The following is a 43,725-nucleotide window of genomic DNA, read 5'->3' on the forward strand; positions in this document are numbered from 1 at the left end:
AATTACGCAGAATAATTCGGTACTATTGAACATCAGGACTAGAGTTGTGAGTTTGGTGTGGTAACTCAACTGATGGCTCTAGTCCTCTTATTTTTCAAGTCAATTTCTTATCCGCGATTCGGGTTAACTAGAAAAGGGTTTTAAGCATCCATATTTCACAAGCGTCACTATGTCCGGTATTGCCTTTAGGCTGATGAAGATGCTGAAAACCTAGTTTTTCATACAGTTTAACTGCTTGCCATAGCGCTTTGGTGGTTTCTAGGTAGACAAATTTAACCTGATGCTCCTGTGCAAATTCAAAGGATAATTCTAAAATTTTCTTGGCAAACCCTTGCTGACGAATTTCAGGTAAAAAGTACATTTTCTGTATTTCAAAAATGCTCTGATCACCTTTTAATGGAGCAATTCCACCACCTCCATAAGCTTGATCCTGTTCATCTACAATGACCCAATAAGCAGAATTCGTTTGTCGATATACTTCATACAGGTTATCAAGAATTGAATCACCTACCGCGAAACCAGATTCTGCCGCCAGTCCACATTCTTGGGAAACATGACGAATAATGGTTGCAATTTGAGCATTATCTTTAGGCTGAATGCGGCGAATAGAGTACATGGTGGACTGATTGTATTTAAAAAATCGATGAATTTTTATAACCTTAAATGATTGAAAAATCCATCGTTTAATCAATTGAAGTAAGTTTAATTCGTTATTTAATGAGCAATAACTATTTTAATTCGCTCGATGACTTTCCTAATTCCCGACGTGCAATAATAAGTTGCTGAATCTGCTGGGTGCCTTCAAAAATATCCATGATTTTGGAATCACGTGCCCATTTTTCTAAAAGTTCGGTTTCGTTATAACCGACAGCTGCTGCCAGTTCCACACATTTCAAGGTGATTTCATTGCCGATCCGACCGGCCTTGGCTTTAGCGATAGAAGCCTCACGTGAATTCGGTTTGCGATTATCGGCCATCCAGGCGGCTTTGAGCATGAGCAAACGCGCAGCTTCCCATTCAGCTTCCATGCGATAGATTTGTGCAGCGATATTAGAGCTTTGTAAATAGGGTGTGGCATAAGAGGAATCCAATTGTTCCTTAAAAATTTCCCTGATACGTTCCAGCGAGGCTTTAGCACAACCAATTGCCATTGCAGCGACCAGCGGACGAGTATTATCAAAGGTTTCCATCACTCCGGCAAAGCCTTTGGCAACATCAATTTCTGTATGACCGAGCAAGTTCGCTGCGGGTACTCGACAATTGATCAAGCTAATCGTGGCAGTGTCTGAGGACTTAATCCCTAATTTATGCTCTAGTCGTTCGACTTTCATTCCTGGTGTGCCTTTGGCAACCACAAAAGATTTAATTGCTGATCGTCCCAGTTTTTTATCCAGAGTTGCCCAGACTACTATCGCATCGGCACGTTCTCCCGAGGTCACAAAAATCTTCTCACCATTTAGAATATAGTCATCACCATCTTTAGTCGCGGTAGTACGAATCGCGGCAGAATCCGAGCCGCAACCCGGTTCGGTAATCGCCATGGCCGCCCAAATCCCATGAAAACGTTGGAGCTGTTCTTCATTTGCCACCGCGGCAATGGCTGAGTTTCCTAAACCCTGACGTGGCATGGAGAGTAATAGTCCAGTATCGCCATAACACATTTCAATGATGCTCAGGGCGGTAGACATATTGATGCCATTTTTATTGCTGCTGTCAGTATTGCCTCGTTTATTTACCGCTGCGCCGGCATTCATGCCTTCACTGCCTTGATTCATACCATCCACGACAGAGGCCAGCATATCCAGTTCGATAGGGTAAGCATGTTCAGCCTTGTCATATTTACGTGAAATCGGACGGAGAACGTTTAAGGCAACTTCATGTGCCTGATTAATCAGGAGTTTGAATTTTTTTGGAGTTTGTAAATTCATGATTCTTCTTCTTTATTATTTGCTCAGGCATGTAAGCCAGAATGAACGATCGCAGTGGCTCTCAGATCCCGATACCAGCGTTCTAGCGGATGTTCCTTGGTAAAGCCGTGACCGCCCAAAATTTGTACGCCATCGGTGCCTATTTTCATGGATTTTTCTGCACAGAGCAGGCGTGCCAGATAGGCTTCACGATGAAAAGATTGACCCGATTCAGCCAGACTGGCGGCATTCAGGATCAGTATTTGCATTGCATCGATTTCAATTGCCATATCGGCAATCATAAATGCAACGCTCTGACGATGTGAAATAGGTTCACCGAAAGCAGTACGTTCATTGGCATACTGAACGCAGTATTTTTTTACTGCTTCACAGGTGCCGACGGCCAAGGCACACCACATTAAATTACCCAAATCGACAAAAGCACAATAATCAAAATCGTCATCACCCAAACGCTGGGCCGGCGTATTTTTAAATTGAAGCGTGACTGTTTCCGTGGCTTTTAGACCCATAGCAGGAGATTTTTTTGCAGTGATCGTATGATCGCGTTGCACCACAAAGATCTCAGCTCTGCCGTCCAGATCGGCACTCACCAGATACAGATCGGCACTTTCTCCCAATAGCACCAAGGTCTTTTCACCCTGAATCAGATAGTGTCCCTGATGAGCAATAGCTTGGGTTTTAAGTTGCTCGGGATTAAACGCTGCAGTTTCTTCCTGAACGGCAAAGGTGGCTTTTAATTCAGGATTTTCTGCGAAAGCAGCGAGATATGTTGTCTGAATCTGTTCTGAACCCCAGCGGGTAATGGCATTAATGACACTAAAATTCGAAAGTAAGCCAGCTGTCAGGCTAAAATCACCTTGAGCTAAATGTTGGGCTATCAAGATATTGCTGACGATATTCTGTTCCGATGCGACCCCCCCTAAGGCTTCGGGCAGGGCATAGAAATTCAAGCCTAAATCAGTGCTGTATTGCCAGAGTTCATGCGGAAATAATTCATGCTGATCTGCATCATGCGCTAATGGATAGAGCACTTCTTGGGCAAATTGCTGCATGGCATCACAGGTCATGTGCTGTTCTTCAGTCAGGTTCAGATCAAACAATGATTTGGACTGATGTGGCAGACGCTGTTTTTGAATCTTTTGGCCAGATTTCAGGATGTTCTGGGTTTGACTCAGGGTTTTGAATCCTGCTTTTGAACTTTGATAAAGTGATTTTTCTATAAATTTACGTAGCTTTAATTGGTCTAATACTTCGCTACCCGCAATTTTGGTCAGTATGGATAAGCCAAATCCTTGGGCTTTATTCACCATATTATTCATTCTGATTATCCTAAGGTGTTGTCACGTTATTTTTTTAATACTGACATGTGCTTAGATATAAAACTATGTCATCGCTGACATGAATGATGGGCAATTTTTAGGTTTCTTGATGTTGATAAACTAAAGTGTAAATCAATGAAAAAATGAGGAAAGATCTAAATTTAAAAAATCTTTAATGAATAAAAATTGACCCAGATGACAAAATCATCCGGGTCTTTATGATGAATTTATTTTACGAGAGATGTTTTTTAATCATGGCACGCACATTGGTTTTGGCCTCAATTACGGTCATAAAGGTATATGCACCAATAAATTTACGGCTAATAAACATAAATTCCTTTGGCGGCACACTGAAATAACGCGAAGCCATAGATCTTGAAGCCTGTTGCATGACACGGCTATGCAGTTGACTCTTTTTCCAGTCATAACGATTATGTTCGTCCATTACGCCGGCTGGCAACTCCTGATTATTCAGTGGTGAGCTAAATGCTTCAGTAGCTAATAAGAAGACCTTGGCCATATCCGGTTTGATGCTGTGCGGGATCGAATCAAAAAACTCATAACCGGTCATGGCCTTGACCATCATATCCGAGTCATGATGATAGCCTGCCTGAATCAGGTTGCGCGCAACACTGAGCAAATGCTGGTCAAACTGGCGGATTGCGCCAAAGTCGAGCAGAACGATCTTGTCATGCACATCTGCACCATTACCCAGACGAACCAGATAGTTACCAAAGTTCGGGTCGGTTTGCATCTCGCCCCATTCGAAGATTTCACGCACTGTAATTTCCAGAGATGCTTCACCCAACTGGTTGCGGCGTTCTTGAGGCAGGGACAACATCACTGGGCTATTGATCGGCACACCACGTTCGAAAGTCATGCACAGCACGCGATCAGAGCAATATTCATCAATAATCATTGGGACGATATAGCGTGGATCATCTTTTAAACGTGCCGCAAAACGCCGCGTGGTATCTGCTTCAATGTGATAGTCCACTTCACGATGCATCATTTCACGAACTTCATCAAACCATTGGTCGAATTCGCGGGTCTGTGGCACGAGGCGGGTCAATTTCAGCATGTTTTTAAACAGGCTCATATCCGAATCAATGGCTTCTGCCACACCCGGATACTGAATTTTTAATACCAGTTCCATACCGTCAGCTTTACGGGTAGCGCGATGGACCTGTGCCAATGAAGCTGTGCCCAAAGGTTCATGGTCAATGGTAAGATCGTCGAGTTTTGAACCGAGCTGTTGCTGTAACTGGGTCTTAATGGCTGGCCATGCCAGTGCCACCGTCTGGTTATTCAGGGTATTTAAGGCTTGAGTGACTTCTTCTGGCAGAAAATGCTCACCATACAGCGCCATCATCTGGCCAATTTTAACGATAGAACCTTTCAGCTTGCCAATTTCTGCCACCAGATAATCGGCCTGTTCTTTCATGGCTTTTTTACGTTTCTTTTCTTTTTCTTCATCGCTCGAGAACATGGAGCCTGCGCTAGAAGCCGCCCAACGCGTGCCTGCCAGCAAGGATGCCTTTGCGATCGATAAGCGTCGATCCATAGAGGAGGTTTTCAGTTGTTTAAGCTTATCGTTCTGATCTGACATGTAAACTCAATCCTTTCATCATCAGCATGAAGCAGAATAAATCATTGTAGGGGATATTAGCGCTTATGCACGTATTAAAAAAGTTTAAGCCGCTGAATTCATAGTAAAAGCTTGCAAGCTTTTATTAATTCACCAACCTGTATCAGTTTAGATAGGGCATTATGCCATTTGAAATTGGATTTTTAATTCAGATCGTTGTTGTAACTGTTGTTTATTTGTTTGAATATGTTGATGAATCAGGTATTGCACATTGTCATGCATAAAGCCCAAAGCATAGCCTTTTACAATCACAATACTTGGCAAGCCAAAAAACAGATATTTAGCATCTTCTAGTGTCGCATTGGTAAATACACCATGCTGTATTAAAGTCGACTGCAAAAATACCTTTTCTTGCTGCACCTGACTGGATACTTGATCATTCCAGTAATTTTGGCGCATCGCCATAAGATTATTGTGCTTATAGCTCATAGATCTGGGCTCATTTAAATATTGAATGTAGATTATATGTGGGTCATGTGCCAATTTTCAATTGCGCAACTGTTTAATCTTTCTGTCCGAAAAATGCTTAGGATTTTTGTCTGGACTGCGTTAATATCAGTGGATAATTTAAACAATATTGATTGTTAAACATTTATTGGGATTATGCCGGTTTAGGTAAAGGGGATTTTATGCGTCTTGCATACTTTTTAGTTGCAATTTTTGCGGGTATCGCGTTTCAGACACAAGCTGCTGTAGGTTATTCCAAGGAATATTCACAGTGCATGAATTTTAGTTATGGCAATACAGTCAAAGCAGAAAAATGTCTGGAAAAAGAACTGAAACTACACAATAAACGGCTGAAAAAAAACTATAAAAACTATCTAAAGCTTAATCCGAATCAGACCGCTGCTATCCGCAATCAGCATATACTTTGGGAACGTAAACTGTCTCAGCAGTGTAATTTAAGAATGTCCGGGAAATATGCTAAGCAGCAACAAGGTCAATGTATGCTGGCTTTGATCATGGAGCAGGCCAATCTTTATCAGTCCCGCTCTTATGCGCCTGGCTCCAGATAAATAGCCACACGACTAATCGTATTGGTCGTTTGAGTTTAGCCTGAGAAAAGTAGACATACAGGTTTAAGATCGCGCATAAAAACAAGAATTTTATAATTTTTATGGGCATAGAGAATTCGTGTTTTTCATACTTTTAGCATTATAAAAGCAGCCAAAACAAGGTATCATAAGGCGTTTAAAAAAATGACCTTGGAGACGCCTTAAGTGGATCGACCGACTATTAGCCCTGAACATATGCAGGAAGCCGCTGAAAATTTAACCACCATTCGTGATTTTATTCGTTTTGGTGTGACAGCATTACGTCAATACGATGCACATTTGGGCCAAGGTACAGAAGATTACTTTGCTGAAAGTTCAGCCTTGGTCTTACAAACCCTGTCACTAGAATGGAAAGCGGATGCTGAAATTCTAGATGCCAAATTATTACCAAGTGAAAAAGCCGAATTTTTAAGTCTGCTTGAACGCCGTATCAATGAAAAAGTACCAACTTCATATTTATTGAACCTGGCTTACTTCGACGGCAAACCTTACTATGTTGATGAGCGTGTGCTGATTCCACGTTCACCGATTGCTGAACTGATCCAGAACCGTTTTGCCCCATATTTCCTGGGTGAACATGGTCAAATGGGTCAGGCGGTTAATAACTTGCCGGAAAACCCGAGTCCGAAGACACCACAACGCATTCTAGATATGTGTACCGGTTCAGGCTGTATCGCAATTGCATTGGCTTATGCTTTCCCTGAAGCTGAAGTGGATGCCACCGATATTTCGAAAGAAGCATTGGAAGTTGCGCAAATCAATACTGAGCATCATGACAAGCAATATCAGATCGCATTGCTTGAATCAGATTTGTTCGAAAAAATTCCAGCCGAAAATCAATACGATTTAATTGTATCTAATCCGCCGTATGTCGATGCGGAAGATATGGCTGATTTGCCTGAAGAATTCCATCATGAGCCTGAGCTGGCGCTTGCTGCTGGTCAGGACGGTCTGGATCTGGTACGTAAAATGCTGGCTCAGGCTGCAGATTACCTGACTGAGAACGGCTTGATCGTGATCGAAGTGGGCAACTCAGAATGGGCGATGCGCCAAAATTTCAATTCAGTTGATTTCTACTGGTTACAATTCCAGAAAGGTGGCACTGGTATCTTTGCATTGACTGCAGAGCAGTGCCGTACCTACCGTGATTTATTCATTCAGTCTATTCAAGCATAAGGAGTCGTTTGACATGGCAGGTAATAGTATAGGGCAACTGTTCCGTGTAACGACTTGTGGTGAATCTCACGGTGTTGGCTTGATGGCCATCATCGATGGGGTTCCACCGGGCATTGAGCTGACTGAAGCGGATTTGCAAAAAGATCTGGATCGTCGTAAGCCGGGAACTTCAAAATTTGCAACCCAGCGTAAAGAACCAGATGAAGTAGAAATTATTTCCGGTGTTTTTGAGGGTAAAACCACTGGAACGTCAATCGGCCTCTTGATCCGTAATACGGATCAAAAATCGAAAGACTACGGCAATATCGCGCAGACTTTCCGCCCGGGTCATGCGGACTATACCTATACCCAAAAGTATGGTTTTCGTGACTACCGTGGTGGTGGCCGTTCAAGTGCACGTGAAACTGCAATGCGTGTCGCAGCGGGCGCAATTGCCAAGAAATACCTTTTCGAGAAATTTGGTATTGAGATTCGCGGTCACGTCACCCAGATCGGCACTGAAAAAGCAGAGAAGCTGGACTGGAATGAAGTTCCAAACAATCCATTTTTTTGTGGCGATGTCGATGCAGTTCCACGTTTTGAAGCACTAGTGACATCTTTACGTGAGCAAGGCACCAGTTGTGGCGCTAAACTTGAAATCATTGCATCTAAAGTGCCAGTCGGTTGGGGCGAGCCAGTCTTTGACCGTCTAGATGCTGACATCGCGCATGCCATGATGTCGATCAATGCTGTTAAAGGTGTAGAAATCGGTGACGGTTTTGGCGTTGCTGAACAGTTTGGTCATGAAAGCCGTGATGAACTTACTACAGAGGGCTTCCTTGCCAACCATGCCGGCGGTATTTTAGGTGGGATTTCCAGTGGTCAGGACATTCGTGTTGCGATTGCCTTGAAACCTACGGCTTCAATCACTACTCCGGGTAAAACCATTAATATTGATCGTGAAGATACCGATGTGCTGACCAAAGGCCGTCATGATCCTTGCGTGGGTGTACGTGCTACACCGATTGCTGAAGCCATGCTGGCGATTGTATTGATGGATCACTTTATGCGTCATCGTGCGCAAAATGCCGATGTAGTTGCGCCTTTTGAGCCGATTGAACCAAAATAATTTGCTTTATAGAAGTGAATAAAATTAAAGTCAGACTTCGGTCTGGCTTTTTTTTGTATAAAAACTATCATGTTAAAAAGAAATCAAATTAAGCTAAGATTTTTCTAAAAATAATGATCTAAAAGTGTTGTGTCACAAAGTTTATATTTAGTAGGAGAAGCTAAGTTCTAGATCTCTTGTAAACAAGAATAATGATCAGGATGTATGTATGAAAATATGGTTAAGCGCTGAGCTGAGTAGTGAAGTTTTAAGTGAAGAGCAAACTCTACAGGAATGTAAAGCACGTAATGCAGTTGAAGATGCCTTAAATGCTCAACTTCAAAATAACTCTTATGATATTCCGATAAATAAATGGAAATGTATTTCAATTATAATGGGAACGGATAATTTTGATGAACGTATTTATTATTCTCCTAAACGAAAAAACATGGATTTTCGCTTAAGAATAGATCCGAACACCTTCAAGGCAACAGATGACCTGGGCCGAAAGAAACTTATTTTTAGGATGCTTTTAAGAAGTTTAGACTTATTAAAAGTTAAATTAGAAAAAGTTCGTCCAAAACTGGATTCAACAGTTTTTGATGAGTTAGAAAAACTTAAAATTGATGTATTAAATATTGCAAAACAAGAAAGCTGGATTTAGACAGTGTATTAATAATGAAAGCAAATTAGAGTATCCTTGTTTATTAGCCACTGATTTTCCCGCTATTTTCATCCTGAAACTCTTCGGTTGTTGTATCCTTGCTCATTGACAGGCAATTGGATTCGATTGCCGCACAACCGCATATTATGAGTTGCTCAATGTTTCAGACGATCTTCACAGTACTATTCCCGCTGATTGGATTGATCAGCTTTGGCTATCTGCTTAAGCGTAGGCAATGGTTGAGTGATGATTTCTGGCGTGGGGCAGAAAATCTAAATTATTATGTGCTGTTTCCGGTGATGCTGTTTTTAAATCTGGCGGTAGCCAAGATTGAAATGGAGGTGATCCGGGAAGTTGTTCTGGTGGTTTTTAGCCTCATGCCTGTGGTCAGTATAGCCTTATATGTCCTGAGAAAAGTTTATCAGATTGGCTATGCGCGCTTCGGGGTCTACGTACAGGCGCTGCTACGCTTTAATACTTATATTGGACTGGCAGCAGTCAATGCCTTGTTTCATCAGCAGGGCATGACCATTTTCGCCGTAGTCATGGTTTTATGTATTCCACTGGTCAATATCTTATCCGTATTATCATTTACCCGTAGCCATGATATGCAGATCATCAAACTTCTCACTGATCTGTTAAAAAACCCCCTAATTTTAGGCTGTATTGTGGGTGGATTATTTAATCTTTCAGGCTTATCACTTTGGACTGGATTTGAGCTATATCTAAAGCAGATTGCCTTATGCAGTTTGCCGCTCGGTCTGATGTGTGTCGGAGCTGCCTTACAGTTTCAGGGTTTTCAGCGAGATATTTGGCCATTGAGTCTGGCGACCTTTGGGCGTTTGTTAGGTATGCCGTTGGCTGCATACTTTGTTTGCCAATTGTTTAATACTGACACATTAACCACGCAGGTACTGATACTGTTTTTTGCCCTGCCAACAGCTTCGGCCTCCTATGTGCTTACTCGTGTATATGGAGGGGACAGTCAGTTCATGGCCAATATTATTAGTATGCAAACGGTCGTTGCTGCAGGGTCTTTGATGCTCATTCTTTCCTGGTTGATTTAATTTCAGTACTTTTAAAAATCAGGGATATAGATGAGCCGACACTTTGATTTAATATAATTTTTATAAGTATTCTAAGCAAATAAGTGTTTTCAGCACTATTGCTAATGCGCGCTATCTGGCGACAATATTTAAAGAAATAAAGCATATCAAGTAGAAAGATAAAAAATCTTAAAATTTATTTGAAAGGAGCAAGACTTTTCTCTCGTTTTCTTGAAATCAGTATTTTCTTAAATCATGTGAATTAACATAAATAAAAAACTGTAGCTATGAATAAGATGGTATAAAAATTGCTCATGATAATAAAACATTATTGCAGGAGAGAAATGCTTCTGCATTCGCCGAAGGAGCAAGTTCCCAGGAAACTCTCAGGCAAAAGGACTGTGATAATGGATAAAGACTCTGGAGAGAAGTGTTCAATCACTCACCGAAGGGGAAGGTGGCCGCATTGATGTGCAATGTATCTACCGAAGCTCTCAGGTACACATGACAGATGGGAAAAGACATCAATACAATCAAGGAGGTGTCTATGCGTCATGTCGTGGTGATTGGGGCCGGTATTACCGGAGTAACCACAGCTTATGAGCTGGCTTTATCAGGGTATCAGGTGACAGTGGTTGATCGGCATCTATATCCGGCAATGGAGACATCTTTCGCCAACGGCGGCCAGCTTTCTGCCTGTAATGCCGAAGTATGGAACCAGAAAGCGACAGTACTTAAAGGCATCAAATGGATGTCACAAAAAACCGCACCACTTTTGCTCAATCCTTCTTTTAGTGTGCATAAATACAGTTGGCTGATGGAATTTCTGGGAAATATCAAACATTATGAAGCCAATACCCGAGAGACGGTGCGTTTGGCTTTACTGGCCAAAGCCCGTTTGTATGAAATAGCCCAAACAGAACATATTGATTTCAATCTGGAAAAACGTGGCATTTTACATTTTTATCATACCAAGACTGATTATGATGTTGCGATTAAAGTCAATGATCTGTTGTGCAGCGGTGGCCTGGAGCGAAATGCGATTTCCAATGCAGAAATCAAGCAGATCGAACCTGCATTAACGGGTGATTATTATGCAGGATTTTATTGTCAGAGTGATGCTACCGGAGATATTCATAAATTTAGCACCGGGCTGGCCAAAGCCTGCATGCAAAAAGGCGTGAAATTTGAATTTGGTCAAGATGTTTTCGCTGTCGATCATCAGGCTCAGAATATTCGGGTGAAATGCAAACCTAGTATTGAAAATATGCATAGCTCTAAAGATGACATTCTAGAAATTGATGCGGATGCCATTGTCGTATGTGCAGGGGTGGGCAGTTATCAATTAGCCGAGATTCTTGGTGAGCGGGTCAATGTATATCCGGTCAAAGGCTATTCGATTACAGTTCAACTGAATGATGAGCAGAGTCAAAATGACGCACCGTGGGTGAGTCTGCTGGATGAAAGCGCCAAAATTGTCTTGTCACGTTTAGGGAAGGATCGTTTACGTGTGGCAGGCACAGCCGAGTTTAATGGCTATAACCGGGATATTCGTGCCGACCGGATTCAGCCACTGATTGACTGGACTAATCGTAATTTTGACCTGTGTACCGAGCATGTGGTGCCGTGGGCAGGCTTACGTCCCATGATGCCAAATATGATGCCTGTGGTGCGCCGTGGCAAACATGAACGGGTATTTTACAATACCGGGCATGGTCATCTGGGCTGGACTTTGTCAGCTGCAACTGCCGCGATGATCAGTCAGAAAATTGCTCAATACTATCCTACGTAAATTGATAGCCCGCATTCGGGCTATTTTAAAATCAAAATTCTTATTTTAAATACCGGAAAATTATACTATTTTTAAATTAAATCAATCATATAAACGATATATTCCCGTAAACCGCTCACAACCTTTTTGCTGGCTGCTGACGGTCAGAATCGCTTTGCTATAGTGAAACTCATAGCGACAGTCATTTTCGTTATCGGTGATCTGGTTTTTTGCCTCTGGCGTGGTATAGGCTAAAAATGGAACGGTCTGTGTTTCAGCCCGGTTATTGGGATTGCGATAGGCCAGACCTTCAATTTTGATCCGGTCTTTGGTCAGCTGATGAATCTTGAGATGTACAGGCGGTTTGGCAATTTGACCCTGTTCAAACTTAATATAATGTTGGGTCAGACTTTGATTCAATGAAATATAGACATTTAAATCATCTAAACGCCACTCAAACTGCTGTTTAAAACAGTCTAGCGTTTTGCATTGCTGTAAACGGTTCGCCCACAATTGTTGGGTGTCTTGCAATAAGCGCAAAGGCGCATCAGTAATTAGAAAAGCAGTAAAGTATTGGTCAGCCAGTTTTTCACGAGACTCTGCCAGCGAGGCTGAGCAGACTTTCTTCATGGCAGCCGTTTTTTTGCTGTCGTTGCTACAGTCCAGTGTGATCGCTGAGCTACCCGTAGAAATCATCCCCAGACCGAGCATCAGGCCAATTATTTTCACCATATTTATATCAGTTTTCAGTAGCATGATCGCTTATACTTTCACTGTGTTACGCTTGGTCTAACTATAGCGAAATAGAAAGCAAGTGTACAAGAATTTCAATGGGCTATTTCTAAAGGATGTATAAGGTGATTGCACAAATTCGTATTGGCCAGGGGCTGGATGTGCATGCATTTGAAGAAGGTGATTTTGTCACTTTGGCAGGCATTCAAATTCCGCATACCCACGGTCTGAAAGCGCATTCGGATGGTGATGTGATTCTGCATGCACTCTGTGATGCTTTGCTGGGTGCATTGGCGCTCGGAGATATTGGCCAGCATTTTCCGGATACAGATCCTGAGTTTAAAGGTGCAGATAGCCGGATACTGCTCAAGCATGTCTATCAATTGATTCTGGATCGTGGTTATCACCTGAATAATGCCGATATTACCGTAGCCTGTGAACGGCCAAAACTGGCTAAACATAATCTGGCAATGCGTCAAAGTATTGCAGATGTTCTAAATGTTGATGTGACTCAAATCAGTATTAAAGCCACGACCACTGAACAGTTAGGTTTTACCGGCCGTCAGGAAGGGATTATGTCCATGGCAACCGTGCTGTTGAGTCATAGCAAATAAGATCAGGCAAAATAATTCGGATTAATCAGGGAAAGTTCCAGTTCCTGAGTTGCTTTACGGCCTTGTAGCTGCAGAGCAACTGCGTGCATTAATCCGGTCCAGGTTTCATTCGGTTCCCAGATTTTATGTAAGTGCTCTTGTGCATGAGGCAGTTCAATATCCATATAATATTGGCGATATAGATACATCAAACAGCTGACATGGTAATTTTTCGAACAATGTACCCAAACCATTTGCTCTTTTACCAGATGATCGATCAGGTCCAGTACCAGCAGACACTGATTGTCTGAAGGCGTTTCCCAGGAAATTGGAACCTGGATATAGTTTAGTCCCAGCTCAAGGCAAATTTTATCTTCATGCGGCAGGTACTGTTCGCTATCGGTTAATGCCACATTGATGACTGTAGATACACCATATTCTTTCATCAGCTGCAATTGTGCAGTAGTCAGTTGACCGGAGCTAAACAGATGCTCATGGATGAACTGAAAATTATCAATCTGGCTTAATGCCGTTTCCATATCATTCATCAGATAAAATTTCCTTATTCAGAAATGCAAACGCCATCTTAGCGATGGCGTTTGTCAGATCGTTTAACGATTAGGTAAAACGTCTTTCAATGCCTCATGCATGTCGAGTAAGACTTTTTCAGTCGTCTCCCAGTCGATACAACCATCCGTGACTGATTGACCATATTCCAGATCATCAAGGTTTGTAGGAATGTCCTGACGACCACCCTTGAGATGACTTTCTACCATAATACCAACAATTGACTTGTTTCCATCAATAATTTGTTCTGAAATGTTTTTAAGTACAAGTGGTTGCAGGTACGGGTCTTTATTTGAGTTAGCATGGCTGGCATCAATCATGATCTTGTTGCTGACTTTGGCTTTAGCCAGTGCAGCTTCTGCATCTGCTACCGAGCCTGAATCATAGTTTGGCTTGCCATTACCGCCACGCAGTACCACATGGGCATACGGGTTACCCGAAGTACGAATGACAGCTACCTGACCCTGATCATTCAGACCCAGGAAGCTGTGACCATGTTTCACGGATTGCATTGCATTGGTTGCAACCGTTAAACCGCCGTCAGTACCATTTTTAAAGCCAACTGGTGACGAAAGGCCTGAAGACATTTCGCGGTGTGTCTGGCTCTCGGTAGTACGTGCACCAATGGCTGACCATGAAATCAGGTCTTGATAATACTGCGGAGAGTTTGGATCAAGCGCCTCTGTAGCACATGGTAAACCCATTTCATTCAATTCAAGTAACAGTTTGCGACCAATACGCAGACCTTTTTCGATATTGAATGAATCATTCATATCCGGATCATTGATCAGGCCTTTCCAGCCCACTGTAGTACGTGGTTTTTCAAAATAAACACGCATCACGATATATAAGCTGTCTTTGACTTTTTCGCTTAACACTTTTAAACGTTCAGCATATTCGTGTGCAGCCGCCGGATCATGGATAGAACATGGACCGATCACAACGAACAGGCGTTTGTCTTTACCATCCAGAATATTACGAATCGTTTCACGACCATGCAGTACGGTTTGATAAGCAGTTTCAGTCAACGGTAACTCTGCTTTAAGCTCAGCAGGGGTTACAAGAGGAATCATGCTGTGGATATTCACGTCATCAATATCTGATGCTGAAATGGGATTTGACTGTTGTGTATTCATTGCCGTCACTGGTTCGATCATACAAAAGGTTGTTTAATAGCCCGAATATAACATGAATGATGCGTCACTTTGTTATAAAAAAGATGAATATTTCTTTGAAAAAAAAGTGATGAATCGGATAGTTAACTTAAACGGACTGGGAATTTTGGCTTATGATTATCATTGCTGTTTCAGCTGATTGAACCAGTTTTGATTTCACCGGATTAATCATGAAATTCACGCCCAGTGCAAACAGGGTGATGCCTAAGATTTTGCGGATAAGTTTTTCCGGCATACGTGAACTGAGCAAAGTACCAACAATAATAGCCGGAATAGAACCTACCAATAACCAGAAGAGCAGCATGAAATCGACGTTGCCTGAAGACATATGCCCCAGACCTGCAACCAGGGTCAGTAAGACCGCATGCACAACATCAGAGCCAATGATACGAATCATTGGCAGATTCGGGAACATCACCACAAGTGCCATGATGCCAAATGCGCCGGCCCCCACTGAAGAAAGCGTGACAAATATACCTAAGATAATCCCCATAATAATGATGGCTACACGCTTTTCCTTGGCTTGTAGCTTCACTTTTTCCAGATCCTGAGTCATATCTGGCAGTTCTTGTTTTCTGTGTTTGTTAAAAAGAGTTTCGATCTGGGTGCGAAACAGAATAGACAAGCCGGTGATAGTCAGCATAAAGCCTAACACCATGGTCAGGACAGTCTTGTAATACGTGGATTGGCTCAGAAAGTTATCAAGTACCCAATGTGTCGCCAAAGAAGCAGGGATACTGCCAACGGCCAGCCAGATCACAATCGGCCAGACAATATTCATTTTTTTGGCATGCACAAAAGAGCCGCAGAATTTTGAAATCGCAGCATAGAGAAGATCAGTACCAATCGCAATGTGGGGTTCAATCCGGAATAAACTGATGAGAATCGGCGTCATTAATGAACCGCCACCCACACCGGTTACCCCCACACAGAAACCAACCAACACACCTGCTAAAATAAACTCAATCGGACCGAACATGCATATATGCCAAAATCAAAAAACGTGCATATCTTATGACTTTTGGATATAAGTAGTTGTCTTGATTATTGATTTGCTTATGCATAAAACAGATAAAGCAATGCAATTTATATTCGATGATGTTTCAAGTTTTTTTAACTTTACTGTGTATGGAACACTGGTGTGATTATTTGTTTGAAAGGTCTGATTTGTTCTATTCAGGCTTAGTATGGTGTTGCTGAAAACCTCTATTCATTTCATGGCATTATGCAAGAGCAATAATCGACTAAGTCATTCTAAACGGTGAGTTTCTTGAAATTAGAAGATACTCAAGCTTATTCCGGAATAGGTAAACGTTTATGTTAGAATCCCGATTCAATGAACTTCCATGCAGATCTGAGAGGAAACCCACTTGCTAAATCGAAAACTTAAAATCGGAATCGTGGTCGGTGAGGTCTCTGGAGATACGCTTGGCGCAACATTGATTCGCCGTTTTCGTGAGCAAGGTGTTGATGCCGAATTTGAAGGTATTGGTGGTCCACAAATGATCGCGGAAGGCTTTAAAAGCTATTATCCGATGGATATTTTGTCGGTTATGGGCATTGTCGAAGTCTTAAAAGATATTAAAAAACTCTTTGCCGTACGGGATGGCCTAGTAGAGACCTGGAGCAAAGATCCGGTTGATATTTTTATCGGCATTGACGCACCTGATTTTAACTTGCGCTTATCGAAAACCATTAAACAAAAACAGTTGCCGATAAAAACCGTGCAATATGTTAGTCCTTCAGTCTGGGCATGGCGTCAGGGTCGTGTGCATGGCATTAAAGCCAGTATTGATCTGGTGCTCTGTCTATTTCCCTTTGAAAAAGCCTTCTTTAAGCAATGGGATGTGCCAGCAGCTTTCGTTGGACATCCTCTAGCCAGTCAGTTGCCGCTTGAAAATCCAATTCTGGAGGCCAAAACAGAATTAGGCCTGGATCCAAATCAGAAACATATTGCATTACTGCCGGGAAGTCGCCGTGGTGAAATTGAACGTTTAGGGCCTTTAGTTTTAGATGCAGCCAATATTCTGCATCAAAAATATCCGGAATATACCTTTCTGATTCCTGCAATTAATGAGGCACGTAAACAGCAAATCGAAAGTTTACTGGCCACTTATCCTGAAAGCTTGAAAGCCCAGATTCGTCTGATGGAAAATACCAGCTCCGAGTCAAAAATTGGCCGTCAGGTGATGAATGCGTCCAATATTATTGCACTGGCTTCGGGAACTGCGACGCTTGAGGCAATGTTGTTGCATCGTCCGATGGTGACTTTTTATAAATTGCACTGGCTGACTTATCATATTGCCAAATTGCTGGTCAAAATCCCTTATTTCTCCTTGCCGAATATTATTGCCGGCAAAAAAGTGATTCAGGAACTGATCCAGTTTGATGCTACCCCTGAAAATCTGGCTGTCGAAATTGAAAAACTGATGGATATTGAAGCGGCGCAGATTCAGGTCATGCAGCACATTACCATGCATAAGCAGCTATTGTCTGGCAATAGCGAAGATGCAGTCAAAGCCGTATTGGCTTTAGTCGAGTAATAAAGACTGATTCTTCTGGCATTTCAGCCGGTACTGGGTGGGCGTCTGTTCAAACTGTTTTTTAAAGCTTTGACTGAAGGCCGTCTCGGATGAATAACCGACCAGATAAGCGATCTGCTGAATGCTGAAGCCGCTATTTCGCAAATATTGAGCCGCCAGTCGCAGACGATGCTGTTGCAGATAGGCCAATGGCGGCTCACCGACAATCTGAGTAAAAAGCTGGGCAAATTTGGAACGTGACATATGACATTGCTCAGCCAGACTTTCTACGGTCCAGGACTGCTCAGGTTTGCCGTGAATCGCTGCCAGTGCATTGGACAGTTCCGGATGCGAGAGCGCATTGAGCCAGCTCGAAGCATTTTCCAGATTTAAAATATAATCTCGCACACATTCAATCAGTAAAATACTGACCAGATGATCCAGAATCTTGTCACGTCCCGGACGAAGTTGCTGGGTTTCCAGTGCCAGAAATTGCAAGCCAACCTGTAACCATTCTGGTGCGGTATCGCCCAGAATATGCTGAATGTGCAGGTATTTAGGTAAGGCACTCAGCAGAGGCTTGGCCATTTGCATATCCAGACTGGAGCGCAGGGTGAGCATAAAACTGTGTTCTACCGAATTCTCTCGATTGAGATCAACACATTGCTGCGCATGGGTCTGAAAATAAGTATTGATTGAGCTGTGCTCAGAAAAACTTGCATTGTCTGGGCAGGAAATACGATGGGCAGAACCAGCGGGTAATAGCACCAGATCACCTTGTTGCAGCTCGAGCAGATCGCCGTTGGCGAACTTTAATTGGGCCTGTCCTTGTAACAGGATATAAGCCAGCATAAAAGGTTCATGCTGATAGTCAAAGCCGCCGGGATGAAACACATTCAGATAAAGATATTCCGATTTTTCCAGATGAATATCATCAAAAATTTTACTTAAAGCATCCATGCCTAACTCTATTCTTCTGTTTTATTACATTAAATTGACTATAAATTTTTTAACTTTGTGATTTTAGGCCAAAATTTGGCTGCATGTGCCAAAGACGCTGGCATAGGTTTTCTGGACGTTGAATACTGTTCGCTGTCACTTAAATATTCAATTATAAGTGCAGAGTAACATAAAAAAGGAAGGTCGCAATGAATGCCCCTGTACAAATCCAGAAAGCGCAGTTTACGCAGGAAGCGTCAGCACCAAAAGGTGTAAAGCTGGATAAAAAACGTTTTGGCTGGTTACTCAGCCCAGGTTTGCCTGTGATCGGAATGGGAATTCTGGCTGGTTATCATTTTGGTCCCAAAGCCACTAAAAAAGTCTTTGCGATGGGAGGACCATTATTACTGCATGTAATCATTCCGACTTTGGATGCCCTGATTGGCGATGATGCCAATAACCCGAATGATGAACAGATTCAGGCGCTGGTCAAAGACCCTTATTATGACCGGATTGTGAAGGCATTTATTCCCTTGCAAATGGTAGCCAATGCTTTCGCCGGCTATGTGGTGAGCCGTCCAAACGTATCTCTCGTTGATCAGGTACTGCTTGGGGTTTCTATGGGCGCGATTAATGGGGTGGGAGTAAATACCGCCCATGAACTCAGCCATCGTCCGCAAAAAAAAGACCATTACTGGTCTCATGCCAGTCTGATGCCTTTGGCCTATAACCATTTCCGGATTGAGCATCCTTATGGACATCACAAACGGGTGGCAACACCAGAGGATCCGGCATCTTCGAAAATGGGTGAGTCTTTTTACCGTTTCTGGCCACGTACCGTTATAGGCGGACTGAAATCCGCGATTCAGATTGAACAAAGACGTCTGCAACGTAAAGGCCTGAAATTTTTAAGCCATGAAAACGAGCTGTTCCATGGCTGGGCCATGAGCGCGGCTTATCATGCCTTGATGCTGAAAGCTTATGGTAAAAAGATTATTCCCTTTACATTAACACAGGCATTTTATGGTATCAGCCTGTTTGAGATTGTGAACTATATTGAGCACTATGGACTGAAACGTGAACAAAAAGCAGATGGCAGTTATGAACGAACCTTGCCGGAACATAGCTGGAACAATAACAATATCGTGACCAACCTGTTTTTATACCAGTTGCAGCGCCATTCTGATCATCATGCTTTTCCAAGCCGGCCATTTCAGGCATTGCGGCATTTTGATGAAGCGCCAGAACTGCCAAGCGGCTATGCGACCATGCTGATTCCGGCCCTGATCCCACCTTTATGGTACAAAATCATGGATCAACGCGTGTATCAGCATTATCAGGGAGATTTGAGCAAAGCCAATATTCATGAGGTCAAACGAGAAAAAATATTTAAGAAATTTGGCATACACGCCTAAACAGCTTAAGTTTTTCATCAATAAAAATGCGCCCGCTGGAGGCGCATTTTTTTATTTGCCCTTAGAACCAGTCGCTTTGCATATTCAGGCAGGTATCATCCAGGTTCATCAGTAACTTGGCTTGATGTTCAATTTCAGGTAACTCCCAGCGAATAAAATATTGAGCTGCCTGAATTTTACCGGCCAGAAAGGCTTGATCTTCCTTCTGTGAAGAAGTGCCAAATTTCAATTGAGCCTGATTGGCCATTTCCAGCCACAGCCAGGATATGATGGTTTTGCCCATCATATCCAGATAGAGTCCGGAATTTGCCAGTGCTTCACTGACTTTGCCTTGATGCAACACCTGACCTAAGACCTGTGTGGTTTTTTGTACAGTGGCAAGGTGCTGTTTAAAGACTTCTGCCAGTGCGACTAACTGAGGTTCATGAATCTCGGACAAGGTTTGCTGGATTCGCTGCATAAGCAGACTCAGACCTTTGCCATCGTGCTGCCAGAGTTTACGACCCAGCAAATCCAGAGACTGAATACCATAAGTTCCTTCATGAATCGGATTTAAACGGTTATCCCGATAATATTGTTCTACCGGATATTCGCGAGTATAGCCTGCACCACCTAAAACCTGAATTGCTAGATCATTGGCCTTAGGGCCATAGGCGGAAGGGAAGGATTTCACCACCGGTGTGATCAGATCCAGCAGCATTGCACTATCTTCATCCTGAGCGGCCTGATGTTCATCAATCAGACGCGCCGCAAATAGACACAGCGCCAGCGCACCTTCGACATAAGACTTTTGCGCCAGCAGCATCCGTTTCACATCCGTGTGTTCAATAATATTAACGGGTTTGCTGTCCGGATTTTTATCTGCTACAGGACGGCCTTGAGGGCGGTTTTTTGCATAGTCCAAAGATTCCAGATAGCCACGATAGCCAATCATGGCTGCGCCCAGACCCACACCAACACGAGCTTCATTCATCATCTTGAACATATATTTCAAGCCGTGTCCTGACTCACCAATTAAATAGCCTAAGCAATTCTCATTTTCTCCAAAGCTCAAGACAGTGGAGGTTGTACCGCGATAGCCCATTTTGTGTAATAAGCCTGCCAGATGCACATCATTGGCTTCTCCCGGTGAGCCATCTGCATGGGTTCTGATTTTTGGTACGATAAACAGGGAAATACCTTTCACCCCTTGTGGTGCATCCTGAATCCGCGCCAGAACCAGATGCACAATATTGTCGGTAATGTCCTGATCACCCCCGGAAATAAACATTTTCTGACCTTTAATTTTATAGGTTCCATCTGCCTGAGGAAGGGCTTTAGTGGTCAGATCCCCCAGAGAAGAACCCACATTCGGCTCGGTCATGGCCATAGTGTCGGCAAAACGGCCGCTCAACATATGCGGTAAAAACAGCTGTTTTTGTTCTGGTGAGGCAAAGGCTTGAATCAGATTTGCCGCCGCAGCAGTCAGAAAAGAATAGGCAACTGTTGAAGGATTGGCAGACATAAAATAGGCATTGCAGGCCATGTTAACCAAAGTAGGCAATTGCATGCCGCCATCTGCATAATCATGCTGGGCACAGAGCAGGCCGGCATCAGCAAACTGCTGCCAGGCTGTTTTTACTTCAGCAATGGTTGTGACCTGCTTGCCATCAAAGCTTGGTTCGTGTTGATCGGCTTTGGCATTATGTGGCGCAAAATAATCCGTTGCGATACCTTTGGCTGTTTCAAGAATGCTATCAAAGGTGTTTTTATCATGATCCTGATAGCGTTGCAGTTCAGTCAGGGCTTCAAGTTTGAAAACATCATAAAGTAGAAAGTGAAGGTCTTTATCATTAATCAGCTGGGTCACGGTACTGTCCTGAATGTGAAATCCTTGAGATGGCATCAAGACTAGCAGTTGCTTTTAATGAGAAGTATTGTCAATAATGACATGAATCAGGCGAAAAGCGACAAATAGAAGAAGATGCAGCAGGTGGTGGTTTTAGGATTTAATGGAGCACTGGCTTCTGCCATCACCGGTGTGGTCGATTTATTTGCCATGGCCGGTGTGAGCTGGAACCAGATTCAGCAGCAGGATGTACAACGCCTGTTTAAGGTCAGTCTTGCCAGTCCAGATGGACCACCGATTCGTTGTATTAATGGTCTGGAATTACAGGCACATTGTTCCTATCAAGAGATTCAAACCGCAGATATTGTGGTGGTGCCAACCATAGCTGCACCGATTCAGGAAGTTTTGCAACAAAATCCGGAGCTGATTGAGTTTCTAAAATCTGCCTATGCACATTCGACCTTAATTGCGGGGAACTGCACTGGAAATTTCTTTCTGGCAGAAGCCGGTATTTTAGATAATCGCGTGGCAACGACGCATTGGGGCTTTCAAGATGTTTTCCGAATGCGTTATCCGCAGGTTAAATTGAATGCCGATCTGATGATTAGCCGGGACCAGAATATCTACTGCGCGGGTGGTGGCCTAGCCTGGTTCGACCTAGGCTTACATCTGATTGAACGCTTTTATGGCTTTGAGGTGGCCATGCAATCGGCCAAATCTTTTGTGATTGATTATCGACGTGATAGCCAGTTGTCCTATTCATTGCTGAAGATTGGCCAACCGCATCATGATGAGCTGGTACAAAAAGTCCAGGACTGGTTAGAGCAGCATTTCGCTCAGGATTTCGGACTGGATGAACTGGCTGTACAATTTAATGTGACCAATCGCACCCTGATTCGGCGTTTCAAACAAGCATTGGATATCCCACCAAATCAATATCTGCAGGTGATCCGGATTGAAGCTGCACGTAAACGCCTGGAAGAAACTGATCAGGCAGTCGATGTGATTATGCAAAATGTCGGCTATCAGGACCCAAGTTCATTCCGCCGTTTATTTCATAGAAAAACTGGCTTGACACCGTTGGAATATCGGCGCCGCTTTAGCCGGCGCTTTTAGAAATTATTAATGAGAAGGCTGTACTTTTCCTGCTTTACGGCCATGAAGCAAGTAATACCAGACCAGACAGCTCAGGGTCAGCAGTGCAGAGAATAGATAAAGCTGGCGATAACCGACCTGATCCAGCAGCAAACCCAGGAAATAAGGACCAAATCCAAGACCGGCATCCAAGGCAATAAAGAAAGTGGATGTTGCCAGACCCATACGATGCAAGGTGGTACTTTTTACGGCAATAGTTTGACAGACCGACTGGATATTGCCAAAACCAAAACCGAGCAATGCTGCACTGGTAAGTAACATCACAGAATTCTGTGCCTGACTCAGCAGAAAAATACCCAACGCCATAATCACAATGGCCGGATAGATAATAATATTTTCACCTTTACGGTCCATGAGCGGGCCGGTAAAAGGACGGGATAGCAGAATGGCAAAGGCATACATCAGGAAGAAGAAAGATGAGGCTTCGACCAGATTGATGTCTTGGGCATAAAAGTGAATAAACGACAATATACCTGAATAGCATGTCGCCACTAGCAGAACAATTACAGCAATTGGTAACGCATTCGGTTCAATATATTGAGCCAGTTTACTCGTAGTCTGCGGAGCAGATGATGAGCTTGGTGTACTGGTTTTAAGACGTGGCGGCTGGATAAACAGACTGCAAATCAGACAGCTGAGCGCGACTATACTGGTAAAAATAAAGATTACTTGATAGTTAAAGTGTGACATCAGCCAGATTCCCATAAAAGGACCAATCGCTGTGCCAAGCGTGCTGCTCATGCTGAAATAACCGATCCCTTCGCCACGCCGTGTCGCAGGAATGGTCTGGGCAATCACGGTGCCCAATACTGTTGAGGCCACACCCATCATAAAACCGTGCATCAGACGGATTCCCAATAACAGTTCCAGACTGGTCGGAAGCAGATATAGGCCAGAAAAGAGTAGAAAACCTGTCAGACCGACCAGAAGCGTAGTTTTAAGACCCAAACGGTTCAGCAGTTTCCCAATAATGATCCGGCCGAATAAGGTACCGACAATAAACAGACCGGATATCAGACCTGCCTGCGCTGTGGTTGCACCTAATTCTGCTACCGAGTAGCCGACAATCACAATCACCAGCAAGTAGAACACCAGAACCAACTGGAAATTCACCAGACTGATCAAAACAAAATTGGAAGTCCATAAAGGTGTTTGTTCTTGGCTCATTGAGGTCGGTCCTGCGAAGCGGGTTGTAGCTGTTGAATGAGTTGCATCAAGGTATTTTTACTATTTTCAATATCATCTGATGCAATTTGCTCAAGCAACTGATCTTCAAATGCATCAATCTTTGCGGAACCTAGGGCAAAAGTCTTAATTCCTTGCTTACTGAGTGTAAATAGCTTCTGACGCTTGTCTTCAGTTTCGAGTTGGGCAATTAGATCGAGCTCCACCAGTTGCTGAATCCGCTTGGTAATGCCGGGTTTGGATACATTAAGATAACTGGAAATATCCACCAGCGTACATTGCTGCTGTGACTGGATCACGTACAACACCTGCCACAAGGAATAATTTAATTGGGATGACAATAAGATCGTATTGATCTCATCGCTCATCAGTCGTGCGCAGCGTAATAGCACTGCACGTAATGGCTGAGATTGGGAAAGCATATGCTTAGTTAACCTGGGTAACTAAATTTGGGTTTAATTTACGCCTGTTTTATCTAAAGCTCAAGAGGAGGAGTTTTAAAATGATTTATAGCCTTATTTTCGCTGCAACCAGGGTTACATGGCTTAACGCGCTTAAAAAATAACCAACAAAAGACTACATACTTTTTATAACAGTCACGCCTAAGCTAACCCTGTCACTAAAAAATTCATAACTTTAAAATTGAAAGGCAAACATGCCCAATAACAATGTGTAGGTGAGGCTTATGACGCTGGGTTTAACTGCATTAGAGTTAGCACGAATACAGTTCGCCTTTACTGTATCTTTTCATATCATTTTCCCTGCCATTTCTATTGGCTTGGCCGGCTTTCTCGCTATTCTGGAATGGCGTTGGCTCAAAACCCAAAACCCGATTTTTCAGGACCTGTTCAAATTCTGGGTGAAAATTTTCGCTGTCGCATTCGGAATGGGCGTAGTCTCTGGCGTGGTCATGAGCTACCAGTTCGGAACTAACTGGAGTGAATTTTCCCGTGTGGCCGGCAGTGTGACTGGACCTTTATTGGCCTATGAAGTCTTAACTGCTTTCTTTCTGGAAGCGGGCTTTTTGGGCATCATGTTGTTTGGTTGGGGACGAGTAGGGCCGAAGGCACACTTTTTCTCGACATTGATGGTTGCGATCGGGACCTGTATTTCCATGTTCTGGATTTTATCTTCTAACAGCTGGATGCAAACTCCACAAGGCTTTGCGATAGAAAATGGCCTGATTGTCCCGCAAGACTGGATTGCTATCATCTTTAATCCATCTTTCCTTTATCGTCTGGCACATATGGGCATAGCTGCTTTTCTGGTTTCTGCCTTGCTAGTGGCTTCTGCAGCAGCCTGGCATCTGATCAAAGGTCGTCGTGATGCGCTGGTCAAAACTTCATTTTCTATGGCGATGTGGCTAATTCTGGTACTTGCACCATTGCAGGTCATTGTAGGTGATATGCACGGTATGAATACCCTTGAACATCAGCCAGCAAAACTGGCAGCAATAGAAGGGCACTGGGAAACCAATCATGATGGAGGCATGCCTTTATATCTGTTTGGTATTCCGGACATGCAAGCTGAAGAAACCAAATATGCGGTCGGCATTCCCAACTTGGGTAGCCTGATTCTAACTCATTCAATGGATGGAACGGTCACAGGACTCAAAGACTTTGCCCCAGAAGACCGGCCGAATTCGCTGGTGGTGTTCTGGAGTTTCCGGATTATGGTCGGTTTGGGAGTATTGATGTTGTTGCTTGCTTTTTGGGGAGCATGGGCACGTACCCGAGGCCGCTTTTATGAGTCGCGTGCATTACACCGTTTTGCGCTCATTATGGGACCCTCCGGATTTATTGCCGTGCTGGCGGGCTGGTTTACCACCGAAGTAGGCCGTCAACCTTGGGTGGTATACGGCATCATGCGTACCAAGGATGGACTGTCCCCGGTTTCCGCTGAACAGGTGGGACTGACCCTGATAATTTTTGTAGTTGTCTACTGTGTGGTATTTGGCATCGGGATCTACTACATGTTACGTCTTATGCATAAAGGTCCAGAGTTCATTCATTCCAGACCACATCATGAAACAGATAGCGATGTGGTTCAGGCTTCGCGTCGACCATTAAGTAGTATTCGCGAACGTATTGAAGAGGTTCCTGAACAACCGGATCAGGAGGATAAAAAATGATTGATTTATCATTAATCTGGATTGCGATTATTGGTCTTGGTGTACTGGTATATACCATTCTTGATGGTTTCGACCTGGGAATCGGCATCTTGTTTCCTTTTTTCCCGCATCAGGATGAACGTGATGTCATGATGAATACTGTTGCTCCGGTTTGGGATGGTAATGAAACCTGGATGGTGTTGGGCGGTGCCGGGCTATTTGCAGCTTTTCCCCTTGCTTACTCAACCGTACTCTCGGCATTGTATATGCCAATTATCCTGATGGTCATTGCCCTGATTTTCCGCGGTGTGGCTTTTGAATTTCGTTTCAAGGCAAACCGTAGCAAGCATTGGTGGGATAAAGCCTTTATAGGCGGTTCTGTACTTACCAGTTTTCTGCAAGGCATGATTCTAGGAGCCTATATTCAGGGCATTGAAACCCGGAACGGTGTCTATGTCGGAGGTGGTCTGGACTGGCTTACTCCATTTAGTATCTTTACCGGAATCAGTGTAGTGGTGCTATATGCAGCATTAGGCTGTGGCTGGCTGATCTATAAAACTGCAGACAACTTGCAGGATCGAATGTTTAAACTGATGCCAAAGCTGATTATTGCCTTGCTGATCATACTGGCCGGTGTCAGTATATATACGCCGTTAACCCATCCGCAAATTGCTGAACGTTGGTTTAGCCAGCCTCAACTAACGTATTTTATGCCAGTTCCGATTCTGGTGGTGCTGTTTACCTGGCTGGCCTTACGTGCCTGTAAAAGACGCAGTGAATTAGGCCCATTTACCTATATGCTGGTGCTGGTTTTTCTGGCGTATACCGGATTTCTGATCAGCCTGTGGCCATATATTATTCCGCCAAGCGTAACCATCTGGCAGGCAGCAGCACACGAAAACAGCCAGTTGTTTTCCTTGATTGGTGCCTTGCTCCTGATCCCGATTATTGTCATTTATACCGGGATGTCCTATTGGGTATTTCGGCATAAGGTTCGGGTCGGCGACGATGGCTATCATTGAGGAGCGGGCATGAAAGGCAAACAGGCATTATGGTTTGTAGGATTATGGCTGGCAGGATTTTTAACGCTAGCCCTGATTGCGGGTGTATTCCGCTTTCTGGTGCATTTAGCTTATTAAATTGGTAAAAATGAAATGAATAAAAAAGTGATCTAGATGTTCAGATCACTTTTTTATTATCTGCAATTTATCTTTGATAAAACCAAATTTAGGATTTTACCTGTTTTCGATAAACACTTGGACGTACAGGACGACTGCTTTTCCAAAGCCCTTTTTTCTGTTTCTTGGCTTTATTTTGCAGCTCCATCATGTAGCGTAAATGGTTTTTATCTTTGATATATTCTTCATAGACCCATGCTGCTCCACGTTTGACAATCTCTTCATTGATATTTTTACGATAGCGGTAGACTACACCCACACAGCGGCCATAACGGTCAATATCGGTAATCTTTATACGAACCATTTTATTATTCACCATGCTTTTGACCAGACGCTGTGACTCCTTGCCATAGGCCTGCGTAGATTCAGGGGCATCGACAAAGGCAAAGCGCAATTTGGTTTCAGAGCGACGGATATTGAAACGGTAGCAGGTGAGGGTATCACCATCACTTACCGCTTTGACGCGGCACCAGTATTTTTTTCCTTTCTTAAAGGGGCGAAATATGTCTTGCAAATAAATTGTGATTTTATGCAGCACATAATAGGAAAAACACAGCAGCATTAGTCCCAGCACAATTTGCCAGGTGGTGGAGAGATTTAACAAAGGTAAGATCCAGATCAGCAAAACCAGCTGTAAAAACACAGCTAAAAGTCGAACCATTCTAGAGCAAAGCCACTAACCGTACGGATTAAAAGCTAATCAGTCAGTGTTTCGTTTTGTACTAACTAGAATAGCCTAAGCATGTTTCGATCCCTCTATAAATAGCCTAAGTAAAAATTTTATAAATTTCATTTCTTAAAAATCGATGTCTTTTATTCTCTTGCAAATCTTTATGCCAATACATCCCCATATTAATTTTCGGTAAATCAGCAGGGACTTCAAAAACATTCAGACAGGCAGCCAATTGTAAATGTGCCAGTACATTCTTAGGAATGGTCAACATGGCTGTCTTTTTTTGTTCCAAAATTTGTAATGCAGTTGAATAATGCTGACAACGTAAAAAAATTTGTCGTGAATACTGTTTACGACTTAAATATATATCTTCCACCAAAACTCCAGTACGGCGTGATGACACGCCAATATGTGGTGAGGCTAGATAAATCTGTTCATTCATCTCTTTCAGTTGCGTGCATACTACAAATTCATCTTGAACCAGTCGCTCAAACTGGATTTTTTCAGCAATATTTTGTTCCAGATCTATAACAAAATCGACCTGTTGAGAAGCTAGATCTGCTGCTATATTTTTACGGTCCAGTTTCATGCTGCTGAGTTGAATCTCTAGCTTTAGTTGCTGAAAATGCTGAACCAGCTTGGGAAAAATCATTGGCTCAATTTCATCATGTACGGCAATCTTTAGGCTCTGGATCGTCTCAGGTCTGAACTGCTGATGCTGTATTGAAATATTTTGAATTGCAAAAAGAGCATTTTTTAGCTCAGGATAAATCTGTTCAGCAAATGGCGTAGGTTGCATTTTGCTGCCAGTTCGTACAAATAAATCATCCTGTAAATGCTGTCTTAAACGTTGCAATGCATGACTGGCAGCAGACTGGCTGACAGATAAAATCTGTGCTGCTTTGGAAATACTATTCTGCTCATAAATCGCTATAAAAAGCGGATAAAGGTTGATGTCGATACGATGAAAATTGCGTAAATCCATGACTGTTTTTGAATGAATACTATGCATATTGATGTATGGGATAAAATCATTTTATTCATAATATATTTTGAGTTAAGGTGTTGTAAAGCGTATAAATTAGAATATTTAAATGGATAAAGTGATGTTTGAGCTTTCAGCACGTGCACAGGATTATGTAAACAGAACCAAAAAATTTATTGCTACAGAAATTGAACCGGTTGAAGCTAATTTCTGGCATCAGGTTCATGAGTTGAATCAAGGCGGTGACTGGACCAAATGGCAGTGGCCGGCGGAACTGGAACGTTTAAAAGATAAAGCCAAGGCGGCAGGTCTATGGAATATGTTTCTCCCTTGTCCAGAACTTGGCCAAGGTTTATCGGTTCAGGAATATGCACATATTGCCGAACTTTCAGGTGGTAGCTTGATTGCGCCAACCGTATTTAACTGTAATGCGCCAGACAGTGGCAATATGGAGGTCTTGTGGCGTTATGGTTCTGAAGAACAGAAACAGCAATGGCTCATGCCGCTATTAGAAGGAACAATCCGCTCTGTCTTTTGTATGACTGAACCTGCAGTTGCATCCAGTGATGCCACCAATATGCAGGCAACGGCGGTGGTTGAAGGTGATGAGATTGTTCTCAATGGCCGTAAATGGTGGTCGTCAGGTCTGGGCGATCCAAATGCCAAAATCATTATTTTTATGGCGCACACTCCAGATGAAACAAAAGACCGTCATCATCAGCATTCCATGGTGCTGGTTCCGGTAGATGCTACCGGCGTTAAAATCGAACGCATGTTGCCAGTATTTGGTGACTATGATGCGCCGCATGGCCACGGCGAAGTCAGTTTTGAAAATGTCCGTGTACCAGTATCGAACTTTATTGGCGGTGCAGGTCAGGGCTTTGAAATTGCCCAAGGCCGTTTAGGGCCAGGCCGTATTCATCATTGCATGCGCTGTATCGGGGCTGCAGAAAAGTCTCTAGAGTTGATGATTGACCGGGGCATGAGCCGCAGCGCATTTGGTAAAGAGATTTTAAAACTCGGCGGCAATCTGGAACGTGTAGCGGAAGCACGGGTTGCGATTGATCAGGCACGACTTTTGACCTTGTATGCAGCCTATAAAATGGATACTTTAGGGAATATGGCTGCATTGACTGAAATTTCTGCAATTAAAGTCGTTGCACCAAGTGTTCTGGAAAAAGTTGTTGATATGGCGATCCAGATCCACGGCGGTGCCGGTGTTTCTCGGGATACGCTACTGACCGGATTCTTTGCTCAGGCACGTGCTTTGCGTTTGGCCGATGGCCCGGATGAAGTGCATAAGGGCATGATTGCCAAACTGGAACTGGCAAAGCGTGGCTATAGTACACGCCACAAAAAATAAGCAGGCTTTAACTAGACGATTGCAACGTATTAGAAGATTTTAAGGAAAAATTATGGCGGTTATTGATGTAGGTGGAGCAGTTCGCCAAGGTGAAGAACTGGATGTACAAGCCATCACGAACTGGTTAATCCAACACCGTGTAAATGTTGAAGGCCCTGTGGAAGTGACCCAATATTCAGGCGGAGCTTCAAACTGGACCTACCGTTTACAGTATGCCAATGCCGATTTAATTTTACGTCGTCCGCCGCAAGGAACCAAAGCAAAATCTGCGCATGACATGGCACGTGAATACAATGTGCAGAAAGCCTTGGCTGAGTATTATCCGGTAGTACCTGAAATGGTCGCACTTTGTCAGGATGAAGCGGTTATTGGTTGTGACTTCTATGTGATGAAACGCATTGAGGGTATTATTCCACGGGCCAAAATGCCACCTGAATTGCAACTCACTGAGTCTGATATCCGGACATTATGTATTAATGTGATTGATAAACTGATCGAACTGCATCAGGTTCCTTATACAGGTACTGAGCTGGAAAAGCTGGGCAAGGGTGAAGGCTATTGCCGACGCCAGGTAGATGGCTGGGATGCACGTTTTGAAAAAGCCAAAACACTAAATGTTCCATCTTTTAAATATGTACGCAACTGGCTTAAAGATAATATTCCTTTCGATTCCAAAACCTGTGTGATTCATAATGACTGGCGTTTTGACAATATCATTCTGGATTCCGAGAATCCGACTGAAGTGATTGGTGTACTGGACTGGGAAATGGCGACCCTCGGCGATCCGCTGATGGACTTGGGTGCAGCCTTGGCTTACTGGGTGGAAGAAACTGACAATGCCATCTTCAAGGCAACACGTCGTCAGCCAACCAATTTAAAAGGCATGTTCACCCGTAAGGAAGTCGTAGATTACTATCTTGAAAAAACCGGCCTGCAACCTGAGAACTGGACATTTTATGAAGTGTTTGGGGTTTTCCGTCTAGCGGTCATTGCCCAGCAGATTTATTATCGCTATTACCACAAACAGACCAATAATCCGGCCTTTAAGGATTTCTGGGTGATAATTCACGCCTTGCATATTCGTGCCTTACAACTGATTGGTAAGCAAAAACTGGAAGCCAATGAGATTGCACAAAAATATATTCTGAAATTTAAAGAGATAACGCCAAAATGACCACCATTTACTTGATCCGGCATGGCCAAGCCTCCTTTGGCGCAGAAAGTTATGACCAGCTTTCGCCCAACGGCGAGTTGCAGTCAAAGCTTTTAGGCCGCTATTTTGATGAAATTCTGAAAGAAGCGCCTTATGTGGTAGCCGGTTCCATGCAGCGCCATCAACAGACAGCAAAATTATCTCTGGAAGAATGTTTTCCGGAAAGCGAGATTTTGACGGATAGCGCCTGGAATGAGTTTAATCATCAGCAGGTATTTGCGCGTTATGAACCACGATTTAATCAGCCTGAATTGCTCAAACAGGATGTATCAGAACATGAAAACCCTCGAGATTATTTGAGCAAGATTTTTACCGGCGCAATTGCGCGCTGGACTGGCGATGATTATCACCATGAATATGATGAATCCTGGCCTAATTTTAAAGATCGGGTTGAAACCGGATTGCAAAATCTGTGTGACCAGCTGGCCAGAATCCGTCCACGCTATGCAGTGGTCTACACCTCGGGTGGGGTAATTTCAGTTGCAGTAGGTAAAATTCTAGGACTGAGTCCAGAGAAAACCTTTGCCTTAAACTGGGCAATTACCAATACCAGTATCACTACACTACGTCTGGTAGGTAACGAGCCGCAACTCCTCAGTTTAAATGAACATCATTTTATTAAAGCTCAACGTCCAGACCTGCTGACCTGGATTTAAAGATTATTAAATATATAAAGCCTTAGAAAAAATAAAGGAATAGGATAAAACACATGGCTAAAACAATTTTAATTACCGGTGCAAGTTCAGGGATTGGTGCCGGTATGGCACGCGAATTTGCCAAAAAAGGCTATAATCTGGCGATTTGTGCACGTCGTCTGGAGCGTCTGGAAAGCTTAAAGCAGGAACTGGAAAGCCAATATGGCATTCAAGTGATTGCTAAAACGCTAGATGTGACCAATTATGATCAGGTTTTTGAGGTATTTCAGGCATTTAAAGAAGATTTTGGCAGCATTGACCGGGTGATTGTCAATGCGGGCGTTGGTCAAGGCCGCCGCATTGGTAAAGGTAATTTTGCGATTAATAAAGCAACAGTCGAAACCAATTTTATTTCGGCCTTGGCACAATGTGAAGCTGCAGTGGAAATTTTCCGTGCACAAAATTCCGGTCATCTGGTCATGATCTCTTCAATGAGTGCGATACGCGGTATGCCAAAACACTTGACCGCTTATGGGGCAAGTAAGGCAGGGGTAGCTCACCTAGCCGAAGGAATACGTGCTGAATTAATTGATACACCAATCAAAGTAACCACAATTTTCCCAGGGTACATCCGCACTGAAATGAATGAAGGCGCGAAAAAGCTGCCTTTTGAAGTAGATGAGAAAACCGGTTCACGTTTGTTGGCAGCAGAAATCGAGAAAGCCCCAGTCAAGGCCTATGTGCCGAAATGGCCTTGGTTACCTCTAGGTCTGGCCATGAAAGTACTACCACTTAAACTGGTAAACAAGTTAGGTTAATGATTATCCTAGATATAAAAAAGAGAGGCTAGAATGCCTCTCTTTTTTATTGTCATAACATTCTGAGAAAGACTTAAATAATTTCTATGCTTATCAATTACCTAAATTCAATTTAAGTTAACTAGCCAAATAAGACTTTCTGAATTTATGGTGATATTTTGAAAAAGATGGGACTTTCTTATCAGAGAAATGAAAGGCATTGAAAATTCTATTATATTGATTATTAAAGTTAATTTTTAAATTATAACAACTAAAATTTTCGACTAACTATCAACTAAATCGACTATTTTTGATTCTCGATTTCATAATAAAGACGATCTTCAATTTTTTATAATTTCCCTCAATTTAAACAACTTTTCTAAACTGTCCAAAACTTAGACATACTCGCTATAAAAGTGGAAAGATAACTTCTTTTTTTTGGAATTTCCTTTAATGTACAAACGTTCAGAAATTAAAGGTTGTCCATATGTCTACATCTGCAGATATGACTGACCAGCAGCGAATCTCCAAGGTCAGAAGTATCGTTACCCAGGCCGGGGAAGAGGTACGTGCTCGTTATCCCATGCTCAAACATCAGAACTTTATCGGTGCGAGTATTTTAGGCTTTGCCTGGGCGGGCATGATTGCATGTGCGGTAGCATATGGAGCAGGTTATCTCTCGGCATGGCTCACCATTCCATTGATTGCGATTTTTGCGTCATTGACCCATGAACTGGAGCATGACCTGATCCACTATATGTATTTCAAAAAGAAACCTTGGGCCCATCATTTGATGCTGGCGCTGGTTTGGTTGGCACGTCCAAACACGATTAGCCCGTGGGCCCGCCGTCGTTTACATTTACATCATCATAAATATTCAGGTACCGAACATGATCTGGAAGAACGCGGAATCAGCAATGGTATGCCATGGGGCATTCGCCGAATTCTGGTGATTAGTGATCAGTTGATGTCAGTGTATCTGCGGCCATTTCAGATGTTTAAAATGATCCACCTGTTTCTGGAAAAGCAGCCTGAAAAAGAACGTAAAATTGCCATGATTTCCCAGTTACTCGGCTTTTTACCACTGAGCATTATTTACTATGGCCTGTGCTACCTGTTTGTAGTCTTTCACGGTTTCAATGTCGTTGTAGCGCTATTCGGTTTTGAAATGCTATGGTCGCAAAGTATTCTAGAAGCTATGCCGATTGTGAATCTAATGGCAGTTATCTGGGTGATTCCGAACTTTATCCGTTCTTTTAGCTTGCAGTTTGTCAGCTCGAATATGCATTACTATGGCGATATCGATCCACGTGATATCACTAAACAAACCCAGGTCCTGAATCCTTGGTGGATGGTACCGTTCCAGTTATTTTGCTGTAATTTTGGTTCGACTCATGCCATTCATCATTTTGTTGTCAAAGAGCCCTTTTATATCCGTCAACTGACTTCCAAAACGGCGCATAAAGTCATGAAAGAAGTGGGGGTACGTTTTAATGATATCGGAACTTTTAAACGTATGAACCGATGGAATGACTATAAAATCTGAAAATTGATCTTTACAAAAAATCCCATTTTCAAGCGGGATTTTTTGTATTTATCTTGTGTTATTTACTGAGCTGTTAGTAGATATAAACCTACATTTTTCAAGAATTATATTTTAATCAAATTTAGGTGAATATTCATTTAAAATGACTGGTGGGGGAATAGTTCAAAAGAATAAACTCAGGTAAAATTAAGCATATCTCTATACAAATTAGTCCACTATGTTGCTGAAAGCCGCCACTATTGCCCTGATTCCTGCACTCGTTATTCAGGGGAATCGTGTCAAGAAAAATACCTTAAAACTTCCAGAACCTGCAGGTGCACGTGAAGGAAAAACCGGAACAGGCAAAAAATTGTCTCTGCTCATCTTGGGAGACTCAGCGGCGGTTGGCGTAGGAGTAGAGCATCAGGATGATGCCTTACTGGGTGCAGTTCTGCGTGAGTTGAAAAATGAATTTGAAATTGAATGGAAATTACAGGCAAAAACAGGCGATACCACCTCAAAAGTGATTCGTACTTTGGATCAGGTAGAAGTACAGCACTATGATGTGGTCGTCACTTCAGTGGGTGTGAATGATGTAACCAAACTGATGTCTGCCGAGATCTGGATTCAGAAACAGGAACAACTTTATAGTAAAATCCAGCAGAAATTTAATCCTAAACTGATTATTGCTGCCGGTGTTCCGCCAATGAATATGTTCCCGGCACTGCCTAATCCTTTAGCCTGGTTATTTGGTCAATACGCCAAGCATATGAATCTGCAACTGGAAAAATTTGTAAATCAGCAAGCAAATATGCAATGGATTGAATACGATATTGAAAAATATCGTGCCATGAATTTACACATGGCTGCAGATGGTTTTCATCCGAGTAAGGAAGTTTATACACTTTGGGGACAAGAAGTGGCTGGCAAGATTCGGAAGACCTTCTAAAATAGTTGAAATCTCTCCATTTAGTTGATCATATGTCTGATATTGAAACCCATCCATTACCGCCATTTCTACCGCCTAATGCGAAATTGCTGATGTTGGGCAGCTTCCCGCCACCTGCCACACGCTGGAAAATGAATTTTTACTATCCAAACTATCAAAATGATATGTGGCGGATTTTTGGACTGATTTTCTTTAAAAATAAAGATTACTTTTTAGATTTGCCCAATAAAAAGTTTAAGGAAAACTTAATCCGGGAATTTTTGACAGAAACGGGGATTGCAATTTTTGACAGTGGCTATCAGATCCGGCGTTTAAAAGACAATGCTTCCGATAAATTTCTGGAAATTGTGGTGCCGACCAATATACAGCAACTGCTCAGCCAAATGCCGCAGTGTAATCATATTATGACCACTGGAGACAAAGCCACAGATACCATGATGCTGTCCATGCCTGAAGGTACGGTCAAACCGAGTATTGGCCATCCGAGCCAAGCTTATTTTGCCGGGCGTGATCTTTATTTATATCGTATGCCTTCTTCTTCGCGGGCATATGCGCTTTCTCTGGAGAAAAAAGCTGAAAGTTACCGAACGATGTTTGAGCATGTCGGTCTGATTTAATACGTGATTTAATATTCAAATGAAAAATGGTTAAATAGATTTAAAAGTTTACATAAGAAACAAACTTACTATTAGTAATTTAGGTTTTTATTTACTCCCATATTGGGATATTCAACCCAACGATAGCTATTAATTTGAATTTCCCGGACATGATGAAAGCTGGACCAGATTAACTGACTGCCTTTAGTCCATTTTAAGACTCGAATACGTGATTCTACCTGCTGTATTTCCTCAGGCGTGGCTGAACGTAAAGGGCCAATTTCTGCATATAAGCGTACCCCAGGATAATGTTTGAATTTTCCTTTAAGCAGTGCATTCAACCAAAACAGTTTGCTACTATTCACGGCCTGTATACAGGCCAGTGGCTGATGCTGTAAATTTTCACTGAAAGTCGTGGAATAAGTATCAAAGAAGAAACCCCTGCGGGTCTTTTGATTTAGAAATACCGTTCCAATCGGGGTAATACTAGGAACACCTTTGGAGTTGACCGTTGCAATAGAGCAATGCATGGCAGTTCGCTGTGCATCGGCAACTACCTGGCGAATCTGTTGCCATTCAACATCAGAAATCATGTCTTGATTCTCTTATTATTTTTTATAAAGCTTATAGCAACTTTGTCCACACAGCATTGCCTGAAAAAAACTGGAACTAGGGCACTTTAACCAATCAAAATACTATTCAGATGATAAAAGAGAGCCACCTGGGCTCTTTTGAAAATGGGAAATTCCACGACTAACCATCGTATTCGACATAATCCCACAAGTTTAACCGTGCTTTAATTTCCTGCCGGATCTCCTGCAACATCGGCAATAAAGTGCCATCAACCCATAAGCTCAGTGCTTGTGCAGAGAGCATTAGCTGCTGTTCATCGACCAGTCGTGCACCTTTTAGCATAATGCCGGTCTCATCAGTTGCTTCAGTTTCTACCCCTTTAAATAAAACCTGCAGGTCATAACCACTATCCTGAATCAGCCATTCCAGCTCGATCTGAATATTTTCACTGGATTTCAAAACAACTTGACCTGCAATAGTATCGGATTCAGACAAACAATCATGTTCAACTCGAATTTTGGCCAAATACCATTCTTGCTGAGATAAATCATGGAGTGTTTTTACAGGCGTTAGAATATCGCTGAATTTAAATTGACGGCTTAAATCAAAAAATTGCATGAGAGTGGAGGGCGAACAATCGCAAAATACGAGAAAAGTGTAATTCTAATGTAAGCACAACCGACTGTAAAAGCATTTAAACCATGATCGAGCCAGATAACTTGAAGCTGCCATTCTCGGAAAATCGATTCTTGTATGGAATGTAATTTTAAAGCCATTCCAATGTCATTACATTAGCCATTCGCCTGGGAATTTTGTCACCATATTCATCATAAAGCGCTGGAATTTTGTCGTATCTGGATCATGTGAATATGTAATAGTACGGCCATTTTTTTGATGTTCTAGCCAAATGATTTCATCTTTTTCATTCAGCTTGAGCTGATAAGCCACGCGCGGTAAATACTGATCCATCGCATTGGTAATTTCCTTCTGGAAATCTTCCGATTTAACGACCAGACCGACTTCGGTATTCAAAAAGGCTGAACGCGGATCAAAATTGAAGGAGCCAATAAAGACCATGCCATCCAGATCAAAAAACTTGGCATGCAAACTGGAACTATTTTTATTTTTTGCTGGAATAATATTCCCGGTCATGACTTCATACCAGGTCCGCTCTGGCCGGACAATATAGGGTTTAAACTCCCATAACTCGATACCATTTTTTAATAATTGCTGACGGTACTGCTGATAGTAAGCATGTACTACAGCCACATCATTGGCCTGAAAAGAATTGGTCAGGATTCTGATTTTCACGCCCTGTTGAGCGCGACGAGTTAAATAGTCAGTTCCTTCTTGTGTAGGAATAAAATAAGAGGACACCAGATCCAGGTTTTTTTTCGGTTCCCCCATCAATTCAAGCATATGGGTATAAATGTAATCGCCATTTTTTGCATGGGGACGTGCTTTAGCGGGAGTATCCGCGACGAAATAAGCAGGTGCCCAGTGCAGCGGCTGTTTTCTTAAACGCTGTTCGATCTGTTTTTCGGCAATGTTTACCCGACGTTTTAATTCGCGTGCATCTACATGTTCACGTTTAAATTCGCCTCTAAGTTTTTTAAGCATTTCCATATTGCCAGTATCATTTAGCACCTGCTGAAGAGTATAACTAAGGTCATCATTCCAGAAGCGGATAAAGGTCTGATTAGCTTTTACTACAGTTTTACCTGTAAAAAATATATCAACATCAGTAAATTGAAAATTGTCACTTGCATCAAAGTACTCACTGCTGATATTACGCCCCCCGGTCACGGCTGCGGTTCCGTCAGCAATGATCAGCTTATTATGCATGCGATGATTAACCTGTTTCATCCGGAAACCATAATCAAGTGCACGCAATTTACGGAATTTATAAGGATTAAAAAGTCTTATCTGAATATTGGGATGCTGGCTGAGAGCCAGCAATTTATCATCCAGCTGCGTACCATTCTGATCATCAATCTGCACCCGTACCTTGACCCCACGATCCGCAGCTTTTAACAGTTGGGCCAACATCATGTGGCCGATATAATCATCTTTCCAGATATAATATTGCAGATCGAGATGGTGTTGGGCCTTATTAATCAGGTACAGGCGTGCCGCCATGCTCATAAAGCCGTCATACAAGGGTAAAAAAGCAGTTTTCCCTTCATGAATCTGCTGTTTAGAAAATTGACCCTCAATCCATTGTGCAGATTGAGCTGGAGTAATCTCTGCGTCTTTAGCAGTGTTGGGCGCCAGTTCGCAGCCAGAAATCATGAGGGTTAAAGTAAAAACGCTTAAACAGATAAACGGTGAAGGTTTAGTCATTGATCTTCCATTGATTATAGGATTTTTTATTCCTTAACTCTCGATGTTAATAGTTGAATCTCCGAATAGAAAGAGGTTACTGTTAGTCATCTGTAAACCAGCAAAAAAAGGATAGTTTTACATGAAATCACGTGCAGCGGTTGCGTTTGGTCCGGGCCAGCCCTTAGAGATTGTTGAGGTAGATGTTGCTCCACCAAAAGCAGGTGAAGTATTGGTGAAAATCAGCCATACAGGTGTATGCCATACCGATGCATTTACCTTGTCTGGTGAAGATCCTGAGGGTGTATTTCCTGCGATCCTGGGTCATGAAGGTGCGGGGGTGGTGGTTGAGGTAGGTGAAGGTGTCACCAGCCTGAAACCAGGTGATCACGTGATTCCACTTTATACTGCTGAGTGTGGCGAATGTTTATTCTGTAAGTCTGGCAAGACCAATCTGTGTGTTGCTGTACGTGCGACCCAAGGTAAAGGCGTCATGCCAGATGGTACAACCCGTTTTTCTTATAATGGCCAGCCGATCTATCACTATATGGGTTGTTCAACCTTTTCTGAATATACCGTGGTTGCTGAAGTTTCCCTGGCTAAAATCAATCCAGAAGCTAACCATGAGCATGTATGTCTGCTGGGCTGTGGCGTAACTACAGGCATTGGTGCTGTCCATAACACTGCCAAAGTACAGGAAGGTGATAGTGTTGCTGTGTTTGGTCTGGGCGGTATTGGTCTAGCTGTGGTACAGGGCGCCCGCCAGGCAAAAGCAGGCCGTATCATTGTGGTAGATACCAATCCAGATAAGTTTGAACTGGCGAAACAGTTTGGAGCGACGGATTTCCTTAATCCAAAAGATTATGATCAGCCAATCCAGCAAGTGATTGTCGAGATGACGGGGTGGGGTGTAGACCATTCATTTGAATGTATCGGTAATGTAGATGTGATGCGTTCAGCACTGGAATGTGCGCATCGCGGCTGGGGTCAGTCGGTGATTATTGGTGTAGCAGGTGCAGGTAAAGAAATTTCAACCCGACCGTTCCAGTTAGTCACAGGCCGTAAATGGATGGGGACTGCTTTTGGTGGGGTAAAAGGCCGTTCGCAATTACCTGGAATGGTAGAGCAATCGATGAAAGGTGAAATTCAGCTTGAACCTTTTGTGACGCATACCATGCCACTAGATCAGATCAATGAAGCTTTTGACCTGATGCATGAAGGCAAGTCTATCCGTACCGTGATTCATTTTGAATAAATTATTTGTGTAGTTTAAAGTAGAAAAAGACCGGTTTAATACCGGTCTTTTTTATGCGGATTTCACTTGATTCAGGATACATTAGTGCATTAAAGCCTCACACAGACTCACCTAAAGAGCACAAGCAAACTAATGTTATTACATTCCAGATGCTTATATTAAATAGGACGTATAGATATACGTGATTAAAACCATTTTAAAAAATAAGGATAAATTTTATGTCGAATGATAATTTTGATCGTGATGTTATTAAGAACTCTCCAGAAGATGTCCGCGATGATTTAAATGCAGATCCGATTACTGGCGAGCCTGGCGCACATCCTGTAGGTACAGGATTGGGTGCAGCTGGTGGTGCAGCTGCAGGTGTAGCAATTGGTGCAGCAGGTGGTCCTGTAGGGGCTGCTGTGGGCGGTATTGTGGGTGCAGTTGTTGGTGGTCTGGCAGGTAAAGGTATAGGCGAAGCTGTAAATCCAACTGAAGAGCAGGCTTACTGGCGTGATAATTCGATCAATACGCCATATTACTCAGATGCCCGTACTACATATAGCGATCTGGATTATGACCGTGATTATGATACGGCTTATCGGGTCGGTTATGAAAACCGTGGCAGCTATGATGCCCATACGCGTTTTGAAGATGTGGAACCTGATCTGAAAGTGAAATGGGAACAAGTAAAAGGTCAATCGCGTTTAAACTGGGAACAGGCTAAATTTGCAGTACGTGATGCCTGGAATCGTGTTTCACGTTAATTATTCATCTTCAGATAAAAAATGAAGTTTCGTGGGCAAAACCTGCAACATATCTGCGGGTTTTGCCACTTTTATTGAGATATTTCTCTGTCTGATGATTCATAAATAAAAGTAGAAAAGTTAATAAATATTTTTTTATACTTAATGCTTGTCAAATGCTTGTCAAATGCTTACAGAGCGCGTATTTTAATTTTAGATTCACATTTATGAAAGACATAACATGTTAAAGCAACCTATGATTTCAAACGCATATTTTTATTTCTGGCAGTTTAGCTAATTGCCTGAATGCGTTTGGGCAATGAAAAGGTTGCCCACCAGTTTATACCTGATCGGCAACCCTGATCAGGTTTTTTTATGCCTTTAATTTTTTTACAATATTTTTGGAGACAGCCATGACAAACTTTAATTATTCATACTTTAACAACTTTTATTGGTCTTATTTTAGTCAGCTAATGACACTCACAACACCTTCGATTAGACCCATAACGCTCAAATAAAAGTTTGGACTGATTTTCAGTCCCAGGATTAAAGTCATGAATATCCCTACTAATACATCACAACAACATCATGCTGAAAGCATTTTAGTTTTACCGCAGCAGCTTAAGCAGCAATTGTCACTGTCTCCGCAATGTGCCAATCAAGTCGCTGAACATCGTCAAACCATTCAAAATATACTAGAAGGCAAGGATCATCGTTTGATGGTGATTACAGGCCCATGTTCCATTCATGAGGAAGCTTCCGCGCTAGAATATGCAGAAAAATTAAAACAACTACAAGCTCAGGTTTCTGATCAGATTTTTCTGGTCATGCGTGCTTATATCGAAAAACCACGCACTACAGTGGGCTGGAAAGGTTTCCTTTACGATCCAAATCTGGACGGTTCGTCGAATATGCAATTGGGATTGGAAAAATCCCGTGACTTATACCTGAAAATTATTGCAATGGGGCTGCCGATTGCCTCTGAAATCCTCAGCCCGATGGCCACCGCTTATTTCGATGATCTGCTGGCTTGGGGGGCGATTGGGGCTCGTACCAGCGAATCACAGATTCACCGTGAAATTTCAAGTCATATGCCATACAGCATTGGCTTCAAAAATGGCACTGACGGTTCTATCCAGATTGCATTGGATGCAATTCAGTCTGCCTCTCATTCACATCAATTCCTGGGAATGAGTCAGTCAGGTTTGCCATGTATTTTACATTCTCAAGGTAATCCTAAAGCACATTTGATTTTACGTGGCTCGAATAGTGGACCTAATTACCAACTGGCTGAAATCGAGAGAATCCGGACTAAACATCAGAAGGAATTGCCAGCATTAGTGATTGACTGTAGTCATGGCAACAGCTCGAAAAATCCGATGTTGCAACCTGAAGTACTGGAACAGATCGTGGCACAACGCTTACAAACCAAGGTTCGCGGTGTAATGCTAGAAAGTCATCTGGTTGATGGGAATCAGAAAATTTCTGAAGAGATGGTTTATGGTCAGTCAGTCACTGACGGATGTCTAGGTTGGACAAAAACCGAAAAACTGTTGTTAAATATGACTGATTCCCTACGACTTGAAGGTTTGAAGCGTAGCGCTTAAAACTGAAGGTCATGTCTTTCCCCAATGACTTGGGAAAGACAGAAGAAGTTAATCAGCACATACACCTTGATGTTTAAAATGGCTCATTAAAGAGTTTAAAAATAAAGATGATGAATAGATACCAAGGTCGAGATTAAGGTGTGCCAAAGTGTATAAAATAGCCTAAATTTTATCCCCAGAAATTGGGGATAGTTTCCGAGCCCAGATCCTTGTGAATTGGGCACAGGTTGCCATTTTGACCGCTTTTTAACCGGTTTTACTGGCGAAATGCTACAGATTTGCTTAAAAACTCACCAACTTATTACAAGAGCCGATTTTTGTGCATTTTATAATCAGTGTTAGGTTTTTAAGTTATTGATATTTAAATTAATATACAAGTGTACTTCGTATAATGCCCATTATATTAAATGAGAATAAATTTAGTTACTTTTTTGAGATGATGGAGCCGAGTTCCATGTGTCTAATAAGTGCCAAATTGCGCTATCAATTTCTTGCCATTTATCCCAATTATTTAAATCAGTTTCCCACTTAAGCCATATTCCACCATATTTATTCAATTTATAAATATTTCCTTGAATTGCATTAATTGATTTGTCACTCCCTCTATTTAAATGTAAGAAAACTCCGCCATTTTTTGTAGGCCCGAAACAGAATAAAAAATCATCAGAAAAACTTCTAATATAACAATCTAAGCCATATTTTTTAAATTTTGAATGACGCTTGACATACTTTGAAGCTAAATTGCTGATAAATACTTTTTCAGTATTAAAATTACCTTCTCTTAAGTCCAAAGGTAATCCTTCTACGCTTACTCTAATTTGATCTTTATGGTCTAGCAGATCACTATCTGTCGCTTGAACATTCGTTCCATTCAATATCAAGTAAAATTCTAATTGCCGATTAGAGTCCGGCATCGGCAATTGATTGGCTTCTTCCTGCGTAATCGGTGGAAATTTTTCAGTTACATAATCAATTGGAAATTGACCTAAGTAGTGTTCACGTGCAGGTCGATAAAATTCAGAATCAAACCGATCGGGAATATGTTCCCGACGCGGCCCAAGTTTCGCTTTTACAATAAGTTGTGGATTTTGTTTCCATGTCACTATTTCCCCCTCTTGAGGAATATCCTTTGATGTACACCCAATAAGTAACAGAGCATACAAGGAAAGAATCCAGCATCCTTTTATTAGCATTATTTGACTCTTATAAATATTACGATTTCAGAAAATTTAAATATTTAAATTTCCCTAAAATTAACATAATACGTGTTATACGAAACATGCTATGTAAGCCCAAAATAGAAATGTCCGGTTTCTCCAAAGTAAAAATGTCCGCTTTTAGAATATATGCTTTTGCGATTATCGAAGCGGACGGTTTGATATGTTGGTGTCTATGTCGGATAAAGAACTTA

42 protein-coding genes and 1 riboswitch are annotated in these 43,725 nt (G+C 42.5%); of the genes, 23 read left to right on the forward strand and 19 right to left on the reverse strand.

Features of this window, described 5'->3' with window-relative positions; all coding sequences use genetic code 11:
* Positions 1 to 127: 127 nt before the first annotated feature.
* The 5 genes from KUG37_RS10735 to KUG37_RS10755 all read right to left on the reverse strand — a co-directional run bounded on the left by KUG37_RS10735 (position 128) and on the right by KUG37_RS10755 (position 5,324).
* Entirely contained in the window at positions 128 to 616 is a 489-nt protein-coding gene (locus KUG37_RS10735) for a GNAT family N-acetyltransferase (protein ID WP_216936503.1), read from the reverse strand.
* A 112-nt stretch (positions 617 to 728) separates the two neighbouring features.
* Positions 729 to 1,928 carry an acyl-CoA dehydrogenase family protein gene (locus KUG37_RS10740; RefSeq protein WP_216936505.1) on the reverse strand — a complete coding sequence of 400 codons (1,200 nt, stop codon included), beginning with the start codon at positions 1,926 to 1,928 and terminating at the stop codon, positions 729 to 731.
* A gap of 23 nt (positions 1,929 to 1,951) precedes the next feature.
* Positions 1,952 to 3,247: an acyl-CoA dehydrogenase family protein gene (locus tag KUG37_RS10745; protein ID WP_216936507.1), complete on the reverse strand. Its 1,296-nt coding sequence runs from the start codon at positions 3,245 to 3,247 to the stop codon at positions 1,952 to 1,954.
* Positions 3,248 to 3,479: 232 nt separating this feature from the next.
* The gene (locus KUG37_RS10750) at positions 3,480 to 4,856 is read right to left on the reverse strand and encodes an AarF/ABC1/UbiB kinase family protein (RefSeq protein ID WP_216936510.1); all 1,377 of its coding nucleotides are present in this window, start codon (positions 4,854 to 4,856) and stop codon (positions 3,480 to 3,482) included.
* Between the two features lie 159 nt (positions 4,857 to 5,015).
* Positions 5,016 to 5,324, reverse strand: coding sequence for a hypothetical protein (locus tag KUG37_RS10755; RefSeq protein ID WP_216936512.1), 309 nt, complete (start codon positions 5,322 to 5,324; stop codon positions 5,016 to 5,018).
* A 200-nt stretch (positions 5,325 to 5,524) separates the two neighbouring features.
* On the opposite strand from KUG37_RS10755, the gene KUG37_RS10760 reads away from it, so the two are divergent.
* The 6 genes from KUG37_RS10760 to KUG37_RS10785 all read left to right on the forward strand — a co-directional run bounded on the left by KUG37_RS10760 (position 5,525) and on the right by KUG37_RS10785 (position 11,715).
* A complete protein-coding gene (locus tag KUG37_RS10760) occupies positions 5,525 to 5,911 on the forward strand; it encodes a lysozyme inhibitor LprI family protein (protein WP_216936521.1) in 387 nt (128 codons plus the stop codon).
* 204 nt (positions 5,912 to 6,115) lie between these two features.
* Complete coding sequence (gene prmB / locus KUG37_RS10765) at positions 6,116 to 7,126, forward strand: 50S ribosomal protein L3 N(5)-glutamine methyltransferase (protein WP_216936528.1); 1,011 nt, start codon at positions 6,116 to 6,118, stop codon at positions 7,124 to 7,126.
* A 13-nt stretch (positions 7,127 to 7,139) separates the two neighbouring features.
* Entirely contained in the window at positions 7,140 to 8,234 is a 1,095-nt protein-coding gene (gene aroC / locus KUG37_RS10770; protein ID WP_216936529.1) for a chorismate synthase, read from the forward strand.
* Positions 8,235 to 8,442: 208 nt separating this feature from the next.
* Complete coding sequence (locus KUG37_RS10775) at positions 8,443 to 8,877, forward strand: Imm44 family immunity protein (RefSeq protein WP_216936530.1); 435 nt, start codon at positions 8,443 to 8,445, stop codon at positions 8,875 to 8,877.
* A gap of 158 nt (positions 8,878 to 9,035) precedes the next feature.
* Positions 9,036 to 9,944: an AEC family transporter gene (locus tag KUG37_RS10780; RefSeq protein WP_216936531.1), complete on the forward strand. Its 909-nt coding sequence runs from the start codon at positions 9,036 to 9,038 to the stop codon at positions 9,942 to 9,944.
* A 303-nt stretch (positions 9,945 to 10,247) separates the two neighbouring features.
* A riboswitch (glycine riboswitch) is annotated at positions 10,248 to 10,335 on the forward strand.
* Positions 10,336 to 10,470: 135 nt separating this feature from the next.
* Complete coding sequence (locus tag KUG37_RS10785) at positions 10,471 to 11,715, forward strand: D-amino acid dehydrogenase (RefSeq protein WP_216936532.1); 1,245 nt, start codon at positions 10,471 to 10,473, stop codon at positions 11,713 to 11,715.
* Between the two features lie 81 nt (positions 11,716 to 11,796).
* On the opposite strand, the gene KUG37_RS10790 is transcribed toward KUG37_RS10785, so the two are convergent.
* The gene (locus tag KUG37_RS10790; RefSeq protein ID WP_216936533.1) at positions 11,797 to 12,450 is read right to left on the reverse strand and encodes a hypothetical protein; all 654 of its coding nucleotides are present in this window, start codon (positions 12,448 to 12,450) and stop codon (positions 11,797 to 11,799) included.
* 101 nt (positions 12,451 to 12,551) lie between these two features.
* On the opposite strand from KUG37_RS10790, the gene ispF reads away from it, so the two are divergent.
* Positions 12,552 to 13,040 (forward strand): 2-C-methyl-D-erythritol 2,4-cyclodiphosphate synthase, encoded by a 489-nt coding sequence (ispF, locus tag KUG37_RS10795; protein WP_216936534.1) that lies wholly within the window; start codon positions 12,552 to 12,554, stop codon positions 13,038 to 13,040.
* Positions 13,041 to 13,042: 2 nt separating this feature from the next.
* Here ispF and KUG37_RS10800 read toward each other — a convergent pair whose 3' ends face one another.
* The 3 genes from KUG37_RS10800 to KUG37_RS10810 form a co-directional block, all read right to left on the reverse strand.
* Positions 13,043 to 13,567 carry a protein tyrosine phosphatase family protein gene (locus KUG37_RS10800; RefSeq protein ID WP_216936535.1) on the reverse strand — a complete coding sequence of 175 codons (525 nt, stop codon included), beginning with the start codon at positions 13,565 to 13,567 and terminating at the stop codon, positions 13,043 to 13,045.
* A gap of 63 nt (positions 13,568 to 13,630) precedes the next feature.
* The gene (locus KUG37_RS10805; protein WP_216936536.1) at positions 13,631 to 14,722 is read right to left on the reverse strand and encodes a 3-deoxy-7-phosphoheptulonate synthase; all 1,092 of its coding nucleotides are present in this window, start codon (positions 14,720 to 14,722) and stop codon (positions 13,631 to 13,633) included.
* 127 nt (positions 14,723 to 14,849) lie between these two features.
* Positions 14,850 to 15,740 carry a sulfite exporter TauE/SafE family protein gene (locus tag KUG37_RS10810; RefSeq protein ID WP_216940423.1) on the reverse strand — a complete coding sequence of 297 codons (891 nt, stop codon included), beginning with the start codon at positions 15,738 to 15,740 and terminating at the stop codon, positions 14,850 to 14,852.
* A gap of 391 nt (positions 15,741 to 16,131) precedes the next feature.
* On the opposite strand from KUG37_RS10810, the gene lpxB reads away from it, so the two are divergent.
* Positions 16,132 to 17,304, forward strand: coding sequence for a lipid-A-disaccharide synthase (gene lpxB / locus KUG37_RS10815; protein WP_216936538.1), 1,173 nt, complete (start codon positions 16,132 to 16,134; stop codon positions 17,302 to 17,304).
* Here the strand turns inward: lpxB and KUG37_RS10820 are convergent.
* Complete coding sequence (locus KUG37_RS10820; protein WP_216936539.1) at positions 17,293 to 18,243, reverse strand: AraC family transcriptional regulator; 951 nt, start codon at positions 18,241 to 18,243, stop codon at positions 17,293 to 17,295. The genes lpxB and KUG37_RS10820 overlap by 12 nt on opposite strands.
* Positions 18,244 to 18,431: 188 nt before the next feature.
* On the opposite strand from KUG37_RS10820, the gene KUG37_RS10825 reads away from it, so the two are divergent.
* Positions 18,432 to 19,637, forward strand: coding sequence for an alkane 1-monooxygenase (locus KUG37_RS10825; RefSeq protein ID WP_216936540.1), 1,206 nt, complete (start codon positions 18,432 to 18,434; stop codon positions 19,635 to 19,637).
* 61 nt (positions 19,638 to 19,698) lie between these two features.
* Here KUG37_RS10825 and KUG37_RS10830 read toward each other — a convergent pair whose 3' ends face one another.
* Positions 19,699 to 21,522: an acyl-CoA dehydrogenase gene (locus KUG37_RS10830; RefSeq protein WP_216936541.1), complete on the reverse strand. Its 1,824-nt coding sequence runs from the start codon at positions 21,520 to 21,522 to the stop codon at positions 19,699 to 19,701.
* A gap of 78 nt (positions 21,523 to 21,600) precedes the next feature.
* Here KUG37_RS10830 and KUG37_RS10835 point away from each other — a divergent pair, with 78 nt between their 5' ends.
* A complete protein-coding gene (locus tag KUG37_RS10835; protein WP_216936542.1) occupies positions 21,601 to 22,581 on the forward strand; it encodes a GlxA family transcriptional regulator in 981 nt (326 codons plus the stop codon).
* 6 nt (positions 22,582 to 22,587) lie between these two features.
* Here KUG37_RS10835 and KUG37_RS10840 read toward each other — a convergent pair whose 3' ends face one another.
* Both KUG37_RS10840 and KUG37_RS10845 read right to left on the reverse strand, forming a co-directional pair.
* A complete protein-coding gene (locus KUG37_RS10840; protein WP_216936543.1) occupies positions 22,588 to 23,787 on the reverse strand; it encodes an MFS transporter in 1,200 nt (399 codons plus the stop codon).
* Complete coding sequence (locus tag KUG37_RS10845; RefSeq protein ID WP_216936544.1) at positions 23,784 to 24,227, reverse strand: MarR family winged helix-turn-helix transcriptional regulator; 444 nt, start codon at positions 24,225 to 24,227, stop codon at positions 23,784 to 23,786. The genes KUG37_RS10840 and KUG37_RS10845 overlap by 4 nt, the downstream gene beginning before the upstream one ends.
* Positions 24,228 to 24,490: 263 nt before the next feature.
* Between KUG37_RS10845 and KUG37_RS10850 the strand changes: the two genes are divergently transcribed.
* The 3 genes from KUG37_RS10850 to KUG37_RS10860 are packed head-to-tail and all read left to right on the forward strand — an operon-like array spanning position 24,491 to position 27,054.
* Positions 24,491 to 25,936: a cytochrome ubiquinol oxidase subunit I gene (locus KUG37_RS10850; protein ID WP_216936545.1), complete on the forward strand. Its 1,446-nt coding sequence runs from the start codon at positions 24,491 to 24,493 to the stop codon at positions 25,934 to 25,936.
* Positions 25,933 to 26,937, forward strand: coding sequence for a cytochrome d ubiquinol oxidase subunit II (gene cydB / locus KUG37_RS10855; protein WP_216936546.1), 1,005 nt, complete (start codon positions 25,933 to 25,935; stop codon positions 26,935 to 26,937). The genes KUG37_RS10850 and cydB overlap by 4 nt, the downstream gene beginning before the upstream one ends.
* Positions 26,938 to 26,946: 9 nt before the next feature.
* Entirely contained in the window at positions 26,947 to 27,054 is a 108-nt protein-coding gene (locus KUG37_RS10860) for a DUF2474 domain-containing protein (RefSeq protein ID WP_216936547.1), read from the forward strand.
* An 88-nt stretch (positions 27,055 to 27,142) separates the two neighbouring features.
* On the opposite strand, the gene KUG37_RS10865 is transcribed toward KUG37_RS10860, so the two are convergent.
* Positions 27,143 to 27,754: a thermonuclease family protein gene (locus tag KUG37_RS10865; protein ID WP_216936548.1), complete on the reverse strand. Its 612-nt coding sequence runs from the start codon at positions 27,752 to 27,754 to the stop codon at positions 27,143 to 27,145.
* A 106-nt stretch (positions 27,755 to 27,860) separates the two neighbouring features.
* A complete protein-coding gene (locus tag KUG37_RS10870; protein ID WP_216940426.1) occupies positions 27,861 to 28,778 on the reverse strand; it encodes a LysR family transcriptional regulator in 918 nt (305 codons plus the stop codon).
* Between the two features lie 94 nt (positions 28,779 to 28,872).
* Here KUG37_RS10870 and KUG37_RS10875 point away from each other — a divergent pair, with 94 nt between their 5' ends.
* The 7 genes from KUG37_RS10875 (at position 28,873) to KUG37_RS10905 (ending at position 35,850) form a co-directional block, all read left to right on the forward strand.
* Positions 28,873 to 30,114 carry an acyl-CoA dehydrogenase family protein gene (locus KUG37_RS10875; protein WP_216936550.1) on the forward strand — a complete coding sequence of 414 codons (1,242 nt, stop codon included), beginning with the start codon at positions 28,873 to 28,875 and terminating at the stop codon, positions 30,112 to 30,114.
* Between the two features lie 52 nt (positions 30,115 to 30,166).
* Positions 30,167 to 31,288: a phosphotransferase family protein gene (locus KUG37_RS10880; protein ID WP_216936555.1), complete on the forward strand. Its 1,122-nt coding sequence runs from the start codon at positions 30,167 to 30,169 to the stop codon at positions 31,286 to 31,288.
* The gene (locus KUG37_RS10885) at positions 31,285 to 31,983 is read left to right on the forward strand and encodes a histidine phosphatase family protein (protein WP_216936558.1); all 699 of its coding nucleotides are present in this window, start codon (positions 31,285 to 31,287) and stop codon (positions 31,981 to 31,983) included. The genes KUG37_RS10880 and KUG37_RS10885 overlap by 4 nt, the downstream gene beginning before the upstream one ends.
* A gap of 53 nt (positions 31,984 to 32,036) precedes the next feature.
* A complete protein-coding gene (locus KUG37_RS10890) occupies positions 32,037 to 32,780 on the forward strand; it encodes an SDR family oxidoreductase (RefSeq protein WP_216936560.1) in 744 nt (247 codons plus the stop codon).
* A 466-nt stretch (positions 32,781 to 33,246) separates the two neighbouring features.
* Positions 33,247 to 34,305, forward strand: coding sequence for a fatty acid desaturase (locus tag KUG37_RS10895; protein WP_216936562.1), 1,059 nt, complete (start codon positions 33,247 to 33,249; stop codon positions 34,303 to 34,305).
* Between the two features lie 217 nt (positions 34,306 to 34,522).
* A complete protein-coding gene (locus KUG37_RS10900) occupies positions 34,523 to 35,233 on the forward strand; it encodes an SGNH/GDSL hydrolase family protein (RefSeq protein WP_216936563.1) in 711 nt (236 codons plus the stop codon).
* 32 nt (positions 35,234 to 35,265) lie between these two features.
* Positions 35,266 to 35,850: a uracil-DNA glycosylase family protein gene (locus KUG37_RS10905; protein ID WP_216940428.1), complete on the forward strand. Its 585-nt coding sequence runs from the start codon at positions 35,266 to 35,268 to the stop codon at positions 35,848 to 35,850.
* 71 nt (positions 35,851 to 35,921) lie between these two features.
* On the opposite strand, the gene KUG37_RS10910 is transcribed toward KUG37_RS10905, so the two are convergent.
* From KUG37_RS10910 to KUG37_RS10920, 3 genes are all read right to left on the reverse strand, one after another.
* Complete coding sequence (locus KUG37_RS10910) at positions 35,922 to 36,422, reverse strand: pyridoxamine 5'-phosphate oxidase family protein (protein ID WP_216936568.1); 501 nt, start codon at positions 36,420 to 36,422, stop codon at positions 35,922 to 35,924.
* A gap of 160 nt (positions 36,423 to 36,582) precedes the next feature.
* Complete coding sequence (locus KUG37_RS10915) at positions 36,583 to 37,020, reverse strand: hypothetical protein (RefSeq protein WP_216936570.1); 438 nt, start codon at positions 37,018 to 37,020, stop codon at positions 36,583 to 36,585.
* A 168-nt stretch (positions 37,021 to 37,188) separates the two neighbouring features.
* Positions 37,189 to 38,745: a phospholipase D family protein gene (locus tag KUG37_RS10920; RefSeq protein ID WP_216940430.1), complete on the reverse strand. Its 1,557-nt coding sequence runs from the start codon at positions 38,743 to 38,745 to the stop codon at positions 37,189 to 37,191.
* Positions 38,746 to 38,866: 121 nt separating this feature from the next.
* Between KUG37_RS10920 and KUG37_RS10925 the strand changes: the two genes are divergently transcribed.
* From KUG37_RS10925 to KUG37_RS10935, 3 genes are all read left to right on the forward strand, one after another.
* Positions 38,867 to 39,979 (forward strand): S-(hydroxymethyl)glutathione dehydrogenase/class III alcohol dehydrogenase, encoded by a 1,113-nt coding sequence (locus tag KUG37_RS10925; protein WP_216938308.1) that lies wholly within the window; start codon positions 38,867 to 38,869, stop codon positions 39,977 to 39,979.
* A 218-nt stretch (positions 39,980 to 40,197) separates the two neighbouring features.
* Entirely contained in the window at positions 40,198 to 40,728 is a 531-nt protein-coding gene (locus KUG37_RS10930; protein WP_216938306.1) for a hypothetical protein, read from the forward strand.
* Between the two features lie 533 nt (positions 40,729 to 41,261).
* Positions 41,262 to 42,314 (forward strand): 3-deoxy-7-phosphoheptulonate synthase, encoded by a 1,053-nt coding sequence (locus tag KUG37_RS10935; RefSeq protein ID WP_216940432.1) that lies wholly within the window; start codon positions 41,262 to 41,264, stop codon positions 42,312 to 42,314.
* A 419-nt stretch (positions 42,315 to 42,733) separates the two neighbouring features.
* Here KUG37_RS10935 and KUG37_RS14760 read toward each other — a convergent pair whose 3' ends face one another.
* Positions 42,734 to 43,417 carry a hypothetical protein gene (locus KUG37_RS14760; protein ID WP_367947490.1) on the reverse strand — a complete coding sequence of 228 codons (684 nt, stop codon included), beginning with the start codon at positions 43,415 to 43,417 and terminating at the stop codon, positions 42,734 to 42,736.
* Between the last annotated feature and the right edge of the window lie 308 nt (positions 43,418 to 43,725).

Source organism: Acinetobacter sp. BY419 (assembly GCF_019038395.1).
Lineage (GTDB): Bacteria > Pseudomonadota > Gammaproteobacteria > Pseudomonadales > Moraxellaceae > Acinetobacter.

Coding starts and splice junctions, on each gene's coding strand:
- KUG37_RS10900 (WP_216936563.1), top strand. CDS start 34,523: ATGTTGCTGAAAGCCGCCACTATTGCCCTGATTCCTGCACTCGTTATT.
- KUG37_RS10845 (WP_216936544.1), bottom strand. CDS start 24,227: ATGCTTTCCCAATCTCAGCCATTACGTGCAGTGCTATTACGCTGCGCA.
- KUG37_RS10935 (WP_216940432.1), top strand. CDS start 41,262: ATGAATATCCCTACTAATACATCACAACAACATCATGCTGAAAGCATT.
- KUG37_RS10890 (WP_216936560.1), top strand. CDS start 32,037: ATGGCTAAAACAATTTTAATTACCGGTGCAAGTTCAGGGATTGGTGCC.
- cydB (WP_216936546.1), top strand. CDS start 25,933: ATGATTGATTTATCATTAATCTGGATTGCGATTATTGGTCTTGGTGTA.
- KUG37_RS10925 (WP_216938308.1), top strand. CDS start 38,867: ATGAAATCACGTGCAGCGGTTGCGTTTGGTCCGGGCCAGCCCTTAGAG.
- KUG37_RS10780 (WP_216936531.1), top strand. CDS start 9,036: ATGTTTCAGACGATCTTCACAGTACTATTCCCGCTGATTGGATTGATC.
- KUG37_RS10910 (WP_216936568.1), bottom strand. CDS start 36,422: ATGATTTCTGATGTTGAATGGCAACAGATTCGCCAGGTAGTTGCCGAT.
- KUG37_RS10835 (WP_216936542.1), top strand. CDS start 21,601: ATGCAGCAGGTGGTGGTTTTAGGATTTAATGGAGCACTGGCTTCTGCC.
- KUG37_RS10810 (WP_216940423.1), bottom strand. CDS start 15,740: ATGTTCGGTCCGATTGAGTTTATTTTAGCAGGTGTGTTGGTTGGTTTC.
- KUG37_RS10905 (WP_216940428.1), top strand. CDS start 35,266: ATGTCTGATATTGAAACCCATCCATTACCGCCATTTCTACCGCCTAAT.
- KUG37_RS10805 (WP_216936536.1), bottom strand. CDS start 14,722: ATGAATACACAACAGTCAAATCCCATTTCAGCATCAGATATTGATGAC.
- KUG37_RS10920 (WP_216940430.1), bottom strand. CDS start 38,745: ATGACTAAACCTTCACCGTTTATCTGTTTAAGCGTTTTTACTTTAACC.
- KUG37_RS10895 (WP_216936562.1), top strand. CDS start 33,247: ATGTCTACATCTGCAGATATGACTGACCAGCAGCGAATCTCCAAGGTC.
- KUG37_RS10880 (WP_216936555.1), top strand. CDS start 30,167: ATGGCGGTTATTGATGTAGGTGGAGCAGTTCGCCAAGGTGAAGAACTG.
- KUG37_RS10790 (WP_216936533.1), bottom strand. CDS start 12,450: ATGCTACTGAAAACTGATATAAATATGGTGAAAATAATTGGCCTGATG.
- KUG37_RS10850 (WP_216936545.1), top strand. CDS start 24,491: ATGACGCTGGGTTTAACTGCATTAGAGTTAGCACGAATACAGTTCGCC.
- KUG37_RS10735 (WP_216936503.1), bottom strand. CDS start 616: ATGTACTCTATTCGCCGCATTCAGCCTAAAGATAATGCTCAAATTGCA.
- KUG37_RS10760 (WP_216936521.1), top strand. CDS start 5,525: ATGCGTCTTGCATACTTTTTAGTTGCAATTTTTGCGGGTATCGCGTTT.
- KUG37_RS10865 (WP_216936548.1), bottom strand. CDS start 27,754: ATGGTTCGACTTTTAGCTGTGTTTTTACAGCTGGTTTTGCTGATCTGG.
- KUG37_RS10860 (WP_216936547.1), top strand. CDS start 26,947: ATGAAAGGCAAACAGGCATTATGGTTTGTAGGATTATGGCTGGCAGGA.
- KUG37_RS10825 (WP_216936540.1), top strand. CDS start 18,432: ATGAATGCCCCTGTACAAATCCAGAAAGCGCAGTTTACGCAGGAAGCG.
- KUG37_RS10755 (WP_216936512.1), bottom strand. CDS start 5,324: ATGAGCTATAAGCACAATAATCTTATGGCGATGCGCCAAAATTACTGG.
- KUG37_RS10870 (WP_216940426.1), bottom strand. CDS start 28,778: ATGCATAGTATTCATTCAAAAACAGTCATGGATTTACGCAATTTTCAT.
- KUG37_RS10915 (WP_216936570.1), bottom strand. CDS start 37,020: ATGCAATTTTTTGATTTAAGCCGTCAATTTAAATTCAGCGATATTCTA.
- KUG37_RS10785 (WP_216936532.1), top strand. CDS start 10,471: ATGCGTCATGTCGTGGTGATTGGGGCCGGTATTACCGGAGTAACCACA.
- KUG37_RS10820 (WP_216936539.1), bottom strand. CDS start 18,243: ATGGATGCTTTAAGTAAAATTTTTGATGATATTCATCTGGAAAAATCG.
- KUG37_RS10800 (WP_216936535.1), bottom strand. CDS start 13,567: ATGAATGATATGGAAACGGCATTAAGCCAGATTGATAATTTTCAGTTC.
- KUG37_RS10750 (WP_216936510.1), bottom strand. CDS start 4,856: ATGTCAGATCAGAACGATAAGCTTAAACAACTGAAAACCTCCTCTATG.
- KUG37_RS10740 (WP_216936505.1), bottom strand. CDS start 1,928: ATGAATTTACAAACTCCAAAAAAATTCAAACTCCTGATTAATCAGGCA.
- KUG37_RS10745 (WP_216936507.1), bottom strand. CDS start 3,247: ATGAATAATATGGTGAATAAAGCCCAAGGATTTGGCTTATCCATACTG.
- KUG37_RS10885 (WP_216936558.1), top strand. CDS start 31,285: ATGACCACCATTTACTTGATCCGGCATGGCCAAGCCTCCTTTGGCGCA.
- KUG37_RS10775 (WP_216936530.1), top strand. CDS start 8,443: ATGAAAATATGGTTAAGCGCTGAGCTGAGTAGTGAAGTTTTAAGTGAA.
- KUG37_RS10830 (WP_216936541.1), bottom strand. CDS start 21,522: ATGCCATCTCAAGGATTTCACATTCAGGACAGTACCGTGACCCAGCTG.
- KUG37_RS10875 (WP_216936550.1), top strand. CDS start 28,873: ATGTTTGAGCTTTCAGCACGTGCACAGGATTATGTAAACAGAACCAAA.
- aroC (WP_216936529.1), top strand. CDS start 7,140: ATGGCAGGTAATAGTATAGGGCAACTGTTCCGTGTAACGACTTGTGGT.
- KUG37_RS10930 (WP_216938306.1), top strand. CDS start 40,198: ATGTCGAATGATAATTTTGATCGTGATGTTATTAAGAACTCTCCAGAA.
- KUG37_RS10840 (WP_216936543.1), bottom strand. CDS start 23,787: ATGAGCCAAGAACAAACACCTTTATGGACTTCCAATTTTGTTTTGATC.